We start from the raw sequence: 57,671 nt of genomic DNA on the forward strand, positions 1-57,671 counted from the left end.
GAATAATTGTTGCCCATTCCTGACTAGGAGACCAAGAGAGAATGACGGCCAGTGGACATTGCAATACAGTTGCTATGTGTTTTAGGGCTTTTTTCTCAATAGTCCCACTTTCAGCTTCTATCAAGATGCTAGGGTATTGTTTGAATATCTGGGAAATTTTTTCCTGCTCTTGAGTAATTATACGTAACTGCCAATTACGAACGATGACACCTATTTGCTGACTGAAGAACCACAACAATTCTTTTTCTTGAGTTGTCCAAGAGCGATGAGTTTCGTGAGTAATCACCAAGAGTATTTGCGGCGTATGACCTTGAATACAGTTACAAATCAAAAGCGATCGCACACCATTTTCTAGTAACTGAGAGCGCCAGGTAAATAAGGGCAAATCTGCGTCTAAGTTTTCAATCTCTAATGCTTGCGTTGCATTTTGCAACATCTGAAAATCTATTTCTGGGAGAGCGGTAAGACTCAATCTCCAAGCGCGGCGATGCTTGATTGCACTTTGGTAAAAAACTTGATAAATATTTTGGTTGGGTTGGTACTGTAAAAGCAAAAACTGCGTTGCCGCTAACCGCTCTATAATGATTTTGGCACAAGGGTATAAAATTTCTGGTAGGTCTTGATCTTTATAAATAGCTTGGGTAATTTGCTTAATCAGTTGGTTGTCTTGTTGAATTTGTCCGATGGTGCTTTCCATGCTGTCAGTGGGAGCAACTAAGGAGATTAACCCAGCCGCACCTTGGATGAAATGTTTGTCGGCTTGAGTCCAAACTTGCGGTTCAGTACTTTCCACCGCCAGAAAGCCCACTAAGTCTTTGTGCAGAATGATCGGCGCAGCTAAGAGCGATCGCACCCCCAAGCTTTGCAACAATTTACCCTGCAAATTGTTGTTGATAGAACCGCTCGATTCACTAATGCAGACTACTTCATTAACTGCCAAATTGAAATAAACATCGCCTAACTCCTGTACTGTTATCCCTGCGGTGGGGGGCTGATTGCTTAAATTACGACCCATGCTCACCAGCTGACTACTCATGCGACACCAGAAATAATGTCTTTCCCGTTCATACCAGTAAATATTTGTCCGAGTGGGGGAAACAAATTTATGGGTGGCATCGACTGCTGTTTCTAACTTTTTATTGAAGTCGTTAAGGGAGCGTAAATTTTCCAGCAGTTTTAATAATTCCTCGCTCGTACTTGGGGTTTCCTGTTGTTGCCAAGCTTTTTCCTTTTGATTAAGTATTATTCCCAGTTCCCCTACAACTATTAACAGTCTTGCTCTTGCTTCTCCACTCAGTAAGTATCCCCAGCGTTGTGAACCAATTAACACCAGACCCAAACATCTATTTTTATAGTGAATTGGTAAAATAATTGTTCCCTGGATATTGTATTTTATGGCTAATTCTTGCCATTCTGAGGCGCGGACTTGTTCTTGTAAATTAGGTATGCCCACGGGACGCAGTTCTGTTACAGCTGGCTCTAATAAATTCCCTGGATTTAATACAACGGATCTTTGTAAATAACTTGTGTCACCATCAGGCGTAATACCCCCTTTGCCATACAAGGTTTTATTTGCCTGATTATAAACAGCAATCCAAATCAATGGATAGTCAAACTGTTGTTGAAGATAAGTAATTGTAGTTGTGATCAGAACGTCAACATTTTCCTCTTCTCTAAGTTTATGGAGGATTTGGAACAACAACAGGATTTGTTGTTCGGCTGATAGAGGTTGATTTGGCTGCTCCATCTGATTATCTGTTGACATAAGTTGTAGTATTATATTTATAATCACCAGAGAAAAATTCTGATTAATCTGGTATTTGTTAATAATTGGTAGATGTTAACCTAGTTTGGATATTTATCAAGCAGTAATTAATCCTTTTTTATTCACTCTGGTCAAAACAGATCCAGAGTGGTTACACCAGCAAACTATTCGTACTTTTAGCTGGCTATCACAAGCAAGCTATAATCCTCCTTTTAGCTGGTTAAATAGCAGCCTACAAAGGTCTTTTTGCCTAGATAATACAAGTTTAGAACAAAATCTGTTTGGGCTAAATTTCCCTAACCCTGTAGGTTTGTCCGCTGGTTTTGATAAGGATGGACTAGCGGCGGGAATCTGGTCTAGTTTTGGTTTTGGCTTCGCTGAACTGGGTACTGTCACATATCATCCACAACCTGGAAATCCTCCTCCCCGTTTGTTTCGCTTACCATTAGATCAAGCCGCCCTCAACCGCATGGGCTTTAATAACTCTGGTGCGGCAGCAATGGCAGCTAGATTGGCATCGAGTCAGCAAGAATTAACTCGCTCAGTACCGATAGGCATAAATTTAGGTAAATCTAAGATAACACCCTTGGAACTAGCAGCACAGGATTACCTGGAGAGCTTTCGCTTACTTAAAGATTTGGGTGATTATTTTGTAGTGAATGTCTCTTCTCCCAATACACCAGGATTGCGATCGCTCCAAGATGCTGCCATGCTCAGTCAAATATTAGATGTATTACAAACAGAAAATCATTCACAAAAGCCCGTTTTTGTGAAGATAGCACCAGATTTAGAATGGGAAGCGATCGCTGATATTATTTCCCTCGCTAAAACATACAAATTAGCCGGAATTATTGCCACCAACACTACAATTAGCCGTGAAGGACTAAAAACTTCAGTAATTGCTCAAACTGGTAAATCCCCCCAAGAAGAAGCAGGGGGAATTAGCGGAGCGCCATTGCGGCAACGTTCTACAGAAGTAATTCGCTTTATTTACCAGCAAACCCAAGGAGAAATCCCCATCATTGGCGTAGGTGGCATATTTACCGCTGAGGATGCTTGGGAAAAAATCACAGCCGGTGCAAGCCTGATCCAAGTTTATACAGGCTGGATTTATGAAGGGCCAATGATGGTACGCCGTATCCTCACCGGCTTATTAACCAAATTAGAAGAAAACGGCTTAACCTCCATCAGTCAAGCTATCGGGATTGGTAATAGGTGATTGGTAATGGGTAATTGGTAAACTTCCTTCTATTCCCTGTCACCTGTCACCTGTCACCTAATTCTTCTACAGGGAAAAACTCTTTAGACTTACGCGAATAAGACCAAGCAATTCCATCAGGATCACGGCTGCGAGTCCATTCTGGAAAATCAGGGTCATTCCGCCGTTTATAAACCGTACTGGAATAAACACTTAGCCTTTTAGCTAATTCAGATTGAATAAGTGAACCAAAAACTAACTGTTCTTCCAGAGGTTTTTTAACTTTCTCATGGCTAGTTTCGGGTAATAATTCGGTTTCGGTTTGTATTTCTTCTTCCTGGGAAATTATTTCCGGTGGTGCTAAAAAAGAACGAGCAACATTAGTCACCGGACGAGCAGGAAGTTTTTCTACTGGCTCACTACTATCAAGTATATCGCCCAGAATACTGGCAGTTATGAAGTAGTAAGACGGACTCTCATTTTCAGAATCCAGTATACTAGCGCCAAATTCTTTAGATTTATCATCTAAATAGCGTTTTGCCACCGTCCCAGAAAAATCACCCTTGATTGCCAAATCCATCGGTGTAATTTTTCCCTGGTTTTCCCGAATTAACTGATAAAAAAGTGGGTTAACTTGCTCACACCACTTATCCCATCTATATTGCTGCCAAAGGTTGAAGGCCATCAGCAGCGCTAAGATTAGCAGTAAAATTCTCCAGGTATTGACCAGGAAAACAATCAAAAACGATATCGGCAAAATTAGAACGAGAAAACTTTTCCCGTAATTTTCTATGGCTTTTTCACTCATGCTGATTTTTGCCAAGTGAATTTTTACAAAATAATATTTCTATCTTGGCAAAAATTTGGACATTTGTTTGTATTTTTTGGCAAAAATGTGGACAATTATTCGGCAAAAGCCACTGACATAGGGAAAAAGTGACGCGTGACACCAAGAGAAGCAATTTTTTTTCTATCCCCTTGACAACCAGAAATATGTGTACCACATTAATACTACAAGTGGCATTCCCAAAGGAGTTAGCTTTCACCGTAGCGGATATCTTAAACGTCAGAGCGCCTACCTTGCCTGGTTAGGCCGACTTATCGAGGGTTGTTCCATGTCAACCCACCCACAGAAAATCACCGTCAATTATTTGAGTGGGTTGTCAAAGGTTGGGAAGATTTACCAGCAGATATTCCCTCAGATGCTTTAGCACAGATTTGGTGGTATGAATGGCTAAAACGGAATCCTATTTTAAGGATTTTGTCTGACGTAAAGTTAATAAAATTGTAGGTTGGGTTAAGCGACAGCGAAACCCAACAAAAGTATTGTTGATGTTGGGTTTCCTTCCGTCAACCAAACCTACATCTAGGATAAAATTATAGGGACTTTCAATGTAATTGGTTAAGAAATTATGATTACCTCCGTTGAGCGTAGCGATTTTAATAATTTGGAACAATCTATTTTTTTAGAGTCTGTTGGAGTTGAGTTACCAATGATGGAAATTTATAGTGGTGTTGTTTTTGAGTAAGTTAATGCAATATTCATAAACATATCAGCATTAAATCATAAACATGAAATATTTTTATTTTAATATTTACGAAAATCCCGTCCAAGGTGTGGTGGGAGAGTCAGCGTCACATAAAGATAAATTATCTGTGGAATAATCTGTATAAAAACCAATTTTACCATTTTCACAAATTGGCAATTTATCCAGTTCCTCTAAAACTTCTAATGCAGATTGATATCGTTTTTTATAATCATCTAATACCATTTTATTGATAATTGCTGCTAAGGGCTGACTAACTTTAGCTTGATCAATCCATTTTACTTTGCCATCAATATCTCTTACTAACTCATGAGGAAAAATCCCCGTCAAGGCTTTAATTCCAATCATGCCAATGGCGTAAATATCGCTATTATATTGAGGATGACCAAAACATTGTTCACTAGGTGCATAACCTTTAGTACCAATACCAATAGTCAAGGCTGTTGAATCAATATTTTCTGTGATATGGTTGCTGACTTCTTTCACCGCCCCAAAGTCTATTAATACTAGTTTCCAGTCTGAGTGACGGCGGATAATATTGTTCGGTTTAATATCTCGATGAATTACACCATTTTCATGGACAAATTTTAATATGTGCAACAAGTTTTTTAAAATGGGGATAACTAAACTTTCAGCGATACATTTACTTGATAGTAATTCCTGATTTAATGGATGCCCAAGTATGTACTCTTGCACTAAATAAAATTCTTGATCTTCTTCAAAAGATGCTAGAAGCTGAGGAATTTGATTATGTGTTCCTAGTCTGGCTAGGGTTTTTGCTTCTGAACTAAATAAACGCCTAGCAAGTGCTAAAGTCTCGGCTTTAGTTGTAGCTGGTTTTAAATGTTTGACTACACATTGGCGGTTGTCAGAACGCTGTATATCTTCTGCAATATAGGTTTCACTAAATCCACCTGCACCAAGAACTTTAATAAGTTTGTAGCGTCCGGCAAGTATTTTAGCATTCAATGTTAAATCCCTTTGCTAAATTAATTTTTGTAGGTGCAAAAGTGTTGACTGATAATCTTCTGAATAACTGGATAAACTTTGCAGTTATGAAAAATTAATAATAGTTGTTATTGGTTGAGTTTTCTGTGATTTTGGAAAACCTTTTCTGGCTGTAAATCATTGTTCCAGTTTTCTGATTCAAATACATAAATAGGTAGAATTAATTAAATATAAGACTTCACTGGTAAACTTCTCTCCTACGTAGGTGAAGCCTACCGTAAAATTTTCAGTCAGAACGTGCAGCTAAAGTAACTTTATTTGTTAAAACAGGCTTGAAAGTCTTTTTGTGTCTGGGTTTGATGATAACTTCTGCGAACGTCAGGGATACAGTTTATGTGAATACGTTATCTGGCAACGGCTATACTCCGATATTGTGGTGACACCTGCTGAAATTGGTGATTATTAGCCTCACCATAGCTACTTGGTATATCAAAAACTATATCTAAAGCTACCGAACGCACATCCGCTTTCATCAACTTGATGATAATCTAGGCATAAGCTGCACATCTATAAGGAAAAGGTTTTAATAGCAACATTTTGAAATAAAACTTCAATGAAAATATTTTATTATACATTTGTGAAGTATGCTTTAATTATTACTAAACTTCCATGAGTACAGTTACACTAAAAGACTATCTATACAAATACGGCTCAACTATTTGTCTGACTGGATTCGTCGTCTCTGTGATTGTTGCACAGATGATGAACCAGACTAACTTCACCTTTCTTTGCCATTGATGACAGCCAGATTCTATCCTAACGCTAGTACTCAACTTAACCAATTGGACAGAAGAAGGAAAAGAAACTTTGATCCTTCTATCACTAACCCGTATAATTTGGTTTGGCAGTGTGTAGGCAAAAGGTGGCTGGTAAACAAGGTTAGACTAGGCTACCCTCCCTGGGAGTCTTCTCCCACCGCTTAAATATTAATACTTACCAGGAAATAATTCCTACGGTTAATGAGAAAATATATTGATGCGTATCAGCCTAGATCCCACCCAAGTCTCTATGTCATACCTCTTTTAGGAGTAAACTTGATTGATATCCAGATCCCAATGGTGTTAAAGAGTCAATTTTATTGGTAGATTTTTGATCACAGGGGATTTTTGAAAGCGTTGGAGGTTAAACAGGTTTAGTTATAAGTCTCACAAATTTAATGTTTTAGCCAATTTTCTGCTTTGACAGAGGTAAGATAAAAGCTATACATGAAAACTACCTTTTATAGATATTAGCGACTTTGCCAATTAAGAATTGCTATAATCTATGCTTCCATCTTACATTCTTATCTATTATTTAGGTGTAAATTTCTATGGGTTCTCCAATGAATCGTCTGTCTATTTTTGTAGATGGAAACAATATGTTCTATGCTCAACAAAAAAATGGCTGGTTTTTTGACCCGCGACGAGTGTTAGAATACTTCAAAAACGAGCAGTCAGAAACGACATTGATTAATGCCTTCTGGTACACTGGCTTAAAAGATCCACAAGATCAACGTGGTTTTCGAGATGCGCTAATTAGTTTGGGATATACAGTACGCACTAAAATTCTCAAAGAATACTACGATGATGTCTCTGGTCGTTACTCGCAAAAAGCGAATTTAGATATTGAAATTGTTGTAGATATGTTTAATACAGTAGACCAGTACGACAGAGTTGTCTTATTCAGCGGCGATGGTGATTTTGAAAGAGCAATAGAACTATTACGCTCAAAAAATACGCACATAACAGTCGTATCAACAGAAGGAATGATAGCGAGAGAATTACGCAATGCTACGGATAGATATATAGACTTGAACGATATTAGAGACCAAATAGAAAAGACGGAAGGTTAGTAAAGTTAACAATTATTTACAAAACCAAGAGTTAAAAAATAAAGTTCAAGGTATTTTAAGCCCACAATCAAAACTAAACAACCCAAAAGCGATGAGAAATCAAGCAGACAGAATTATCATCTTTGATACGACACTGCGAGATGGAGAACAGTGTCCAGGAGCGACTCTAAATATAGACGAAAAGCTGATTATTGCCAAGCAATTAGCGCGTCTAGGTGTGGATATTATTGAAGCTGGTTTTGCCTTTGCTAGTCCTGGAGATTTTGAGGCAGTTAAGAAAATTGCCCAAATTGTAGGGACAGAAGATGGCCCTGTAATTTGTAGTTTGGCTAGAGCCATTAAAGCAGATATCGAAGCGGCAGCGGCAGCATTAAAACCAGCAGTTCACGGCAGAATTCACACCTTTATTTCTACTTCTGATATTCACTTAGAGTATCAACTGCGGAAGTCAAGGGCAGAAGTGTTAGCGATCGCAGAAGAAATGGTAGCCTATGCTAAGTCCTTCATGGATGATGTCGAATTTTCGCCAATGGATGCGGCTCGTTCTGATCCACAATTCCTTTATCAAGTATTAGAGAGAGCGATCGCAGCTGGTGCAACAACAGTTAACATTCCTGACACCGTAGGTTACACCACACCCAGCGAATTTGGGGACATGATTAAAGGCATTATCGAAAATGTCCCCAACATCGACCAAGCCATTATTTCCGTTCACGGCCATAACGACTTGGGTTTAGCCGTTGCGAACTTCTTAGAAGCCGTCAAAAATGGTGCAAGGCAGTTAGAATGTACCATCAACGGTATTGGTGAACGGGCAGGAAATGCGGCTTTAGAAGAATTGGTCATGGCACTGCACGTCAGACGGCAATATTTTAACCCCTTCTTAGGACGTTCAGAAGATTCTGAAGCACCCCTCACGAATATTGACACCAAACAAATTTACAAAACTTCACGTCTTGTTTCCAACTTGACAGGAATGTTGGTGCAACCAAATAAAGCCATTGTCGGGGCTAATGCCTTTGCACACGAGTCTGGTATTCATCAAGATGGGGTGTTGAAAAACAAGCTCACCTATGAGATTATGGATGCTCAATTGATTGGTTTGACAGACAATCAAATCGTCTTGGGCAAACATTCTGGCAGAAATGCTTTCGGAACCCGCTTGAAAGAATTGGGCTTTGAACTGTCAGAAACCGAATTAAATAAAGCCTTCGTCAGATTCAAAGAATTAGCGGATAAAAAGAAAGAAATCTCAGATTGGGATTTGGAAGCCATTGTTAACGATGAAATCCAACAATCACCTGCTTTGTTTCAGGTAGAGTTAGTGCAGGTTTCTTGCGGTAGCAACGCCAAACCCACCGCTACGGTTACTCTCCGCACCCCCGACGGTGAAGAATTAACCGACGCAGCTATTGGTACAGGCCCAGTAGACGCAGTTTATAAAGCCATCAATCGGGTAGTGAATGTACCTAACGACTTGATTGAATTCTCCGTACAATCGGTTACAGGAGGAATTGATGCTCTTGGAGAAGTAACCATCCGCTTAAAATATGAATCGCGTGTGTTTTCAGGTCATGCAGCCAACACCGATATCATTGTGGCATCTGCTCAGGCTTACGTGAATGCACTGAATAGATTGTATTCTGCATTGCAGAAGGAAGTCAAGGAAGAAGTGACAGCATAATAACATATATACCCTAGATCCCCGACTTCTTGAAGAAGTCGGGGATCTGTGAGTTCTGACTACTTTTGAATTAATTCCAAAGCATGAGTTAATATTTCTTGTTCATTAACCATAGGTGCTAATTCTTCTGTTTCATAACGTCCTTCAAATGCTTCTATCGCCGCTCTTTTTAGTGCTACTTGATATCCTTGTTGCAGAATTTCCATTAATTCTATTTGATTCAAGTAAACACCACCAGATTTGCGGCGTTTATTAATTTTATTAATTTCCCGCACTGCATTTTCTATAGATATTTCCCAAGAACGGGTAGAACGTTTTTCAGCTTTTTGTTTGATTAAATGGATGAGTAGAATTACGCCATAACTATCAATTTTATTGATTTTATCACTTAGGCTCATTTCTTCTAATTCATCCACTAATAATAAAGCTTCAGGAATTTTACCCTGTTCTAGAAGTTGTCTGAGTTCGAGTAGTTCTTCCATATTGGTTATTTAATGTATTATTGAATTTACCTGATGAAATGATATTTGTGAGGATAACATGAAAATCAGACAGCTTGAACTTGAGAATTTTCGATGCTTTGAGCATAAAGTTTTTGAGTTTTCCGATCAGTTTAACGTTTTTATTGGTGATAATGCTACAGGAAAAACTGCAATTCTTGATGCACTAGCAGTAGGTGTAGGAAGTTTTTTCTTAGGGATTGATAATATTGATACACGCAAGATTCTGAAAGATGAAATTCGTCATATCATCAGGAAAGAAGGACAAACACCGACACTAGAACCAATTCTACCAGTTGTTGTATATTGTCAAGGTTGTTTTGAAGATGTCCCAGAAATTTCATGGACAAGAGAGATAAAAACAGATGGTGGTACTACAACTCGTGAAGATGCAAAAGAAATATCACAATATGCTAGAGAATTACAGCAAAAAGTTCGTATTCAAGAACAAGATAGAGACAAGATTATTTTGCCCGTAATTTCATATTACAGTACAGGTCGCCTTTGGGTTCAACATAGAAATAGAGAAACAAAAAATCTCAAAACACTTTCCCCTGGTTCTCGATTTTTAGGGTATAAAAATTGTCTTACAAAGTCCTATGAACCTGATAAATTAATACAGTGGTTTAAAACATGGGAATTGGTATCTTTACAACAAGGAAAAACTATTGGCATCTTGTCCGCAGTCAAAGAAGCTATTAAAAATTGTATGGAAGACTGGCAAGATGTGAAATTTGACATCTCCAGAAAAGAATTAGTTGCAAGTTCAAAAGATAGAAGAACTTTACCATTTCAAATGTTAAGCGATGGAGTGCGTAACATGATAGGAATGGTTGCTGATATCGCCTATCGTTGTGTTACTCTAAATCCCCAATTTGAAGGTGAAGCTGCTCGACTTACACCAGGTATCGTACTTATTGATGAAATTGATTTACATCTACATCCTAAATGGCAACGTCGAGTTGTCGAAGATTTAAAAAGAACATTTCCGAAAATTCAATTTTTTGCCACTACCCATTCTGAACATATTATCCAGTCTTTAAGAGATGGGGAACTGATTGATTTAAATAACCCAGATTTAATACCAGCGGCAGAATATGAAAATAAGAATATAGAATATATCACAGAAAACGTGATGCACGTTCCTAATCCATACAGAAATGAGCGATATCAAACAATGATGGAAACAGCAGAAAGATATTATCAGATGCTAGAAAATTCTAGTAATTCATCTCCTGAAGAATTGGAAAAGTTAAAAACACAACTGGATGAATTAATAGAACCATATAGTGATGATGTTGCCTATCATGCTTTTTTGAAAATGGAACGTCTTGCAAGAGGATTATAAATAATGAGGCCAGTAGTTCGAGGTAAAAATACTAAAGTTTTCAAAGATTATAGAAATGCACGAAAAAATTTAATTGATCAACTTGGTGAATATTGTTCTTACTGTGAAATGCGTCTTGGCTCATCTTTAGCTGTTGAACATATATTACCACAAGCACTATTTTCTGATGAAAAAACTAACTGGGAAAACTTCTGTTTAGCTTGTATTAATTGCAACTCTACCAAGAAATCGCCTATGGAGAGAAGATGGAAAGATTCATGGCAAAATCTTCACATAATTTCTGCTAAAATAGCTGCAAGAAGTGAGTTCTATTGGCTTGATCAAGATAATACTTTCCGAGCTTTTGAGTATACTAAAGGTGGACATATTCAAGTACATCCTTTTTTATCTCTCGAAGAACAAAAAGTAGCTCAAGCAACTGTGGAAATGGTGGGACTAGATAAAACACCTAAGCCTGATATGCAAATGAAAGATCGCCGATGGATTAATCGGAAAGACGCTTGGGAGACAGCAGAAAGATATCGACAAAACCTTCGTAAATGTAATGATGAAGAGTTGTTAAAACAAATGCAAGATATGATTGTTAGTCATGCAGTTGATAAGGGCTTTTTCTCAGTGTGAATGACAGTATTTAAAGATGATATTGAAATGCTAAAACGTTTCATTTCTGCATTTCCGGGAACTGCTGTAGATTGCTTTGATCAGCATGGAAAGGCTATCCATCGTCCAAATGGAAGAATATAAAGCCAGAGATTTGTAAATTTAAAAATATGAATCAACCCAATAATACATCATTAACCGAAGTTCGCACCGCATTAAAACAAATCTGGGGTTATGATGATTTCCGTCCCCCACAAGGAGAAATTGTCAGGAGTTTATTATCCCAAAAAGACGCATTAATTATTATGCCCACAGGTGGGGGAAAATCAATTTGTTTTCAACTTCCCGCACTATTGAAAACCGGATTAACTTTAGTAGTTTCTCCCTTAGTAGCACTAATGGAAAACCAAGTTGAAGAACTACGTCAACGGAACCAAAAAGCAGCACTTTTACACAGTGAATTACCTGCAAATCAACGTCGTGCAGCTTTGCAAGCTTTGGAAAAACAACAATTAAGATTATTATATTTATCACCAGAAACTTTACTCAGTCCCCCGGTTTGGGAAAGATTATCTCATCCCCAATTACAAATTAATGGAATTATCCTTGATGAAGCTCATTGTTTAGTACAATGGGGGGATACATTTCGTCCTGCTTATCGGCGTTTAGGTGCAGTCCGTCCAGCGTTATTAAAATCAAAACCACCAGGAACTAAAATTAGTTTAGCAGCTTTTACAGCAACTGCTGATCCTTCAGCCCAAAAAATTATTTCTACAGTTTTACAATTACAGCAACCTGATAGTTTTAAACTTAATCCTTACCGTCCAAATTTACATCTTAGTATTCGTATTGCTTGGACACCAAAAGGAAGAAAACAACAATTATTAAAATTTATTCAAAATCGACCAAATCAAACTGGTTTAATTTATGTCCGCACTCGGAAAGATAGCGAGAATTTAGCCGAGTGGTTAACAGAAATGGGATTTAATACAGCTAGTTATCATGCAGGATTAGGTGCAACAGAAAGACGCGCAGTAGAAGCAAGTTGGTTAGGTGGAAAAATACCGTTTGTAGTTTGTACTTGTGCTTTTGGAATGGGGATTAATAAAAGTAATGTGCGCTGGGTTGTTCACTTTCACGCACCACATTTATTATCTGAATATGTGCAAGAAATGGGACGTGCTGGAAGAGATGGAAAACCAGCAGAAGCGTTAACTTTAATCAGTGAACCAACGGGTTTTTTAGATGCTGAAGATAAACAAAGACAGCAGTTTTTTCAAGAACAAATGTTTAAGCAACAACAAAAAGCGCAACAGTTAGTGAAAAAGTTACCACAACAAGGAGAAGTAACGGCTATAACGCGACAATTTCCTGATGCTGCAACGGCGCTTTCTCTACTTCATAGTACTGGACAATTGCAATGGCTTGATCCTTTTCATTATGCGATTTCTACAAAGTCGGGAAGTCAGCCACAAATGCAGTTACAAGCTGCTAAAAAAATGAGTGAATATTTAAATACTAAAAAGTGTCGTTGGCAATTTTTGTTAAATGCTTTTGGTTTTAGTCAAGAAGCTGAAAATTGGCGTTGTGGACATTGTGATAATTGCAAAAATTAGTCAGTTGGTATCGCCAAAACTCACCTTTGTATCTTAAAACAATGGTAGACTGGCGCAATAAAATTTTATTTGTGTGTACATTGTACGCCTAAAATGCTATAATCTGAATTGAATTTAGGATGTTCGCTAAATCGCCAAGATGTTAGAAACCTCTTCACCCAAAGACAGTAGAGTTGATTTGAGGGTTACACAAGAGCAAAAAGAACTCTTAGAACAAGCAGCAGCCCTTAAAGGAGTTTCCTTGACTGCTTATACCCTTTCTTATCTGCTTCCCATTGCTAGACAAGAAATAGATGCCCATGAAAGGCTGGTTTTATCAAGTCGGGATAGAGATTTATTTATGTCTATCATGGAAAATCCTCCACAACTCAAGGGAAAACTCAAAACTACCCTGAAAAAGTTTAGGGATAAATATGACAAATAGTGAAGGGAGATGGAATTTTTTACCTATTGAGAAGAAATATAAAAAGGATTCTTTTGACTGTGGTTATAAAGTTCTCAATGATTATCTGAAAAAATATGCTCGACAAAACCATCAAAAAGGTATTGCTAAAACCTTTGTGGCGGTGAAAGAATTAGGAAGTATGAAAGTTGATGGTTACTATACACTGAGCGCGAGTATTATTGAGTATGAACTCTTGCCTGAATCTTATCAAAAAAGAATACCTGCTTATCCGATTCCTGCTACTTTAATTGGTAAGTTGGCAGTTGATAATACTGTAAAGGGACAAGGTTTAGGGGGAGAACTTTTAGCAGATGCATTATATCGTATTGTTCGCGCTGCTCAAGAAATTGGTATTTTTGCGGTGAGAGTTGATGCTATAGATTTACAAGCTAAGGAATTTTATCTGAAACATGAGTTTATTCCTTTTTTAGATCGGGAATTATCTTTGTTTTTACCTATAGAAACAATTGCTAAAGAGTTTGATTTTTAAATTTAAAATATAATTATTCCCTAATTTCATGCTTTTTTCCCTGAAATTTCTCAAATATGGCGCAATGGGATGAATAACCAAATTCATCATCGCGTTCTGTGTATTGTTGAATCCAACTGTTTAAAAACTCAAAAGTTTCTGCTTGTTCCTGCGGTGATTTAAATTTGTGTGGTTCCCAAGGACGATGGCGGTTATTTTCAAGACATTTATCAATACCAGGGTTGAGAAAATAGATTTCAGTCGCCAATTCAAGAGCAATTTTAATCAGAGTACTGTAACAACCTTCTATTACCCAAGAGTTATTATTTGCTAGAAAATCTCGCAGATCATTGGAAACATTTTCGTGATTACGTCTGATGGCGATTTGATTTTGTTCCCAGACAATAGTATCTAGATCAAGAATAGGAATATGCAAATCTTGTCCTAGTTTCTTAGCAAGAGTACTTTTTCCAGAACCGGAATTACCAAATATTAAAAATCTATACATTGTTTGTTTTTATCTGCGGTCTATTGAAAATTATCAAGAGCGGGGAAACCCCGCCCCTACATTAAAACTGCTGTAAAAAGCGCAAATCGCTATTATACAAACGGCGAATATCATCAATTTGATGTAAAACCATCGCAAAACGTTCTACACCAAAACCGGCAGCAAAACCACTATAAACTTCAGGATCATAACCCACTGATTTAAGTACATTGGGGTCAACCATACCGCAACCCATGACTTCCAACCAGCGTCCATTCCACTGCAAATCAACTTCCGCAGAAGGTTCAGTAAAAGGGAAATAACTAGCGCGGAAACGAATTGGTAAATCACCAAAAATCGCTTGCAAAAATACCTTAACTGTGCCTTTGAGGTCTGTAAAAGTCAATCCTTCATCAATGGCTAAAAGTTCAATTTGATGGAAAACTGCGGAGTGGGTAGCATCTACATCATCTCTTCGGTAAACTCGTCCTGGGGCAACAATTCTAATCGGTGGTTCTTCCTTTTCCATGTAGCGAATTTGCACCGATGAAGTATGAGTCCGCAGTAAATTCCCATCTGGTAAATAGAAGGTATCCTGCATATCACGGGCTGGATGGTCAGGTGGGGTATTCAGGGCTTCAAAATTGTAGTAATCTGTTTCCATCTCCGACCCTTGAGCCACCGTGTAGCCCATACCAACAAAGATATCCAAAGCTTGGTCAATGATACCATTGAGGGGATGAATGCGACCTTGGGGACGGTAAATACCCGGCATAGTCACATCTAAAGTTTCAGACTCTAGCTGTGCTTCAATTTGAGCAGATTCTAAAGCGGTGCGTTGCTGGTCAAGAGAGTTTTGGATAGCTTCTTTAACTGTATTAGCGATCGCGCCAATTTTGGGACGCTCCTCCGCACTCATTTGTCCCATGCTGCGTAACAGCGCACCCAATTGACCTTTTTTGCCCAAATAGTTAACTCGCAGTTCTTCCAGGCGTTCCAGGGTATCAGCCGATGCGATCGCTGCTTCTCCTTCTTGGCGCAATGCTAAAAGTTGATCCTCTAAATTGCTAGTCATTAGTCATTATCTTTAGTTATTACTCATCAAAAAAGGGAACAGCGAATAGAGAACAGGGAACAAAATTAAAATTTCCTATTTCCTGTACCTTCACGAAGAGACGCGGGGAGAGGGAGACGCGGGGACACGGAGACAGAAACTTGACTCTGATTGTAACTCCGCACAATTTCCAGCGTCTGAATAGAAGATTCAGACGAGGTTTCAGCCCTCTGGAACTTTCGTTACGGACACGGAGAGGCGTAGCGTTTGATGAATCACCGCGTCTGTGCGTCCCCGTGTCATCTTCAATAAAACTCCCAGTTCCCTGTTACCTCTTTAATAGTCTATAGTCCAAAGTTATGGACTGGAGAAGAAATAAGCTTGGGAATGTGCCATTAATAAACTAGACTATTTCTATTTTTAGCAGTTTAGAGGTATTTTTTATTATTTACTTGTGACCGCAGACACTGACAACCGACCCTTAACTGATGAATATCGAAGTATGAAATTACTAATTAGCAACGATGACGGCATTTCTGCCCTAGGTATCCGTACCTTAGCTAACTGCTTGGCAGAAGCGGGTCATGATATTACAGTAGTTTGCCCAGATCGAGAGCGTTCAGCAACAGGACACGGACTAACCTTGCATCAACCAATTCGCGCCGAAATGGTGGAAGCACTTTTTCATCCTGCCATCAAAGCATGGGCTTGTGATGGCACACCATCCGATTGCGTAAAATTGGCATTGTGGGCATTACTAGATTCGCCCCCAGACCTAGTGCTATCAGGCATTAATCAAGGTGCCAATTTAGGAACAGAAATTCTTTACTCTGGAACTGTTTCAGCCGCAATGGAAGGAGTGATAGAAGGCATTACCAGCATTGCCCTCAGTCTTACCAGTCATACACACAAAGACTTTCACCCAGCTGCAAACTTTGCCAAACTCCTAGTAGATCAGCTAGTAGCAGAACCTCTCCCAGGCTTGATGTTGCTTAACGTCAATATTCCTCCCGTCCCGTCGGCAGAAATTGCTGGTGTCACTTTTACTCGCCAAGGAGTGCGCCGTTACGTTGATGTTTTTAACAAAAGAGTAGATCCACGAGGAAAAACTTACTACTGGTTAACAGGAGAGGTTGTAGAGGACATAGAACCACCCACAGATTTGAATTTACCGTTAAACATTCCTACCGATGTCCAGGTTATCCGTGAAAACTACATCAGTATTACCCCATTGCAATACAATCTTACTTATGCCAATGCACTGCAACAATTATCGAAACGAGAATTTAAACTTCCGTAAATTTTTGGTTTTTTGGACACCAGCCTAAATTAAAATCATGTCCGCACAATTTAAGCTATAGGAATCCGGTTTGGTTTCTGTTCGCGGTAGCGTGCCGTAGGCATATTTACTCGTAGAGGTAGGGAACTCTTAACAGGGAACTCTTAACAGAGAAGAAGGAATCAAGGTATACGGAGTTCTGTAAGCGCAAAGCGCAGGCTGCGCCAACAAAATTCAAATAGGAGTCCTATATAAAGTTAGGAGATATATTGAAATCCCTAAATAAGTATAAACTCTAGTATCTTGAAAAGTGGTATACTTCAGTACATCACTCATGATTTCCCAAAAAGTTCTTAAACAGAGTATGCTATTTTACCGATAAAGACTTAGTACCGCCGTGAATTTAACAGAGTGCCAACCGCAGTCCACTATAAACTAAAAAAATAAAACTCATTGTTTTTAATCGCTCGCCCGCTCAGTCCAGCAAACAACACCCATGTCTAGGATAGAGAACCAATTTACCGTACAATTTTGGGGCGTCAGGGGCAGCATCCCCTGTCCAGGTCTAAAAACCGTCCGTTACGGGGGTAATACCCCTTGCATATCAATGCAAGTGGGCGGTAAGCGCTTAATTTTTGATTGTGGTACAGGAGTTCATGTTTTGGGGCAATCTTTGTTACCCCAAATGCCCGTAGAAGGTCACATATTCTTCACTCATTGCCACTGGGATCATATGCAGGGGTTTCCTTTCTTTACCCCAGCATTTATCAAAGGTAATAAATTTAATATCTACGGAGCGATCGCACCAGATGGCTCGACAATTGAGCAAAGGCTCAATGATCAGATGCTTCATCCCAACTTCCCCGTACCCTTGCAGATTATGCAAGCACACTTGAATTTCTACAACATTAAAGCGGGGCAACCAATCGAAATCGATGACATTTTCATAGAAACCGCACCATTAAACCATCCAGGTGAAGCCGTAGGATATAGAGTTAACTGGCGCGGTGGTTCTGCTGTTTACATTACAGATACTGAACATTTTCAAAATAAATTGGATGAAAACGTCCTGTGGCTGTCCCGTGATGCCGACATCGTCATTTACGATTCCACCTACACAGATGATGAATACTATTCTCCAAAATCACCGAAAATAGGTTGGGGACATTCTACCTGGCAAGAAGCTGTAAAAATAGCACAAGCAGCCAACGTCAAAACCCTGGTGATTTATCACCATGACCCTGCCCACAACGATGATTTTTTAGATAATGTCGGCAAAGAAGCAGTTGAGAAATTTCCTGGTGCAATCATGGCACGGGAAGGATTAGTACTTCAGGTTCCAGTCTTAGATCCTTTCACAGAATCTTTTCCCGTCACCAAGTCAGTGTAATTCCTAATTGATAATGCGTAATAGTGCCGACCGTTTCGTTAGGGACAGGTAATTATCATCCCATGTCTAAAGCCAGGGGCTTGTAACCTTGAATTACGTTGGCGTAGCCTGCTGTAAGCACTATTACGAAATTACGAATTACGAATTACGTTGGCGTAGCCTGCCGGAGGCACTATTACGAATTACGAATTACGAATTATTTGGTCAGTGTAAAGATTCTCAATTTGAGGGATTTATCGATTTTAGATTAGATTGGTGATCAGGAGCTTTCAGCGCCAGAGCCTACCTATTGCTGAGATGGCAACAACTGGTAAATTAACTTTGTAGTTTCACCAGCAGTCCAAAAAATCCGCTAGATGCCTCTCTAAGGGCTGAGGGTAGGTAAACAAACTCCCCCTAGCAAAAAAGTGGCTATGGTTCCCCTCACAGGGTTGCCGAGCGCTGATAGCTACGATAAACCTAAAATCCCAGAATCCACGTGCTAAATTTGTCTCAAAATGGGTGTTCTGTGTGGGTTGCTTCCTCGACCAAATTGGCTCTAACACCAACTGCTGTTGCCCTTGGAAAATTTGATGGTGTTCATCTTGGTCATCAAAGGGTAATTCAACCAGTTTTGCAGTCAGTTGGGAATGAAGAGGGGTGGGAAGATGGGGAGAAATTACCAGAAAACTCACCCCAAAAACCTATCTACTCAACAGTTGTCACCTTTCATCCCCATCCACATGAGTTTTTTACAGGCCAACCCCGTGCTTTGTTAACACCGCTGGATGAAAAAGTTCAACAGTTGCGATCGCTTGGGGTAGAACAACTGGTATTATTACCCTTCGATAAAGAACTATCAGCCCTATCACCGGAAGAATTCGTAGAAAAAATCCTTGTCCAACAACTGCAATGTCAACGAATCAGCGTTGGTCAGGATTTCTGTTTTGGTCAAAAGCGCACCGGTACTGCCCAGGATTTGCAAATACTCGCCGCCAAGTACAAAATACCCGTAACCATCGTTCCCATCCAAACTGATAACAACGATTTACCCACAAATGGCAAAAGCGTTAATCATACTTCGAGTGAAGACCATCGGATTAGCACTTCATTGATTCGCCAAACTTTGCAAGAAGGCGATATTCAACGGGCAACTCGCTTATTAGGCAGACCATACACCCTGACTGGATTAGTTATCCCAGGTCAACATTTGGGTAAAACCATCGGCTTTCCTACCGCTAACCTCCAACTACCAAAAGACAAATTTTTACCACGTCAAGGAGTTTACGCAGTTCGGGTTATCATCCTCAGCGAAACGTCAGATACGCCTCCTACTCAGAACTTAGGCGTAATGAATATCGGCAATCGCCCCACTGTCAACGGTACTGATCCCTCTGTAGAAGTACATTTGTTAGATTGGTCTGCTGATTTATACGGTAAAAACCTAGTTGTGCAACTAGTAAAATTTTTGCGTCCTGAACAAAAATTCCCTTCTCTAGAAGCCCTAAAAACCCAAATTCAACTTGACTGCACCGTAGCCAGAGAACTTTTGAGTACAGAATGCTGAATTGGGAATGTTAATAGGGAACAATGTATATAGAAGAAGCTGACAGGTGACAGGTGACAGGTGACAGTGAAGAGGAAATAGGTAAGAAGTAATATGTTATTCTCCCAACCTCCCAACCTCCCAACCTCCCAACCTCCCAACCTCTCCAGTCTCCAGTCCCTAGTCCCCAGTCCCTAATACCTAGTAAGCATGAGAGAAAAAATTGACGCTTTAACACAAAATCTGGCTCGTACCATTGTTGGCAAAAATGAAGCAATACGCTTAGTGCTAGTTGCTTTGCTGGGTGGTGGTCATGCCCTGCTCGAAGATGTCCCTGGAGTTGGTAAAACCTTGCTTGCCAAATCTCTAGCGCGATCGCTTGATGGTAAATTTCAAAGGATACAATGTACTCCCGATTTACTACCAACGGACATCACCGGCACTAACATTTGGAACCCAAAAAGCGGCGAATTTACTTTTCTCCCTGGGCCAGTATTTGCCAATGTCTTGCTATCTGATGAAATCAACCGTGCCACCCCGCGTACTCAGTCAGCTTTACTGGAAGTAATGGAAGAGTATCAAGTCACAGTTGATGGTGTCTCTCGTCCCGTTCCTCAGCCTTTCTTTGTCATTGCTACCCAGAACCCCATCGAGTACCAAGGCACATTTCCCCTGCCAGAAGCACAAATGGATCGGTTTATGCTGTCTTTGAGTTTAGGCTATCCCTCAGAGTCAGAAGAACTGCAAATGCTGCAAACTATCCAGCAGCGTCTTCCAGTTGATGATGTGCAGCCTTGTATTACCTTGGCAGAAGTTGCTCAGTTACGCCAACTTTGTTCTCAGGTACAAGTGGAAACCTCCTTGCAACAATACATCCTGGAATTAGTGCGGACAACGAGACAGGATGAAGAAATCACTCTTGGCGTTAGTCCTCGTGGTAGTGTGGCATTACAAAAAGCTACCCAAGCACTAGCTTTTATCTCCGGCAGAGATTACGCTCTTCCTGATGATGTCAAGTTTTTAGCACCTTATGTTCTGTGTCATCGCCTCATTCCTAGAGGTGGACGCAATGCTAAAACTGTAGTTGAGCGATTATTGCGATCTGTGGCAATTCCTTAATTAAAAAACGCTTAAAAAATGTATCCAAAACTGCTGGCTTGTCTTGCTGAGGTGATTTTCCTTGATAAACAAGTCAGCGATGGGTAGCATCAAACAAATTAGTTTTGCTACATTGATTGTAGAATATAAAAAAAGAAATTTGAATTATGCAGAAAATTATTATCAAAAACTTCGGTGCAATTCAAAATGCAGAAATTGAAGTCAAAAAAATATTAGTTTTGATTGGTGAACAAGCTAGTGGTAAAAGTACTATTGCTAGACTCATTTACTTTTTTAAAACACTAAAGGATGATTTATTTAGCCAAATTTACCAGGATAAGCAGAAATATCTGGATATTGATTCTGATATTTTATCTCCTATTCGACAAAAATTTTATAAGTTTTTTGGTCCTACCAATCATTTGCGTAATTTTGAAATAGTGTTTTATTATAGTTTAGAGAAAGATAAATATATAAAATTAACCTTAGAACGAAATAAAGAAATGAAAATTATATATACTGCTCTTATAAATGAGGATTTTAAAAATTCTGCAAGTGGTATTAAACTGAGACTTAGGCAGGAATATTTAAATTCCAATTATAATATTAAATCATTAATTAATGAAGAAGAGAAAATAAAATATGCTCAACAGCTTTATACAATTTTAAATGAATTATTTGAAAGTGAGCAAACAGATTCATTATTTATAATTTCGGGAAGAAGTGCAACTGTAAGTTATTCTGATTTATTTGAAAAGTATTTATTTGCAAGTATTCAAAGCAGTTTGTCAGAAAATATTTTAGCTTCTAATTATGAACGTAACTCACAAAAAATTGATGAAATTTTAATGCTGCAATTCATGAAAAAAGTTATAAAAACCAGAGACATTTTTAATAAGTTTGGAAATATTGAAGAACTAACTTTTGGTAGAAACATAACATTAGAAAGAAGAAGAAAATTATCTATTATAATAAACAAAATTGATGGAATATTAAAAGGTAAATATTATATTGATACTTATGGGAACGAAAGAATCAGATTAGATAATGAAGCAAATGATTATGTTTATCTCTCTAATGCTTCATCAGGACAGCAAGAATCTATAAGAATATTACAAGATATATTCCTTAATATCCTTGACGATGTAAAAGTGTTAAGAATCTTAGAAGAACCTGAAGCACATTTATTCCCTGTCGCACAAAAACAACTGATTGAGTTATTAGCTTTAATGGTGAATCAAAATGATGATAATCAACTCATTATTACAACCCATAGTCCCTATGTACTCACAGTTTTTAATAATCTACTGTTTGCAAACAGAGTAGTAGAAAAAAATCCCTCAGCAGAATCTGAAGTAACAGAAATAATCCATAAAGATTGTTGGTTAAATGCTCGTGATTTTTCAGCTTATTCATTAGGGAATCAATCGGTTTCTGAAACAACGAATTCTTGTGAGTCCATTTTTAATACTAAAAAAGGTACTATTAAACAAAATTATTTAGATACTGTTTCCGAAATTTTGGGTGGTGATTTTCAGGCTTTGTACAGTATTCACGCTAGAACTTTTGCAAGAAGATGAGCAAGTTTGAAGATATAAAAGAACATCTATCAAATAGTTTTGCTACATTTTCAGATTTTCTAGAAATTGAATTAAAAGCAGAGTTTTCAGTGATAGATTATCAAGGACAATCTTTTATTATCAATATTCAGCTTGATGATAATACATTTACAGTAAATATAAATGGTATTGAGACTGTTATAAACGGCTTTGATAACACTAAATCATTTAATATAATCAATGCTAAAATAGTTGGTTTTATTCCTATTGATGGAAAAAAAGGACTTTTAGGATTTGGTAATTCTCATTGCGATGTTGTCTTTTTTGATGACAACGATTTTTGTTTTGTAGAGTTTAAATTGAATGCAACAAGCATAAAGAAGGTAAACAAGAATAGGGTAGACGCTATTAGTCAATTAAAAAACACTATTAATTTGTTCGATAAAGAGTTAAATAAAAATTACGCAGGGTTAAATTTAGAAGCTTATGTTTGTACCCCTAAATTTTACCCAAGATTCAATTCAAGTTGGCAAGAATTGGCAGAAGAGTTTTTAGAGGAAAATGGTATTCCACTTTTTGAAAGAAATGATAAAACCTGCAAGTAAATAACACATCATGCAACAAATTCTTATAAAAACAGTCTAAACATCAGGTGGTCACAGATTGCTCAATGATGAGGTTTTTAGTTTAATAGATACAAGAAAATACAATATTTACGCTAAAGTAACTAAATTGATGTTAAATACGATTAAGCATAAACCATCCCATCAAAGACTGAAACGCCAACTGCTGATTGTGATGCTAGTCATTTTTGGTTGGAGTATAGCCATAGGATTTATACTAGGTTTAGCCACCAGCACCCACGCAGCTAACCCTCCATCATCCATTGGCACTGTTGATGTAGTGCCGGCACAATACCAACTAGCGCAAGAACTATATCTAGAAAACTGTGCTACCTGTCACATCGGCATACCACCAGCGGTTTTTCCCACCCAAACATGGAAAAATCTCCTCCAAGACTCCCAGCACTATGGTGTACAAATTAAGCCTTTAGTCGATCCACCGCGCATTTTAGTGTGGAAGTACCTTTCCACTTTCTCCCGTCTTCACCTCCAAGATGACTCAACACCCTATCGCCTCAATGAGTCCCGTTATTTCAAAGCTTTACATCCTGGTGTTAAATTACCACAACCTGTAAACCTGAACGGTTGCGTCAGTTGTCATATTGGTGCTGATAAGTATGACTTCCGCAGCCTCACTCCAGAATGGGAGTAGGGATTGGGAAGGTGAGGAGACGCGGAGATAGGGTGATGGGGTGATGGGGAGATGGGGTGACGCGGTGATGGGGTGACGCGGGGACGTGGGGACGCGGAGACGCGGAGAAATAATTATCTACTGCACCCTGCCCCCGTTCGGCTACGCTCACGGCAAGCCTGCCTCCTGCCTCCTGTTCTGGTGGCAAAATGATACTATTAAGGAAGTTTAACTATAAGATATGAGTTAAAACCAATCACAAACTGAGGTGATTGGTAAATTTTCATTTCGTTTTTGAGTTAATTCTGGTTTTTCACCCATCCACAAGCAAAATGGCTGGGTTAGGTTAAATGTTTATAATCAAATAACCAAAGCTTTAATCTCCATTCCCCTTGATTTAGTTCTATAAACTGCCATGCTAAAACTTTTGTTGGGCGATCCCAACGCTCGTAAGCTTAAAAAATACCAACCTGACATTACAGAAATTAACCTTTTAGAGGAAGAAATTAAGGCACTCTCTGATGAAGAGTTAAAAGGTAAAACCATCGAGTTTAAACAGCGTCTGGCTAAAGGCGAAACACTAGATGATATCTTACCTGAAGCTTTTGCCCTTGTCCGGGAGTCGGGACGACGAGTGCTGGGGTTACGGCACTTTGACGTGCAACTATTAGGCGGGATAATTCTCCACACTGGGCAAATTGCCGAAATGAAAACCGGTGAAGGTAAAACTTTGGTTGCTACCTTACCGAGTTATTTAAATGCCCTAACTGGTCAAGGTGTACACGTTATTACCGTTAATGATTACCTGGCACGTCGGGACGCGGAATGGATGGGTCAAGTACATCGGTTCTTGGGGTTAAGTGTAGGGCTAATTCAGTCCACCATGACCCCCAGTGAACGCCAAAAAAACTATGCTTGTGATATTACTTATGTCACAAACAGCGAGATAGGCTTTGACTATCTGCGGGATAATATGGCGACATCGATGGCCGATGTGGTACAACGCCCGTTTAATTATTGCGTCATTGATGAAGTAGACTCGATTTTAGTTGATGAGGCGCGGACACCGCTGATTATTTCTGGGCAGGTGGAAAGACCGACAGAAAAGTATTTGCAAGCGGCAGAAATCGCTTTTACACTCAAAAAAGATGAGCATTACGAAGTCAATGAAAAAGATCGTAACGTTCTGTTGAGTGATGAAGGCTTTGCGGAAGCAGAAAATCTTTTGGGTGTGACAGATTTATTTGATCCAGAAGACCCTTGGGCGCATTTTATCTTTAATGCGATTAAAGCTAAGGAATTGTTTCTCAAGGATGTAAACTATATTGTCCGTAATGACGAAGTTGTTATTGTCGATGAATTTACAGGTCGGGTGCTGACGGGACGACGTTGGAGTGATGGTTTACACCAAGCAGTTGAAGCTAAAGAACACGTAGAAATTCAGCCAGAAACCCAAACTTTAGCCACAATTACCTATCAAAATCTGTTTTTGCTGTATCCCAAGTTGGGGGGAATGACAGGAACTGCAAAAACCGAAGAAGTCGAGTTTGAAAAGATTTACAAACGGGAAGTAACTATTATTCCCACCAATCGGGTGAGAAGACGGGAAGACCTGTCTGATATGGTATTTAAGACCGAAGCAGGCAAATGGGGTGCGATCGCTAAAGAATGTGCCGAAATGCACGAAAATGGTAGACCTGTGTTAGTGGGAACCACCAGCGTTGAAAAATCTGAACTTCTCAGCCGACTCTTGAAGGAAATCAACATTCCCCACGAGTTACTCAACGCTAGACCAGAAAATGTGGAACGGGAAGCGGAAATTGTCGCCCAAGCCGGACGCAGGGGTGCAGTAACTATTGCCACGAACATGGCGGGAAGAGGTACGGATATTATTCTCGGTGGTAACTCTGAGTATATGGCGCGGTTGAAGTTGCGAGAATACTTTATGCCCCGCATTGTCAGCCCAGAAGATGAAGATATTTTTAGTATGCAAAGGGCTTCTGGACTACCTATGGGTGGTAGTGGTGGTGGTCAAGGTTTTGTTCCTGGTAAAAAGGTGAAAACTTGGCGGGCTTCCCCGGAAATTTTCCCTACCCAGTTGACAAAGCAAACAGAACAGCTGTTGAAAGAAGCGGTGGAAGTGGCTGTCAAAGCTTACGGTGAGCGCAGTTTACCGGAGTTGGAAGCCGAAGAAAAGGTAGCTGTAGCGGCGGAAAAAGCACCTACTGATGACGTAGTAATTCAGAAATTGCGGTCAGCTTACCAAAACATTAAGAAGGAGTATGAAGTATTCACCAGCACTGAACATGATGATGTGGTCAGTAGAGGTGGTTTGCACGTGATTGGTACAGAACGCCATGAATCAAGGCGGATTGATAACCAGTTACGCGGACGAGCGGGAAGACAAGGCGACCCGGGAACGACAAGATTCTTCCTCAGTTTAGAGGATAACTTATTACGGATCTTTGGGGGCGATCGCGTTGCCGGCTTGATGAATGCTTTCCAAGTAGAGGAAGATATGCCTATTGAGTCGGGGATGTTAACCCGCAGTTTGGAAGGCGCACAGAAAAAGGTTGAGACTTATTACTACGACATCCGTAAGCAGGTGTTTGAGTATGACGAGGTGATGAATAACCAACGTCGTGCTATCTATGCGGAACGTCGCCGGGTGTTGGAAGGTCAAGATTTGAAGGAACAGGTAATTAAATACGCTGAAAAAACGATGGATGACATCGTTGATTATTACATCAACCCTGATTTACCTTCGGAAGAATGGGAGTTGGATAAGTTGGTGGATAAGGTGAAGGAGTTTGTTTACCTGTTGGAGGATTTGCAGTCTAGTCAGTTGGAGGATATGGGGGTTGCGGAAATTAAGGCTTTCCTCCATGAACAAGCGCGGATTGCTTATGATATGAAGGAAGCGCAAATTGACCAAATTCAACCGGGTTTGATGCGTCAAGCTGAACGGTTCTTTATTTTGCAACGCATAGATACTTTGTGGCGAGAACATCTGCAACAAATGGATGCTTTGCGTGAGTCGGTTGGTTTGCGTGGTTATGGGCAAAAAGACCCTCTGATTGAGTATAAGAGTGAGGGTTATGAGTTGTTTTTGGATATGATGGTGAATATCCGCCGTGATGTGGTTTATTCGCTGTTTATGTTCCAGCCTCAGCCCCAGCCTACGGTGCAGACTTCTGAGATGGTTTAGGATTTTTTTCACGCAGAGACAAGAGAGGCGCAGAGAGAGTCGTTTTCTGCGTCTTTTTTGTTTCGCGCAAAGGCGCTAAGGAAGAGGAGGAAGAGGAGGAAGAAGAGGGAAGGTTATTTATTCAGCGAACATTTCAGCTAGAATATCCAGAACTGTTTTTTGTTCTTCTGTCGTAATTTGACCAAGAAGTTTGACTAATCGAGTTTTATCTATTGTGCGAATTTGGTCAAGTACAATTTGTCCTTCTTTTCCTTGAAATTGACAGGTTACTCTTGTGGGGTATGCTTGCCCTTTTGTTGTCATTGGTGCAACAATTACGGTGGAAAGATGATGGTTGATTTCGTGGGGTGAGATTATTAAACAGGGGCGTGTTTTTTTAATTTTACTGCCAATTGTAGGGTCAAGATTAACTAGGAGAATATCAAAAAGCATAGATGAACACAAATAAATAATTTTTGAGGATAAGTAATCGAAAATATTAATATAAAAACCAGTTGCTTCTAATCAGAAAATAGGTTAAGATGACTATAAGTACCATCAAGTAATTAAAATTAATTTTTGTGGTAAATTACATAACAGCAAATCTTCCACTGTTTGCCGGTCTTGATCGAAAGTTAATAGTGAAATTAGAAGAAATTGAAGAAGTAAATTTTGATCAGACAAACTTTATCATCAATGCAGAAGCTTTGGATGCTTTGAAGAAGCTACCAGATGAATTAGTGCAAACAGTTATTACAAGTCCTCCTTATTATGATCAGCGTGACTACTGTGCAAATCAACAAATTGGAAATGAAGAAAGCCCAGAAAAATATATAAATCGTCTCGTGGAAGTATTTGATGAAGTCAAAAGAGTTTTAAAAGAAGATGGCACACTTTGGTTAAATTTAGGCGATAAATATATAAATGGAAATTTAGCAGGACTTCCGTGGAAATTAGCATTATCTCTGAAAGAAAGAGGTTGGATTCTCAGGTCTGATATTATTTGGTACAAACCAAATGCAATGCCCTCTTCTGTGAAAAATCGCCCAACTACTGATCATGAATATATATTTTTATTTGCCAAAAGTTCAAAATATTATTATGATGCAGATGCTATTCGTGAACCTCATGTAACTTTTTCAGATAACAGTAAAATGAAAGGAGGCCGCAATCATCTTGGTAAAGCAGGAGGAACTCCAGAAGAAGGAAAAAATGCAGGGAATTCTAACTTACATAAAGGAAGATGGGATCAAGCTTTTCATCCCAAAGGTAGAAATAAAAGAACAGTTTGGCAAGTACCTTTATCTAAATTCAGAGATGCCCATTTTGCTGTTTTCCCAGAAAAACTAGTAGAACCATGTATTTTAGCAGGATCACCTGAATCTGGGATAGTTCTTGACCCATTTTTTGGTTCCGGTACAGTAGGATTAGTTGCTAATAAAAAAGGCCGTAACTTTATTGGTATTGAAATTAATGATAATTATTGTGAGATTGCTTCTAAACGGATTTTTAACACATAGCTATTCGATGGTTTTGAAAATAGGTAAAAGCTTTTGGAGCTTTTGAGATAGTAACGGTTCTACTACAGTAATTAGATTAGGATTTTTATTTATATATATATAATTTTCACAGCCTAGTGAAATTAGATCACCTGTCCAAGATTCAGCAATAATAACTGGAATACAGGTAAATCCTGAATTATTTGCTGCTTCAATTGCTTTGTATATATCTCTTGTAAACAAATGAGCATGACCACCTCCCATTGTTTCACGAGTTTTAACGGGAATTAAGATAGTTCCTTTGCTTCCACTAACTTTAACATCATAGGTTTCATCACCTAGTTTAATTTGAGTTTCTTCAACAGAAAGGTCTAAGTTATTACTTTTGAATATTTGTTTTAGATTTATACGAACAATTGCTTCAAATAGATTGCCTTTTATGGCTCGACGGCTTCCTTCTAAACGATCAATTATAACTTCAAAAATAGCTACCCATTCCCACTGTTCTGGTTTAGATAAAATAGTAGAAACATATTGACGAACCTGATTAATTAGTTCTGACTTGCGCTGAATAGGTGTTCCATTGAACATATTTAAAAATGCTTTGAGACGTTGTTCAGGAGCATCTCTAAAAATCCAGCCTAAAATCAGCCATTTAGCTTTATCTTCAGAATATGGACGAGCAATTCCGTCATATAATTTAACGTTGTTAGGAATCTTCCGCTCTAAATATTTTTGTAATACAATTTTGGCTTTTGCAGAATCCTGCTCTACTACAAATTTATACAGATTAATATAATTCTCTGAATTTAGAAAGCTAATGAAATCATCAAAAAAAGGTTTATTTGAATTAGCAATTATTACTAGTTCCTTAAGGCGTATATTTTCTGGTATTTTAGTCATTAAAAAACTCTCTGGGTGAAATATTTAAAGCATCTGCTATTTTGTGGATATTTAAAAGACTTATATTTCTTTCTCCACGCTCGACTCCTCCTACATAACTGCGATCTAAGTGACACAAATGTGCTAATTCTTCTTGAGATAGTCCACGGCCTTGCCTAATTTGACGTAGGCAATCACCGAATTTTTTCTTAATATTTTTGTCATTAGGTGTTGTCATAAACACTATTAAAAACCATTGATGCTTATAAGTCCACAGACTTTAAGTACCATTAATTACTCAATAAGATTGAATTATTAAGAATTGATCAACCAAAAGTTTCTGCTTTAATGAGAGGAAGACTTACAGGTTTTTCTCTAGACAGAATGTTTAGATTTCTCAATAAATTGGGAATTGATGTAGAAATTACAGTCAAACCTAAATCTAATCATGATGCACGAATAAGTGTAGTTTAAGATGAAAAAACTATTATTCCTCTGTAGCCAAAATAGACTACGCAGCCCTACCGCTGAAGCTGTATTCTGTGAATATCCAGGACTAGAGGTAGATTCCGCAGGTTTAGACAGAACCGCCGAAATCCCAGTCTCTACAGAAGCTATAGAATGGGCTGATATCATCTTTGTGATGGAAAAATCCCATAAAAGCAAACTATCTAAGAACTTCCAATCCTTTCTCAAAGGTAAAAGAGTAATCTGTTTAGATATCCCTGATGAATATGAATATATGCAAGCAGATTTAATTGAGTTATTAAAGCGTAAGGTTTTGCCACTATTGGGAACATAATAGCTGTTTCCCTCCCTACCCTTTAACTTGAATATATATATTAAGTATTGTTTCCACAACTTCTGCACAATCTTGGTCTAAATTAAAACTATAAGAGTAGTGCGACTATTGCTGGAGTTAAATGATTTTTGTTAAATCAACCATCGCTAAAAGTAGTCATTATTACCCTGATTATACCAAATTAACTTTTTAATTCAGAGCAGACATGAATAATCTAAAACTTATAGAATCCACTAGCCTTTTTCAAGAATTCCAAATTTGTACACAACTGCAATATAACGGACAGTTAAATATTAGAAGTTCCGAAGGAAAAACATGGATTTTCTATTATCGTCTAGGACAGCTAGTTTGGGCAACAGGAGGAACTCATCCATCTCGACGATTGCGGAGAAATTTAGCTAAATATTGTCCCTATCTTGATATTAGTAAATTAAACTTAAATCCCGAAAATACATCAATAGATCATTGGGATTATTACTTTCTAGAAAACCTGCGTCAAGGGAATAAAATCAAAGCCGAACAAATTAACGCTATTGTAGAAAGTACAATATCAGAACTTTTATTTGATTTAGCCCAGCAGGCAAATTCTACCTCTTTAACTTGCGAAAAAAATCAAAATATTATCTTAGAAGCACCAATTAATTCCACAACTGCAAAGATGTTTCTCAGGGAAATGCAAGACTTCTGGAATAGTTGGTCAAAAGCTGGGTTAGCAAGTTTCTCTCCTGACTTAGCACCAGTTCTGGTCAAACCGGAAGAACTAAGAAGACAAGTAAGTCCATCAGTCTACAAAAATTTTGAGACTTTTCTTAACGGTCAAAATACGCTGTGGGATTTATCTGTAAAAATGAAACAGAGCGTCATCAAAATTGCCCATTCCTTGCTTCCTTATATTAATCAAGGAATAACAGCACTAGTAGAAGTCCCCGACTTGCCGTTACTAGTAATGAAAGTTAAAAACAACTACAACAGTAACAAAAAATTAAACAACCCCAATGCTCCATTAATAGCTTGTATTGATGATAGCCCCCAGGTTTGTAAAATGTTAGAGCGAATTGTTACCTCAAATGAAATGAGGTTTATCAAAATTGAAGACCCTTTGCAAGCTCTACCAATTTTAATTGAGAATAAGCCAGACTTCATTTTTTTAGATTTGATTATGCCAGGGATGAACGGATATGAACTCTGTGCAACTTTACGAAGAACTCCTTTGTTTGCTAAGACACCTATAGTCATCTTGACCGGCAGTGATGGTGTTTTTGATAAAGTTCGAGCTAAAGTTTTTGGTGCTACAGATTTTATGAACAAACCCGTAGCTACAGAGCAATTGTTGGGGATAGTAGCTAAATATTTAGGTACTGCACCAACAATGGATAATCTGTCGAATTTGGCATTTTGTTCGTAAGTATTCAGGATAGAGAATACAGAAGAAGCTACGCAGACCTGCGGTTCAGGAGAATAAAGGCTTTTTTAGTAAACTTTGATGATTTTGATAAAATCTCACCTATCTCTATTCTTCATTTCATAAGCATTCTGACTCCTGAATCCTGACTCCTGACTCCTGAGTCCTGAATTCTTAATTTTGTTCTTAAATTAAGTATCGGAAATTGCTATCCCTGGATAACGAGGTAGGGATACAGTAATCTTTGTACCTATTTGTTCTTTACTTTCCAGTGCAATCTTTCCTTGATGAACTTCCACACATTTTTTCACTATTGCAAGTCCTAAACCAGTGCCTTTAATATCACCGACATTACTAGAGCGGTAGAATGCTTCAAACAAGTATGGTTGATTTTCTAAGGGAATTCCCATTCCTTGATCTCGGACTTGGAATATAGTCATTTGGTTTTGACATTCTAAATCAAGATAAACCGGCTCTCCAGGATGAGAATATTTAATAGCATTAGAGAGTAAGTTATTAAGTATTCGTTGGAGTATTGTTAAATCCATTTCTGCCTGAGTTGAGTCTCCACAGCAAGTGAAACATATTTGATTGTGATTACCTAGACTATATTTTAGGGTGTCAATGAGTTCGAGACAAAATTCCTGCAAGTTAACTGATACAGGTACATACTGCATTTTCCCCACTTCAATACTGCCGATGAGCAGGATCTCATCTAATAAAGAAAGCAGGTTATCAACAGCAGTATTAATCTTGTTAATGTAACGGTTGATTGTCTCAGGAGCAGGAGTTTCTCCACCACATTCAAGCAATCCGGCAAAACCTTGAATACTGGTAAGTGGATTGCGAAAATCATGGGAAATCATGGACACAAACTCTGACTTGAGACGATTGAGTTCTTGCTCCTGTTCTAAAGCTTTCACTGCTTTTGCTTTCGCTTGTTGGAGTTCTATTTGCATTCGTCGCAAACTTAATTGATTCTCAATTCGAGCTAGTACTTCTTCGACTTGAAAAGGTTTGGTAATATAGTCTACTGCTCCGACGCGAAAAGCTCTAACTTTATCTATAGTTTCGCTGAGGGCGCTGAGGAAAATTACGGGAATTTCTTGAGTATGGGGATCTCGTTTTAACTGCTCACAAACCTGATAGCCATTGATATTGGGCATATTAATGTCTAAGAGGATAATATCTGGATGCTCTATCGCTACAGCCTTGAGTGCGATCGCACCGTTATTAGCGCAACGTACCTCATACCCCTGTTCTTCCAGCATACTGGAAAGTAAATGTAAATTGTTTGGTGTATCGTCAACAATAAGAATGTTACCTTTACCTGGATCAGTGTGAAAGTTGTTCATAATTAACGACTACAAGTCAATCTGTCTAAATCTGATTTCTGATGGTGCGGATGCGCTGGAGACGATTGACAATTCTGATTAAGAGTTCCTGAGCAACAAATGGCTTTGTCAAGTAGTCATCAGCACCTTTGATAAAAGCTTGTTGCAAAGTCTCTACATCAGTACAACCAGTCAGAAACAGTATAGGCAGCCAATTCCAGTCATGATTTTGACGTATAGACTCACACAAATGCAACCCTTCAGTTCCACTAGGCATATTCACATCAAGAATCAAAAAATCTGGGCGAGTCAAATTCAATGTTTTCCAGAAATTATCGGGATTATCTAAACAAGTCAGTTGCACACCCAAAGGTTCCAGCAATGTTCTCAGCCTGATCAAAATTTGTAAATCATCATCAACTACCATAATTTTGGCATTGATTAGCTCAAATAGTTGAGAATTATCGGCTGTAGTCCGGATATCAATTACTTCTTTGATTTTTCCTTCTAGTTGCTGACGTAAGGTAATCACCAAAGGCTCTAATTTCTGAGCCAATTTCTGTAGGGAAATAGTAGTAAAGTGCGATCGCATCTGAAATTCACATTCAAATAGAACTTCGATTTGCCGAGCTAGAGTACTCCCTTTGTCAAAGCCAAACATACCCAGAGATCCTGCCAGCTTATGAGCATTTTGAATAACTTGTAGATAGACATTTTCATCAAATCTGCCTAATTCCAAAGATGGAATCGCTGCTTCGATCAAACTTAAGCGCTCAAAAGTTAAGTTTTTTGTACTATGCCATATTTCTGCAACAGAGTTATCTAAACTTTCTTGTTTAACTGAACTGACAACCGTTTGATGATGACTAGACGAAATAAAAGTAGGATTAATCCTATATCCTTGTCCATAAACTGTTTCCAGCAAATCAACCGCACCAACGGCTTTTAACTGACGACGAATATTTTTAATGTGAGATCTAACCGTAGATTCATTAGGTGGTTCAGCATCAAACGGCCATAAATGATCAACAATATCTCTGCAACTGTAAACCCGTTTTTGATTGCGGAGAAACAACTCCACCAAGAGGTACTCTTTGCGACTGAATTGCAGCACCTGTCCCCGATAAATTACCTCATGCATATTCGAGTCCAGATGTAGCTCACCACAAATGAGAATCGGATTTGTAGAAATACTGCCACGACGGATTAAAGCACGGATTCTGGCTGCAAGTTCTTGGACATTAAAAGGCTTAACAACATAATCATCTGCTCCACTATCCAGCCCTACCAGCTTATCAGTCGTGGTATCACGAGCCGTCAACAGCATCACCAACACTGGATTTTTCTGATCTCTCAGACGACGGCAAAAACTGATCCCATCGAGTTTAGGGAGCATCACATCCAACAAAACCAGATCATACTGAAAGCTTTCTACCAACTCCCAACCAGACTCACCATCTTTGGCTACATCAAGAACATAGTTCTGCTCCTGTAGCAGCCTTGTCAAAACTCCGACTATGCTTTCATCATCGTCTACCAGCAGAATCCTCATAAGCTTTGATACTAGTACCGCAAGACGGAATTAAAAATTTAAAATTAAAAAAAATTAAAAAAAATTAAAAATGAATACAGCATGAACTTTTCAGCAATTGGGAATGGGTGGTTTATTTCCGTCCTGCGGTAGTAGTGCAATTTATCAGCAAGAACGTAAATTTTACTAATGGGATAAAATCTATCCACAACTACTAACTTACTGCCATATAGTTGAATTTTGTACTTTAGTTGACGACAAAACTCATAAAAGCCCATGAAAACAAAAAAAGTTTTGGTGATAGATGATGAAGATGATATTCGGGAAGTGGCTAAAATTAGCCTAGAAATCATGGCAGGATTAGAGGTAATTTTAGCTCGAACCAGCAGCGAAGGACTGCAAAAAGCCGAGACTGAGCAGCCAGATGCAATTTTGCTAGATGTAATGCTGCCAGACATGGATGGATTAATGACATTTCAAAAACTTCAGTCCAACCCAGCAACAAAGCATATTCCCGTCATTCTGCTAACTGCCAAGGTACAAGCATCAGATCAACGCCGCTTTGCTGATTTGGCTGTCAAAGCCATGATTGCCAAACCCTTTAAACCTGCTCAATTAGCTGAACAGTTGTTAGTGGCGCTAGGTTGGAAAAAATGAAGTTGGCGTTGCTACTCCACATATTTTCCATAATTGCTCCCTATTCTTCTTAACTATCAGCCTACTACTTTGTCTTGACAAAGTATCCAATATGACTACTAATCAGCTATTAAAGTTCCAAGCTATTGAAATTAATACGCCAGACTTGAACGATGAAATGTTCTTGGATATCAGTCATGAGTTGCGTACCCCTTTGACTGTAATCCAGGTGGCACTGGAGCTTTTAAGCTGTGGTAAATTGGGTACTCTCTCCCAACAGGAACAGCGACTGGTGGAGATTGCTGCTAACAATGCCGAACGGCTCATGAAATTGACGAATGCAATTGAGCGACAACCAGAAACTCAAACCACATTCCTATCTGCGGAAGAACTAGCTCAACTGCGATTAGAGCGAGATATGAAATTAGCTATAGTTCACAACGAGTTTAAGCTTTGTTATCAGCCAATTGTATCCATGAAAAATGGCGAAATTTTAGGTTTTGAAGCCTTAATCCGCTGGCAACACCCAACTTTGGGACTGATGTTTCCTGACCAATTTATACCTTTAGCAGAAAGCAGCGGCTTGATTATCGAAATTGACGCATGGGTTTTGCAAGAAGCTTGCCGTCAACTCCGTAATTGGCAACAGCAGTTTCCTCTTTATTTTAATTCTCTGACTGTCAGCGTCAATATTTCTAGTCAACAGTTAGCAGTTCCTAATCTAGTTGCACAAATCAAGCAGATTTTACAAGAAACAGGTTTGCAGTCTCAAAATTTAGTATTAGAGATTACTGAGACTGCTATGGTAGAGAATGCAGTCACTGCCAAGCAAACACTAGAAAATTTGCGAAAGCTAGGAGTGCGGATCTATATCGATGATTTTGGCACTGGCTATTCTTCCCTGAGCCGACTTTACGAACTGCCACTAGATGTCTTAAAAATTGATCGTTCTTTTGTCCAAAAACTGGATTTAGCAAGCGGAAAGCACGTAGTTCGGGCGATTATCAACCTAGCCCATGACTTAGGAATTGAAGTGATTGCCGAGGGAGTGGAAAAAGTCGAACAAATTTTAAAACTTCAGTTGCTTGGTTGTACTAAGGGACAAGGATATTTCTTTGCCCAACCTCTAGAAAATCATGCAGCCACAGATTTGCTCTTTAGATTAGCAGTTAACATCTAATTCGTAATTCGTAATTCGTAATTCGTAATCCTGCCCTCTGCCCCCTGTCACCTGTCACCTGTCACCTGCCACCTGTCACCTGCTATAACTCCTGAATTCTTAAATTAAACCTAGTCAAGCAAAATGAAGAAACATAAAATCTTCTTTATCCAGAATAAAAATGAGTATGAGCCAGAAAAACTCGCAATTTTTAGCAAATATCTTAGTAGTTGATGATAATCCCATTCTCCTGCCCTCTGCCCCCTGTCACCTGTCACCTGTCACCTGTCACCTGTCACCTGCTATAACTCCTGAATTCTTAAATTAAACCTAGTCAAGCAAAATGAAGAAACATAAAATCTTCTTTATCCAGAATAAAAATGAGTATGAGCCAGAAAAACTCGCAATTTTTAGCAAATATCTTAGTAGTTGATGATAATCCCATAAATTTAATTTTATTATCTAAAGTACTTTCTAATAATGGTTATAAAGTGCGATCTGCACCCGATGCGGAGATGGCACTCAGGTCAGTTCAGGCCAAATTACCAGATCTGATTTTGTTGGATATTATGATGTCCAATATGAATGGCTATGAACTTTGCCAAAAGTTGAAAGAAAATGAATATAGCCGTGATATACCTATTATTTTTATCAGTGCTTTAGATGAACCTTTAGATAAAGTAAAATCCTTCACAGTGGGTGGTGCTGATTACATTAGCAAACCCTTTCAAACCGAGGAAGTCATAGCTAGAGTTGAAAATCAACTGCGAATTAGATATTTACAAAATCAATTAGTTGCTCAAAATGAAGAGTTGCTGAAAAAAACTCAGGCACTAGCTGATTTTAGTTCTAGTTTAAAGCAGTTACATCGGATCAATATGACCGATTTTCATAATGTTGAAGAACTTTTTATAGACTATTTAGCTACAGGTTGTCAAATCCTCCGATTTTCAGCAGGGGCAGTTGGTCAGATTTATAATCAAACTTATTCATTTCTGGCTGTCAAATCTAACATTGATTCCTTAGTTCCCGGATTAAAAATTGAACTTGCAGATGCTTATTGTAGTCAGGTAGTTGAGCGCAATGAAACTGTTACTTTCCACAATGTTGGGCAAATAGAGGAGATGCGTTGCCATCCACTTTACCAAAGTTTGAAACTAGAGTCTTACATTGGCACTCCCATTTGGGTTGATGGCAAGATTTATGGTACGCTTTGCTTTTTTTCCACTGATGTCAGACTTGAGCAATTTGCCAGCCATGAAAGAGAAATCATTGAATTAATGTCTCAAAGTATTGGCAAGTTTATTAGTGCTAATCAAACAGAGATAAAACGCCTACAGGCAGAAGAGGAATTAAAAAAAAGTGAGGAACGTTGGCAATTAGCAATTCAAGCTAGTAAGGATGGAATTTATGATTTTAATTTACAGACATCGGAAATCTTTTACTCTGCTCGCTGGAAGGAAATACTCGGCTATGAAGAGCAGGAAATTGCCAATAATATTAAGGAATGGCTCAAACGCATTCATCCAGATGACTTAGAATTTGTAATTCATGCAAATTATACTCACATGAATAGGGAAGTTCCTTTCCTCATTCAAGAGTATCGGATGCTTTGCAAAGATGGCAGCTACAAATGGATTTTAGAGCGTGGTCAGGCACTGTGGGATAATAATAACAAGCCAATTAGATTTATCTGTTGCCATACAGATATTAGTGAAAAGGCGCGACTGGAAGCCGAACGCAAACGACAAGAAGAAGAAATCAGACAAACTCAAGCATTCCTAGATTCAATCATTGAAAATATTCCCGATATGATCTTTGTGAAAGATGCCAAAGATCTCAAGTTTGTCCGCTTGAACAAAGCCGGCTCGGAGTTACTTGGATATACAAGAGAAGAGTTAATTGGCAAAAAAGATGCTGACTTTTTTACTCCCCAAGAGGCAGATTTTTTTACTACTAGAGATCGAGAAGTTTTAGCCAACCGAACCTTATTAGAAATAATAGAAGAAACTATTCAAACCAAAGATAAGGGAGTGAGAATCCTACATACTAAAAAAATCCCGATTTTAGATGCAAATGGCACTCCACAGTATTTATTAGGTATTTCCGAAGATATCACCGAACGCAAACGTCAGGAAACTGCCTTACAGTTAATTTTTGCAGGTACAGCCTCAAAAACGGGTAGTGAATTCTTTCATTCATTGGTTCGTTACCTAGCAGAAGTTTTACAAGTGCGCTATGCTTTTGTGACCCGATTTGTAGATTCAGCAAAAACTAGGGCTTGTACATTAGCATTCTGGCAAGGAGAAGACTTTGGAGAAGACTTTGAGTATGATTTGGCCGGAACTCCCTGTCAACAAATATTATCAAAATCAATAGTCTACTATCCCCATAGTATTCAGTCTTTGTTTCCTGACCATGAACATCTTGGTAAGTTAGAAGTAGAAAGCTATTGGGCGATCCCACTGCATGATTCAACGGGAAATATTCTGGGACATTTAAAGGTTTTGGATACCAAGCCAATGGTGAAAACCCACACCGAAGAACTTATTTTAGAAATTTTTGCAGCCAGGGCAGGAGCAGAGCTAGAAAGGCAATTGTTTGAGGATGCTTTAAAGAAAAATATAGAACAGCAACGGGCAACATTGCGAGTAGTTGAACGGATGCGGCGGACTTTAGATATTGAACAAATATTCCGCGCCACAACACAAGAATTAAGACAATTATTAAAGTGCGATCGCGTTGCCATTTACCGTTTCCATCCAGACTGGAGTGGAGAATTTGTGGCTGAATCGGTAGGTTGTGGATGGATTGCTCTGTGGCAAGAACAAAATAATTATCCCAACTTGGCGGAAAATGTGACTTTAAATGAGCGATGTACTGTCAGAAATTTCGATAGAAGAAAATTCCCTAGAACAGCCCAAAATCATCATACCTATAACAATAATTTATTAGAAGATACTTATCTCCAAGAAACCAAAGGTGGTCGTTATAATCAAGGCACAAATTATCGAGTTGTAGAAGACATATATAAAGCTGGATTTGAAGATTGTTATCTGCAACTTTTGCAGAAATTCCAAGCCAGAGCCTATATCGCTGTACCAATTTTTCAGTCAGGCAAATTATGGGGATTGTTGGCAGTTTATCAAAATGCTAGTCCCCGTCAATGGAAACAACACGAAATTAATCTTGTTGTTAATATTAGTAACCAGTTAGGAATCGCCCTCTATCAAGCCGAATTATTTACTCAGATTCAACAACAGTCAGTAGAACTAGAAAAAGCCAGAGATGCAGCAGAATCAGCTAATCGGGCGAAAAGTGAATTTCTTTCTAACATGAGTCATGAACTGCGGACTCCACTAAATGCTATCTTGGGCTTTTCTCAAGTTATGAGCCGTGATGTCTCCCTTGAGCAAAAAAATCAGGGGTATCTGGAAATTATCAACCGCAGTGGACAACACCTGCTAGAACTGATTAATGATGTGCTGGAAATGTCTAAGATTGAAGCAGGTAGAATTACACTCAATCCCACCAGTTTTGATTTATATTACTTGCTGAATAGTCTGGAAGATTTATTACGGCTGAAATCTACAGCCAATAAATTGACGCTCATTTTTGATCGTGCTGCCGATGTTCCCCAATACATCACCACCGATGAAGTTAAACTCCGCCAAATTTTACTAAACTTGTTGGGGAATGCCATTAAATTTACCCAACAAGGGTTAGTGACACTACGAATTAGAGCCGGGGGTAGGGTAGATCAGGTTTCTGCTATCTTGCTTTTTGAGGTCGAAGATACCGGAGCAGGCATTGCACCAGAGGATATCAAGCGGCTATTTACTCCGTTTGTGCAAACCAGAATTGCTCAATCCCATGAAGGAACAGGATTAGGATTAGCTATTAGCCAAAAGTTTGTCAAGCTGATGAACGGTGAGATTACGGTTGAGAGTGTAGTCAGTCAGGGGAGTATATTTCGCTTTACTGTTAAGGTTGATTGTGCTGAAAAAGTAACTGTTCGCACCCAACTGCCAAACCGTCGTGTGATGCACTTAGCTCCTAATCAACCGGTTTACCGTTTACTTGTGGTGGAAAACCAATGGGAGAGTCAAAAACTTTTAGTAGAGTTGCTTACTCCCCTGGGGTTTGAGGTGTATGAAGCGGCTAATGGTTTGGAGGGAGTCGAATTGTGGGAGCGTTACCAACCTCATCTGATATTTATGGATATGCAGATGCCTGTGATGGATGGTTATGAAGCAACTCGGCGGATTCGGGCTGCACAGAGGCAAAATTCAGAGTCTGTGCAGAATCATTGCAAAATCATTGCTTTGACTGCCAGCGCTTTTGAAGAACAGCGAACTGCCATTTTATCTATAGGTTGCGATGATTTTATTCACAAGCCTTTTCAAGAAGAATTCCTATTCAATAAGCTGGCTGAACATTTGGGAGTTCGTTATATTTACGCCGAAAAAACGGAAAATCTAGGCGAAAAAAATCCAGATTCTTCATTATTTACCCTTTCTCCTTCGTCTTTACAGATCATGTCTGATGAATGGATTGTGCAGCTACAGAGGGCTGCGAGTAAATGTAGCAAACGTCAGACTGTTGAATTGATAGCTCAAATTCCCGATGTTCACGCAAATCTAGCTAAGGCTTTAGCAGATTTAGTCCAGGACTTTCACTTTGAGAAAATTGTGCAGCTATGTGTTGAGTATTTGTCAGGACAGCTAAAATAGTACCAAGGATGATCGGTGGTACTGTCAATGGAGGCAAAGTATGGGTGGGGCTGGAATCAGAATTGTGTTAGTAGAGCCAGCAGGCCCCTTAAATTTAGGCTCCATTGCCAGAGTTATGAAAAATTTTGGCTTATGTAATTTAGTATTGGTGAATCCACAATGCGATCGCTATGATGATGATGCCTTAAAGATGGCAGTTCATGCTCAGGAGATTTTAGAATCTGCGGTTATAGTAGAGACATTACCACAAGCATTGCAGGGATGCGTCCGCGCGATCGCTACTATGGGTCGTGATTACAGTGGAGAAATCCCCCTAGAAAGCCCCCGCACTGCCTTACCTTGGTTATTAACAGAACCAGAACAGCCTGTAGCTTTAATTTTTGGCAGAGAAGACCGAGGATTAAGCAATGAGGAATTAAATTATGCCCAAAAGTTAATTTTCATCCCCACCAGTCCCAATTATCCATCCCTAAATTTGGCTACCGCTGTGGCTATTTGTTGTTACGAATTGTCTCAATTAGCAGAAGTCGTTGTCACTCAAAAGCTACCTCCTACAGAAATCGCCCCCTTGGATGTCGTCGAACCTTACTACCAAGAATTAGAATCCCTACTATTATCCATAGGTTATCTTTATCCCCATACGGCCGCTAGTCGAATGGAAAAATTTCGTTATTTATATAATCGCGCTCACATAAAAACTGCTGAAGTCGCTATGCTGCGCGGGATTTTGCGACAAGTAGAATGGGCAATCCACAATCGCATTCAACAAGAAAACTTGTATAGCAGGAGTCAGGAGTCAGGAGGAGGCAGTGCGGTGGACGGGTTCCCCGGCATAAAGCAACTGCCGTTCAGGAGTCAGGAGTAAAACCCTCTTGTAGTGGGAGTTTCATTATCAATTGATGTCCTAACCACCCTGTCCACGGCTATAATTAATAGCTTAATATCTACGCAATCATTACCCAAAAGGATTAATATGACTTACACTAAACAAAAAAAAGCTACTTAGTTCCAACCAGTGATCTGAGTATCAAGGTGCATGAATAGTCAATTTTGGGTCGAACGTTTACAAAAAACCAAGTCGAGTGGGTCACAAGGAGTAGCTGTGTCAGAATCAAGTGACAAACTAATAGCTGTCTCACGACGGCAACCTAGAGAGCGTCGTCGCCGTCCACGCCCAGTTCAAAAGGCAGTACCAAAACCAGTCAAGAACCAGCAACAGGCTACCAATAAAGGCGAATCTGTGGCGATAATACGCCTAAATAATAATATCAGTCCTCCTACAGTTCCGACTGAGGGGCGAAGACCACCCTCTAAGGTAGTCATGCCGGCAGCTGTGAAACCCATTCCCAAGGGCAAGATGGCACAACCGGGTACTGTGAAGTTTAAAACAGTGCGTGTCCAAAAACAAGGTAAGCCGAAAATAGACCGGCGCACCTCGCGGAAGACGCGGTTAAAGCCTATGGCCAGAACGATATTGTATTCGTTGCGGTTGTTGATTGTCGGAGTTGGACTCGGTGCGATTGTCGGCACGCTGTTGTCAGTTTTAGATCCTGCTAATCGCATCGCTTCAGCCCCTACTTCCCCATCTCAGGCTAATGGCCAATCTCAGACACAATCTAATTCTCCAGTCACAACTCCTAGCTTATATCTATCCCAGGAAATAATTCCTTTGAAAACCACTGTGCAGAATCTGGCCACAGCCCAGGCAAATCTAACTCCTGGGGTGTTTATGGTAGATTTGGATACAGGAGCTTATGTAGATATTAATAGCAATGCGAGTTTTTCTGCGGCCAGCACGATTAAAGTCCCCATTTTAATTGCTCTTTTCCAGGATGTGGATGCGGGAAAAATTCGCCTGGATGAAATGCTGACTCTGCAACAAGAGATGATTGCAGGTGGTTCTGGAACTTTAAAGTCTAACCGCGTCGGTACTCAATACAGTGCGCTGGAAATCGCTACCAAAATGATTACTATCAGCGATAATACAGCGACAAATATGCTCATTTCCCGACTGGGAGGTAAGGATATACTGAATGAACGTTTTCGGACTTGGGGATTAGCGACGACAATGATTCGCAATTCACTCCCGGATTTGCAAGGAACAAATACCACCAGTCCTAGAGAATTGGGGAATTTGATTTCTATGATCAATCAGGGAAATATTGTGAGTATGCGATCGCGTGATCTGATGTTAAATATTATGAGCCGCACAGAGCGAGATCATCTCTTACCCTCTGGTTTGGGACAAGGCTCAAAAGCTTACCACAAAACAGGCGATATTGCCACAATGTTGGCAGATGCAGGTTTAATTGATATTCCCTCTGGTAAGCGCTACATCGCTGCTGTCATGGTACAACGCCCGACGAATGATCCTCGCGCAGAAAAACTCATTAGTTCCATCTCTGCTGCTGCTTACCAACAGTTTAGTCAAAGTGTTGTCTCTCCCCGCACTCCCACAACTAATCTACCTACCACTAATTTTCAGCCAGTTCAACCAGTTCAACCTTTTATTCAACCCCCAATGATGAATCCTGTTGTCCCTAACGGGATGGTTAATAATGTGCCTATGGGTACTTATCAAGCCCCTGTGATGACTCCACAATATTATCCACCACAATGAATTCATTCGTAATTCGTAATTCGTAATTCGTAATTACCAGTTCCCTTAGAGTTTCTGATATCGCATTCCTGGTAATTGCGATACTAAACCCATGAGTTCTAATTGTAATAAAGAACTGGAAACTAAAGCAGCATTCATACCTGTTTTTTGAATAATAAAATCAAAAGATAAAGCATCAATAGCTAAAGTATCTATTACCTGTTGCAATTCTGGTGATAAATTCGGTAAAGGAGTCGATTTAACTGCTGGTATATCTACATCAATTTGGGGAATTGCTCCCAGCATGATTAATAATTCACCCAATTCTTGATTAATTAAACCCGCACCTTGACTAATTAATTTTAAACAACCTTGTGATGGTTGATCATCAACTCTTCCCGGTAAAGCGTAAACATCTCGACAAAATTCATTCGCATAAGTTGCTGTAATTAATGCACCTGATTTTATCGGTGCTTCCATAACTAACACCGCACGACATAAACCGGCAATAATCCGATTTCGACGGGGAAAATGGATGCGGTTGGGTGTAGTTTTTGCAGGATATTCACTAATTACTATTCCAGATGTCAAAATCTGTTTATATAAATCTCGATTTTTCTGGGGATAAATAACATCTACACCTGTTCCCACAACTGCTATTGTTCTTCCTCCCGCTTTCATTGCTGCTGAATGACTTTCGGTGTCTATTCCTTCGGCCATTCCCGAAACAACAGTAAAACCATTTTTTGCTAAAGCGGTACTAATTTGACGAGTCCATTTAATTCCATATTCTGTAGGTTGACGTGTTCCCACAATTCCCACTAAGGGTTTTTGTCCTGAATTTTCCTGTAAATCAACTTCACCCCGATAATATAAAAGTGGAGGAGGACTAGGAATTTCTCGCAGCAATTGGGGATATTCTGCATCTGCTGGTGTCCAAAAAAGAGGGTTTGCTTGTTGGTGTTGGATAAGTAGTTGTTCTGGATTTAAACGTGATTTTTGTTGGACGACTTTTTCTAATGTTTGAAATCCAAAACCTTCGACTTTTCGCAATTCCCCAGGACTAGCTTTCCAAGCTGTTTCTAAATTACCAAAATGCTGTTGTAATCTTTGCAGTAATATAGGACCAATTCCAGAAATTTGCGACCAAGCTAACCAATATGTCCTTTCTTCTATAATTGACATTTATGAACATCAAACCTTTGCGCCTAACGCACTTCGTGCTTTGCTTCGCTCATGCGCCTTTGCGTGAGCTTTTATCAAGTTTTAGCACCTGATTTTTTAACCATTCGCTGCTCGTTGATTTTCCAAATAATCAAATACAGATTTATCACCAATATCATCAGGAATATTTTGGATTGTTTTCCGCAACGCAAAGACTAAAAATAAAATCGCCCAAATTCCTAATAAAACCTGTTCGGCTTGAGTTGATAAAATTCCTGTTAAATGTCCTAACAAAAGTAAAGGAACAAGGGGAGTTAAGATTTTAGTTTCTAAACGATGAAAGCAAAAACCTTCTTTGAAGAAAATACCTGTTAATGCTGCAAAGGTAAAACCAATTCCCAATATAGTTAAGGGTTGATTGTAAATAGTTATTGCAAAAGGCTGACTATCAAAATGTCCGAAAATAAAAGCGGAAATGCTACCAATTATCCAGAAAAGCTGTAAGATTTGGTGCAGCAATTTCATATATATGTGAATAGTTAATAAACTGACACCAAGTGCAAGACTAAAACAGGTGTAGAGAGGGGTAATAGCTTGAATTGCAGCAGGTTGGGGATAAAAGAGGACTAAACCGCTACCAATGGCAAAACATAGGGCTGCTATCATTAATCCTGTGCGATAAATTATCACACCTGTGCGATCGCTCTTCGTAATTGTAAAATCCCCAAACTGTCCTTGATAGACTTCCGGTGCAGATAATGTTTGTGTAGTCATATTCAATCATCCTCTTTTTTATTTTTAACATTGATGTACTGTCGCTTAACCCAACCTCCATTTTTAATGGGATCTAAATTGTATCTGGGTCAATATTTAATTCCCGCAATTTTGCTGCTAAAGTTTCTGCGGTTTCTTCAGGTGTAGGTACTAACTTTCCTGCTGGTGTGAAATAGCGTAATAATCCGTCATGAATTCCCAAATATAAACCTAATTGTTCACTCCATAAATGCCCTTTCTCATTTGCTTCTAGTGGTTGATATTTGCCATCTAATAAATGAAAACCTGCAAATTCTAATGTATAAGGGTCAAACCAAAAATAATCCGGTGTCCGAAAAGTATCTTGATAAAGTTGTTTTTTATATTCTCTATCAGTCTTCGCTGTTGTAGGTGAGAGAATTTCTAAAATTACATGAGGATATTTACCATCTTCGTTCCACACTACCCAACTTTTACGGGTGTTGCGTTCTGTTCCTAAGACTACAAAAAAATCAGGACCACGGAAAAATTCTGATTTTTTCTGGTTTGGACTATAGTAAATAGTCAGATTTCCCGCTGCATAGAAATCATATCTATCTTTCCATAACCATTCTAAACATTTTAACAGTAAGATTATTTGTCGTAGATGTAGTTCTGTTTCCACGGAAGGTTCATCACTATATAAATCACTGGGAGGAAAAATTATATCTTCAGAGATGTTTTGTTCAGGTGCTAATTCTTGAGTAATCATCATGATATGATACCAAGTCGTTATTTGTGTATTTTAACATTTTAATTGTCATTAATTGTCTGAATCAGGATGTCTAGGATTTTAGGATTTTCAGGATGGGATTTTGTCTGAATATTCATAAGAAACCCCTTGACAATTTTTTCTAGTTTAGTTTATCATTAAATTATAATGGGAATCTGTGTCGGCATATAGGGTCAGATTGAAAACTCACAAAGTCATAAAAAACAATCAATATCAAAAATTCCCCAAAACTCATCAACATCACCACAATTAAACATCCTGTAAATCCTGAAATCTTGGATATCCTGATTCAGACAAAAAAGATCAAAAAATTTGGCGCAGGCTCACAAAGAAATGGTATTACATTGTTTAACTTGTTTTGAGTGGTGGCTAACGCCATCAAAGGTGCGAAAATAAAGGTTGCGGATAATTTGTATTTCATTCTAGTTTTATTGTTTACAGTAATTTTTATGTATTTATATCAAAATACAGGTTAATGTCTTTCTTTGCGTCTTTGCTCCTCTGCGACTCTGCGCGAAACTTCCCTTTAAGTATAAATTAGCAAGACTGCAAAAACAAGACTTGTAGGGTATCTTGCCAGTTAATCTGCAATTGCGTATGTGCATTACCACTATTGATCGCAATTTCTACCCAACCGTGACTACCAACTAAAGCTAAGGCTTCCCCAACTTGTACATCACTGTAGGTTTCACATCCCGGTATTGTTAAATCTGCTACATTTACACTCCAGGTTTTCCCTTGTACATAACTTCCGGGAATATTGCTGACTAAGTTGCCAAAATAATCTATATATTGAATACAACCTGCTACACCTGTTGTTGTCTCGTAGCATTCGCCAATATCTAATTTTACCAAAGTTTCAGGATTGATTTCCTTTCCTAATTCTTGCAAAGATACACCACTTGCTAGATGCGCTGCTGCTGGTGCAAAGATATCTCTACCATGAAATGTGCTGCTAGGTTGAGATGTGCGCCAAAAGTTAAGATTTGTAAGCTCTACTGCTGTAATAACTTGATTTTTGCTGGTTATACCACTAAAAATGCCGTTATCGGGACCGACTAGAAAACCTTGAGCTAATTTTACAGCGATGGCTGCGCCGACCGAAGGTATCGCTCTCCTTTGACTACCCACCCCCGGATCTACCACTGCTAAATGTACTGTACCAATGGTGAAATAGGGATAAGCATTCATCAAGCAAAACCTTGCTGCGGCGACGTTTTGGGGAGGAATTTGGTGCGTCAAGTCTACTAACTGCAAATCTGGATTAATTTGAGCAATAACACCCTTCATTACCCCAACATACACATCGTTATTGCCAAAATCGCTCAATAAAGTCAGGATTTTTGATTGGCTCATTTGCTGATGAAACAAGGCTTGACTATTAGTATATGTTTCCATATAATTTTCTGTAACAACAGCTACAAAATATATGTTATGTTATAATTGCATGACATAAAAATAAACATAAAGGAGTTATGGCTATGAGTAGCAATAGACTAGAAGCAGTTCAAAAAGCCGAAGAAGCTCACAGACAGAACATTCAAAAAAGTCTAGAACATCGATTGGAAGTAGCTAGAGCCAAGTCCGACGAAAAACTAGTTCGTCAGTTGGAAGCAGAGATGGCTTCTTATCGCTAATATTAAGTTTTCAAAGTTCATAGTTGTGTTGTGTGTAAACCTGCGCGAGCGGGTTTTTTGTTGAGCTTTTTTTTGAGTAGATTCGGTGCAAAAAAAACAACGTAAGTAAGTAAAGAGCTTCTATCAGGGGTCTAAATCTTTGTTATAAAACTTAATTAGGGTTTGCTGAAAAAGTTGTCTGTTCCCTTGCCCCAACGACAATTTTTAACGCCCACCTACTTATTACGAATTACGAGTTACGAATTATTTTATCTAGAGATAGATATTTTTGCTGAACCTTTTGTTTAAAATCCTTAATTTAGAATTGAATTATTTGATTTGGGGAGCGGGCTTTGATAAACAATATTCGGAATCGTTTTAGTGAGTTCAAGCGCAAAAAGGTTGAACCATCACAACTAAAACAGTTGGTCTATGAGTTGTTGGAAGAGTCTACACCCGACGCAACATATTTGGTGTTGATTATTGGTTCATGTGCGATCGCTACATTTGGGTTACTCACCAACAGCACTGCTGTAATTATTGGAGCGATGATTATTGCACCCCTGATGTTACCAATTCGAGGTTTAGCCTTCGGTGCATTGATCGGAAATATCAACCTATTTCGTCAAGGCGTAATAGCAGTATTATTAGGCACATTATTAGCACTTTTAATTTCTTACAGTATAGCAGCCCTAGTTAATCTACCTAGTTTTGGTAGTGAAGTGTTATCTCGCTCCAAACCTAACCTGCTCGATTTGGGTATTGCTGTTGCCGCAGGTGGTATCAGTGGCTACGCTAAGGTAAATACAAAAATCTCTGCTAGTCTGGCAGGAACAGCAATAGCTGTGGCGCTGATGCCGCCAATCTGCGTCATTGGCTTAGGTCTAGCAAAATCTGACTGGTCGCTTAGTTTAGGAGCAACGTTGCTCTACCTAACGAACCTTTTGGGTATTAGCCTTGCTTGTATGCTGACATTCTTATTCACTGGCTATTCTCCTTTGCATCGCGCCCAAAAAGCACTCCTATGGGCATTGGCATTGACGGGTATTTTACTGATACCTTTAACGGTGGGCTTTACCCAACTAATTAGACAAGCACAACTTGAAAACAATCTGCAAAAAGCTCTACTCAACCGAACCATAACTTTTCAACGTTTAGAACTACTGAAAACGGATACTAATTGGCTGAATAATCCGCCCCAAGTTCGCCTGAGTGTTCGCGCCCAGTCACCTGTAACATCAAAGCAAGTAAGTCTTTTAGAAGCGTTTCTCGAAAAAGAAATGGGTCAAGCATTCACACTAATTTTTGAAGTAAGTGAGGTGAAAGAAATCAGGCGAGAAATATCAGATTCTCCTAAAAAAAACTATAATGGACAAGGAAAAAATTAAAAATTAAAAATTAAAAATTGAAGACAGTTGGAGACTGTTACCCCAACTCAACTGGTTAGCGGTTTGATAATTTCTCTATTTTCATTGATAAGTAGCCATCATGAACTGCGTACACCAGGACACATGGAAAACTTCTTATTCCCCTCCCCGCAAGCGATGAGGGGTTAGGGGTGGGGTCTTATTTTCAAGTCAGGTGAACGGAAAAAAACCGAACTATGTAACGAAAAGTAAAGTTGCCCAAAACCTTTTCTCTGTTCCCCGTTCCCCGTTCCCTGTTCCCTTGTCATAACGACAATTTTTAACGCTAACCTACTTAGTAAATCTTCTATTTAAGTGAAATACTCTTATGACATTGGAGTCTGCAACGGGTGAAGTCCTAATTACAGAACAACTCAAGCAATTTCTACTAGTACTCTCTGTGTCTTTAGGTGTAGCAACACTACCACAAATTTTTAGTTGGTTTCGCCGCATTCCTTACACACTCTTACTGGTGATTGTGGGATTAGGGTTAGCATTCGTAAATGTGCGATTGGTGAATCTCTCTCCTGAATTGATTCTGGTGATTTTCTTACCACCACTGCTGTTTGAAGCGGCTTGGAATTTGAAGTGGTCAGACTTAAAGCGAGATTTGCTACCTATTTGTCTGTATGCAGTGCTTGGGGTGGTAATTTCTATTGCCGGAGTAGCACTCGGTCTTCATCAATTCGCGGGACTTGAACTGAGTGTTGCTCTATTAATTGGAGCTAGTCTATCAGCAACTGATCCAGTTTCGGTAACGGCTCTGTTTCGGGAACTAGGCGCAAGCAAACGTCTAAGAACGCTGATGGAAGGAGAAAGTTTATTTAATGATGGTATGGCCGTGGTGGCTTTTGGCTTATTAGTTGCTCTGCCGTTAGGTACTGCCACATTGGACTTCCAGTCTGCGTTATGGGAATTTTTTCAGGTAGTAGGTATTGGTATCGGCGTTGGCGGAATAATTGGGTTTGGCATTTCTTACCTAACACAACGTTTCGACTTACCATTAGTAGAACAATCTCTCACCCTCGTTTCTGCCTACAGCACTTACTTAATTACAGAACATTTAGGTGGTTCTGGAGTAATTGGAGTAGTCACCACAGCTTTAATTTTAGGCAACTTTGGCTCGCGCATTGGCATGAATCCGCGCACACGGATCATTGTCACTGAATTTTGGGAATTTCTAGCTTTTTTTGTCAATTCGATTGTTTTTCTCTTAATTGGCGATCAAATTCACTTTGCTGTTTTAGGAGATAATTTAAAAATTATTGCCGTCACAATTGCCGTCATTATTGTGGCCAGGGCAGTATCTATTTATAGCTTAAGCAGTCTCAGCAACTGGCTGGCTAAATCCGAAATTTCTTTATCTGAACAAACTGTGTTGTCGTGGGGTGGTCTACGCGGGTCTGTCTCCATTGCCCTGGCTTTGAGTGTACCAGCCACACTCCCCCAAAGAGAAGAAATTATTGCCACAGTATTTGGAGTAGTTTTATTTACACTGTTAGTACAAGGCTTAACCACCCAAGCATTGTTAGAAAAACTACAACTTTTAGGTTCGCAACCGTTACGTCAAGAATACATGGAAGCAATTGCTCGTCAAGTTGCTCTCCAACGGGCGCTGGAATATTTAGAAACAACACAAAAGCGTCCCGGAATTCAGCCAGAGTTTTATCACTACCAGAAGACGCTGCTTTCTGGAGAAATTACTCTTTGGCAAGAAAAAATTAACAAGTTACTTGATGAATACCCAAACTTACAAGAATTTACAACCGCAGAACTGCGAGGGGAACTACTGGCAATTGAAGCAGATACCTATGCTGAGTTTGTCCGGGCAGGTAGGTTAAATAAAGAACTTTCACCTTTTTTGCAAACAATGCATGATAGCGCGAATGAAGAGGATTGATTTTGTGGATGTGTGACACCACTAGGTGAGGAGTGGGGGATCAAAAGGAAAAAGAGAAGGAGATTTTTAGTTATTTCTTTCCCCTTCCCCTTCTTTGGTAAGCGGTTTACTCAGCATTGAGAATTTTGGGGACTTTGAAAAAATCGCCTTCTTGTTGAGGTGCGCTGCTGAGGATAGCTTCTCGATCAGGATAAGGCTGTAATTTATCTTCTCTTGTCACATTGCTGACATCAATAGCTCTGGTTGTTGGCAGTACATCTGTGACATCAAGTTCACTGAGTTGTTCGACATACTCCAAAATACTGCCCAGTTGGGTGGTGAATTTCTCTTCCTCGTCAGGTGTCAATTCTAACCGAGCGAGATTAGCGACTTTGCGAACTTGTTCACGATCAATCATAGTTTAGTAATTAGTGATTAGTCATTAGTAATTAGTGATTAGTCATTAGTCATTAGTCATTAGTCATTAGTCATTAGTCATTAGTCATTAGTCATTAGTCATTAGTCATTAGTCATTAGTCATTAGTCATTAGTCATTAGTCATTAGTCATTAGTCATTAGTCATTAGTCATTAGTCATTAGTCATTAGTCATTAGTCATTAGTCATTAGTCATTAGTCATTAGTCATTAGTCATTAGTCATTAGTCATTAGTCATTAGTCATTAGTCATTAGTCATTAGTCATTAGTCATTAGTCATTAGTCATTAGTCATTAGTCATTAGTCATTAAGTAGGTGGACGTGAGATAACCAAAATGTGTGAAGAAAAGTAAAATCGCCCAAAACTCTCTTCCTGTTCCCTGTTCCCTGTTCCCTATTCCCTTGCCCCAACGACAATTTTTAACGCCCACCTACTTAGTAAATTACTGAAGACCAATGACTAATTTGGTTAAAAGAATACGTCAATTTGCGATCGCCCAGTGGTTTTTAACCAGTTTTGAGCTTCAATGTAATTATTGGGAGCCATGCGAATTGCTCTAATCCAATAATCTGAGGCTTGGTCAAAAAGTGCTTCTCCAGCGTCGTTATCTCCAGCTTCTTTAGCCTTTTCGCCTTGAAAATGATAAATCACGGCGATGTTATTCAACGCTTGGGGTAGACGAGGATTTAACTCAATAGCCTGATGATAGTATTCTAAAGCTTTGTTGTGGTCGCCATTACTAGCGTAAATCAGCCCCATATTGTAGAGAATATAACTCTGATCATTGGAGTCTTCCTCTAGTGTGAGAGCTTCTTCATAGTAATCCAGTGCTTCAGCATATTCGCCTTCTGCCTGGGCTGACATCCCATCTCGGTAATAGACAAATGCTTCTTTAGCTTTTCTGTTAGCTGGTAGCAGTTTGAGGATCAAATCTGCCATGACGGTAAAGGATTTGTCAACAAAGTTATCGTTTTTCTGTGTTCTTGGCATATGTGCCTCTGTGTTGGCTCAAATGAAGCAGACTTTGTTTAGTAACTAAATTCTTTGCGACTGGTATTTGACAATCAGCAACTGCTCCATAGTTAATTTAACTGATTTATGGGCAGTTCTCATCTTTTGGAAGTTTTATCGAACAGAATACATCCGTCAGGAGTCAGAATTTAGTTGGGTATTCTGTGCGAGTGGCGGATGAATAACCGGGTTTAAGACCCCCACTAAATCTACGATTTGGTGGTCTTTAATCAGTCGCAGGTCCCAATCCTCGACTGATTCATTCTGACCGGAGGCGGAGCGTCTCCGGCTCCGCTCCTGGCTACTGACTCCTGACTCCTTCTTCAAGATTGTTCCTTGATTCTTTGCTGTAAAGCGTCTCGTGCTTGTTCTCGGTCGTCAAAATGGATTTTTTCAGTACCGAGAATTTGATAATCTTCGTGACCTTTACCAGCCAACAACACCCCATCACCGGGTTTTGCTTGTAAAATGGCGGTATGAATTGCAGTGGCGCGATCGCATATTACCATCGGTTGCACAGAATCAGGAATACCTGCCAATACATCCTGCAAAATCTTTTCTGGGTCTTCAGTGCGGGGATTATCTGAAGTCACCACAGCCACATCAGCTAACTGGGCGGCTATTTTTCCCATTTTAGGACGTTTAGTGCGATCGCGGTCGCCCCCACAACCAAACACACATATCATTTTACCAGGAATAAACGGACGAGCCGCTTTCAGCAAATTCTCCAAACTATCAGGAGTGTGAGCATAATCCACAATCACGCTCACATCTTGGTCATCACTAATTTGTACCCGTTCCATACGTCCAGGAACACCAGGAAAATCAGGAATCCCATTGGCTACCAATTGCAAATCTAACCCCAAATGTAAAACCGCACCAACAGCAGCCAAAAGATTTTCTAAATTATACTGACCAACTAAAGGCGAAGCAAAAGCCACATCACCCTTTGGTGTATGTAAAATTCCATTGACACCATTTGGCTGATAACTTAAATCACTCATCCAAAAATCGGCGTTATTATCATTAACACTGTAACTCCAAACCCGTTCTCGTTTCAATCCTGCAATTAAACGCTTACCATATTCATCATCAGCGTTAATAATTGCCCTTCCTTGGAGATAATCAGGACTAAATAACAACGCCTTCGCTGCAAAATAATCCTCCATATCTGTGTGATAGTCAAGATGGTCTTGGGTGAGATTGCTAAACACCCCCACCTCAAACGAACAACCCAAAACCCTACCCTGTGCTAAAGCGTGGGAACTGACTTCCATTACCCCAAACTCACAACCAGCATTTACCGCTGCGGCTAACTGTTGTTGTAATTCCACCGCAAAAGGAGTAGTGTGAACAGCAGTTTCCTCAAAACCCGGCCAACGAGTGTAGAGAGTTCCCAGCAAAGCCGTAGCTAAACTAGCTTTCGTAATAAAATATTCAATTAAGTGAGTAGTAGTAGTCTTGCCATTTGTACCAGTTACACCCACCAATTTCAGCTTTTGTCCAGGATAACCGTAAAAAGCTGCTGCAATTTGAGCGCAAGCTTTCGTCATATTACCAGCAGAAATCACCATAGATTCCGGTGTTGGCGGATTTTTCTGGATAGCTTCGGGAGAAACAATAGCCGCAACCGCACCAGCAGCCAAAGCACTCGACCAAAACTCCCCACCATCTACTCTAGTTCCTGGCATCCCAATAAACAAATCTCCCACACCGCAAGCATGAGAGTTAGTTTTAATGCCCTTCACTTCCACATCGGCTAAACTAGGATTTTCCAGACCTTCTACAGTCGCTAGTAATTCCCTTAAGTTCATTTGCTGCACCTCGCCACAAGCTTTACTTGCGCCTATTCTGCATTATTTTTTTCTAAATTGGACATATATTTACAAAGCATTTGTTGTAATTGCGTGACACTAGCACGAGGAGAAGGACGGGTTACAGGATGTTCTACCTCTGAGTCATCCTGTATTAGATACAGTACAGGTATTTCATACTGATATTTACCAAACCAATCTTCACGAGTTGTAATATCTCTAATTTCTAACTCAAAACTAGGATCTGTGATTTGTTCAAGCTTTTCTTGTAAGCCTTCACACAAATGACAACCGGGTTTACTGTATAAAATTAATCGCATAGGCTGAGGGATGAGGATATGAGGGGACGGGGTTTTACGCAAGAACCTAAATTTTTTCACATAAAATTACTGGATTATGGAGTAAATCTATTTTATCGCCAAAATACTCATACATGATAAGCAGTAATTACCTTTTTTCGATCAGAAGTATAAATAGATTCTACTCTTGGGTATTGTTCATGAACCCACCAAACTTTAATTCTGTTACCTTGTGCTGGAGCAGTTCCTGATATAGAATAACCGGCATCAATCATTAATTTTTCAAATTGATTTGCATCTAAAATTGTACATTTAAACTTTGGTAGTCCCTCTATTTGATGCTTATTGAGGGTCATAACTACCATTATAAGTTGTGAATATCTTATAATCTGGTAATACTAAAGCCATCCCTATATTACTATGTATTGTACCTGGATATCTGTAAGGTTGATCATCAGGAACAGCCCCACCAAACCGAATATGTATTCCTGGTAGCCATAAGTAAAATCCAGGAATTAATAAGTCCATACTGTAAGCTATTTCTCTCATTACTTCATTAGTGAAGTTATTGCTTATCAGTCTAAAATTGGTGTTTGTAATGTTCAACATCAGTTTTCAATCTCCAATTAGAATTGTGACAATAAAAATTAGTGTCAATCAATATTCTATTTTATCGCCAAAATACTTAATAATATACCTATGTTATTAATAGTCTATAAATGTCTTTGGGAGTTTCACCCATGAATAATCTGATTTGTCTGAATCAGGATATCCAGGATTTGAGGATGTATAGGATTGAATTTTTTAAAAGCTGTTATATATGGACGACACAGATTCCCATTCTATTAGGATATGTCAATCTTGAGATTTTGTCAAGTGTTTTTGAGGAAAAAAGTTTGTTGGAATGAGGATTTTTTCAGAAGTTTGATTTGGGGGATATGATAATTTTTGGATGTTATATAAATGATGATGTAGCTGATTTTTAAAAGATGTGATAGTTCATCAAATAAAAATCCTATAAATCCTCAAATCCTGGATATCCTGATTCAGACAAAAGGATGTAATTTTTAGATGATTCTGAAACTATCTAATAGTTCATCAAATAAAAATCCTGTAAATCCTTTCATCCTGGATATCCTGATTCAGACAAAAGGATGTAATTTTTAGATGATTTTTAAATATAGTCAGTGCCAAGGCGGTTAGGACATCAATTAACGGTCAAGTTCTTGCTACTAAAGGGTTTTTCTCCTGACTCCTGACTCCTGACTCCTGACTCCTGACTCCTGACTCCTGCTATATTATGATAAATTATCAAATAAAAATCCTGTAAATCCTCAAATCCTGTAAATCCTGATTCTGACAAAAGGATCTAATTTTTAGATGAATCTGAAAATAAATGATAGTTCATCAAATAAAAATCCTGTAAATCCTTAAATCCTGGATATCCTGATTTGTGATAATTAAATATTGAGGCGGGCAGGACTTGTACTGAGCTTGTCGAAGTATGCCCACCCCACAAGATGATAGAATTATCTAAACGCCGATTTTTTCCAACATCAATTTAGAACGTTTCACCTGTTCAGGAATAGCAACCGGATAATCACCAGTAAAACAAGCTGAACAGAAATTATTAGTATCTTCTTTTGTTTCTTCCAACATTCCGTCCCAACTCAGATAAGCAAGGCTATCAACTTCTAATTGTTTAGCAATTTCTGCCACTGATTTAGTCGCAGCAATTAATTGATCCTGAGTATCGGTATCAATACCGTAGAAGCAAGGATGAGTGACAGGAGGTGAAGAAATTCTCATGTGTACTTCCACCGCACCGGCTTCACGCAGGGTTTTGACGAGTTTACGGCTGGTAGTACCCCGCACAATGGAATCATCGACAATGATCACTCTTTTACCAGCTAACACATCTTTGAGGGGGTTGAGTTTCATCCGCAAACCTAACTCACGCATGGCTTGTGTCGGCTGAATAAAGGTGCGTCCAACGTAGCGATTTTTAATCAGTCCTTCACCGTAGGGAATACCAGAAGCTTGGGAAAAGCCAATTGCAGCAGGTATACCAGAATCAGGAACTCCAAAAACTATATCGGCATTTACGGGAGATTCTTTGGCTATTCTTCGTCCTAACCGCATCCGATAACTATATAAAGTTTCGTTGTGCATGAGGCTATCAGGACGGGCAAAATAGATCATTTCAAAAATACACAGTTTGCGTTCGGGCTGTTGACTCCAATGGAAGGAAGCTAAACCGGCTTCGGTTATCCAAACTAACTCCCCTGGTTCGACATCTCGCAGGTATTCAGCACCAATAATATCTAAACCGCAAGTTTCGGAAGCCAGAACGTAACGCACAGGATCACTATCTAAAGTGCCTATGACTAAGGGACGAATGCCATGAGGATCACGCACACCCATCACACCTGTAGGTGTACCAATGGTTAGGCTAAATGCACCTTCACACCGTTTAAAGGCGAGGATAGAACCTTCTAACCAATCTGCACCGGCGTTGACTTCTTGTGCGATCGCATAAGCAATCATTTCTGAGTCGGTTGTGGTGACTAAGTTAAAATCGCTCTTAACTAATTCTTCTCGCAGTTTTACAGTATTGACTAAATTACCATTATGTGCTAATGCTAATAAACCTAAGCGAGTTTCCACCACAGCGGGTTGGGCGTTAACTTTGCGGCTGGAACCGGTGGTTGAATAACGCGTGTGACCAACAGCTAAATTACCGGGTAACTCATCTAAAATGGTTTCATTAAAGACTTGAGATACCAAACCCATATCTTTGTGTTGGTGTACTACCTGACCCTCAAAGGTAGCAATACCAGCAGATTCTTGACCCCGATGTTGGAGAGCATACAATCCAAAGTAGGTCAATTTAGCAACGTCTTGTTCTGGGGCGTAGATGCCAAAAACACCACAAGCTTCTTCGGGCTTGTCAGGATGGTGTTCATCCGAGGTAACGGAATTAATGGGAATCATGCTGGTATTGCTCCTGGTGGGGTGTCGAGTCGGTGGGAACTGGGCAGGGGGCAGGGTGCAGGGTGCAGGGGGCAGGGTGCAGGGGGCAGGGGAGAAAAATACTTA

At 39.2% G+C, this 57,671-nt stretch carries 55 protein-coding genes and 3 pseudogenes (2 of these 58 running past the window's edge); 33 read left to right on the forward strand and 25 right to left on the reverse strand.

Annotated features, from left to right (window positions below; genetic code table 11):
- On the reverse strand, positions 1-1,765 hold the 5' portion of the coding sequence (locus tag A9Y75_RS17685) for a GAF domain-containing protein (RefSeq protein ID WP_236721448.1). 1,145 nt of this gene lie to the left of the window's left edge; 1,765 of the gene's 2,910 nt are visible here — the first part of the coding sequence; it begins with the start codon at positions 1,763-1,765; its stop codon lies beyond the left edge, outside the window.
- An 85-nt stretch (positions 1,766-1,850) separates the two neighbouring features.
- Here A9Y75_RS17685 and A9Y75_RS17690 point away from each other — a divergent pair, with 85 nt between their 5' ends.
- Positions 1,851-2,984 carry a quinone-dependent dihydroorotate dehydrogenase gene (locus tag A9Y75_RS17690; RefSeq protein ID WP_071190844.1) on the forward strand — a complete coding sequence of 378 codons (1,134 nt, stop codon included), beginning with the start codon at positions 1,851-1,853 and terminating at the stop codon, positions 2,982-2,984.
- A 46-nt stretch (positions 2,985-3,030) separates the two neighbouring features.
- On the opposite strand, the gene A9Y75_RS17695 is transcribed toward A9Y75_RS17690, so the two are convergent.
- Entirely contained in the window at positions 3,031-3,771 is a 741-nt protein-coding gene (locus A9Y75_RS17695) for a hypothetical protein (RefSeq protein WP_071190845.1), read from the reverse strand.
- 300 nt (positions 3,772-4,071) lie between these two features.
- On the opposite strand from A9Y75_RS17695, the gene A9Y75_RS17700 reads away from it, so the two are divergent.
- Both A9Y75_RS17700 and A9Y75_RS27750 read left to right on the forward strand, forming a co-directional pair.
- Positions 4,072-4,254, forward strand: coding sequence for a hypothetical protein (locus A9Y75_RS17700; protein ID WP_071190846.1), 183 nt, complete (start codon positions 4,072-4,074; stop codon positions 4,252-4,254).
- Positions 4,255-4,396: 142 nt separating this feature from the next.
- Positions 4,397-4,492: pseudogene (locus tag A9Y75_RS27750) on the forward strand (Uma2 family endonuclease); the annotation flags it as partial.
- A gap of 66 nt (positions 4,493-4,558) precedes the next feature.
- On the opposite strand, the pseudogene A9Y75_RS17705 reads toward A9Y75_RS27750, so the two are convergent.
- Positions 4,559-5,598 (reverse strand): annotated as a pseudogene (locus A9Y75_RS17705) (serine/threonine-protein kinase); the annotation flags it as partial.
- A 264-nt stretch (positions 5,599-5,862) separates the two neighbouring features.
- Positions 5,863-5,991, reverse strand: coding sequence for a hypothetical protein (locus tag A9Y75_RS30215; RefSeq protein WP_269086310.1), 129 nt, complete (start codon positions 5,989-5,991; stop codon positions 5,863-5,865).
- Positions 5,992-6,827: 836 nt separating this feature from the next.
- Here A9Y75_RS30215 and A9Y75_RS17710 point away from each other — a divergent pair.
- Both A9Y75_RS17710 and A9Y75_RS17715 read left to right on the forward strand, forming a co-directional pair.
- Positions 6,828-7,349, forward strand: a complete 522-nt coding sequence (locus A9Y75_RS17710; RefSeq protein ID WP_016951503.1) for an NYN domain-containing protein — start codon at positions 6,828-6,830, stop codon at positions 7,347-7,349.
- 91 nt (positions 7,350-7,440) lie between these two features.
- Complete coding sequence (locus A9Y75_RS17715) at positions 7,441-9,033, forward strand: 2-isopropylmalate synthase (protein WP_071190848.1); 1,593 nt, start codon at positions 7,441-7,443, stop codon at positions 9,031-9,033.
- A gap of 59 nt (positions 9,034-9,092) precedes the next feature.
- Here A9Y75_RS17715 and A9Y75_RS17720 read toward each other — a convergent pair whose 3' ends face one another.
- On the reverse strand, positions 9,093-9,515 hold the full coding sequence (locus A9Y75_RS17720; protein ID WP_071190849.1) for a DUF29 family protein: 423 nt from the start codon (positions 9,513-9,515) through the stop codon (positions 9,093-9,095).
- Between the two features lie 58 nt (positions 9,516-9,573).
- On the opposite strand from A9Y75_RS17720, the gene A9Y75_RS17725 reads away from it, so the two are divergent.
- The 5 genes from A9Y75_RS17725 to A9Y75_RS17745 all read left to right on the forward strand — a co-directional run bounded on the left by A9Y75_RS17725 (position 9,574) and on the right by A9Y75_RS17745 (position 14,032).
- Positions 9,574-10,881 carry an AAA family ATPase gene (locus A9Y75_RS17725; RefSeq protein ID WP_071190850.1) on the forward strand — a complete coding sequence of 436 codons (1,308 nt, stop codon included), beginning with the start codon at positions 9,574-9,576 and terminating at the stop codon, positions 10,879-10,881.
- Between the two features lie 3 nt (positions 10,882-10,884).
- Entirely contained in the window at positions 10,885-11,502 is a 618-nt protein-coding gene (locus A9Y75_RS17730) for an HNH endonuclease (protein WP_071190851.1), read from the forward strand.
- Positions 11,503-11,651: 149 nt separating this feature from the next.
- Complete coding sequence (locus A9Y75_RS17735; protein WP_071190852.1) at positions 11,652-13,097, forward strand: ATP-dependent DNA helicase RecQ; 1,446 nt, start codon at positions 11,652-11,654, stop codon at positions 13,095-13,097.
- A gap of 139 nt (positions 13,098-13,236) precedes the next feature.
- Complete coding sequence (locus tag A9Y75_RS17740) at positions 13,237-13,521, forward strand: DUF1778 domain-containing protein (RefSeq protein ID WP_071190853.1); 285 nt, start codon at positions 13,237-13,239, stop codon at positions 13,519-13,521.
- A complete protein-coding gene (locus A9Y75_RS17745) occupies positions 13,511-14,032 on the forward strand; it encodes a GNAT family N-acetyltransferase (RefSeq protein ID WP_071190854.1) in 522 nt (173 codons plus the stop codon). Before A9Y75_RS17740 ends, A9Y75_RS17745 begins: the two co-directional genes overlap by 11 nt.
- 13 nt (positions 14,033-14,045) lie before the next feature.
- Here A9Y75_RS17745 and A9Y75_RS17750 read toward each other — a convergent pair whose 3' ends face one another.
- Together A9Y75_RS17750 and pheS are read right to left on the reverse strand one after the other, a co-directional pair.
- Positions 14,046-14,519 (reverse strand): NACHT domain-containing protein, encoded by a 474-nt coding sequence (locus A9Y75_RS17750; RefSeq protein WP_071190855.1) that lies wholly within the window; start codon positions 14,517-14,519, stop codon positions 14,046-14,048.
- A gap of 61 nt (positions 14,520-14,580) precedes the next feature.
- Complete coding sequence (pheS, locus tag A9Y75_RS17755) at positions 14,581-15,573, reverse strand: phenylalanine--tRNA ligase subunit alpha (RefSeq protein ID WP_071190856.1); 993 nt, start codon at positions 15,571-15,573, stop codon at positions 14,581-14,583.
- Between the two features lie 481 nt (positions 15,574-16,054).
- Between pheS and surE the strand changes: the two genes are divergently transcribed.
- The 8 genes from surE (at position 16,055) to A9Y75_RS17790 (ending at position 23,678) form a co-directional block, all read left to right on the forward strand.
- Positions 16,055-16,852, forward strand: coding sequence for a 5'/3'-nucleotidase SurE (gene surE / locus A9Y75_RS17760; RefSeq protein ID WP_071190957.1), 798 nt, complete (start codon positions 16,055-16,057; stop codon positions 16,850-16,852).
- A 475-nt stretch (positions 16,853-17,327) separates the two neighbouring features.
- Positions 17,328-18,221, forward strand: a complete 894-nt coding sequence (locus A9Y75_RS17765; RefSeq protein WP_071190857.1) for an MBL fold metallo-hydrolase — start codon at positions 17,328-17,330, stop codon at positions 18,219-18,221.
- A gap of 88 nt (positions 18,222-18,309) precedes the next feature.
- Entirely contained in the window at positions 18,310-18,480 is a 171-nt protein-coding gene (locus A9Y75_RS28630; protein ID WP_177176223.1) for a hypothetical protein, read from the forward strand.
- A 219-nt stretch (positions 18,481-18,699) separates the two neighbouring features.
- A complete protein-coding gene (locus A9Y75_RS17770) occupies positions 18,700-19,767 on the forward strand; it encodes a bifunctional riboflavin kinase/FAD synthetase (RefSeq protein ID WP_071190858.1) in 1,068 nt (355 codons plus the stop codon).
- A gap of 189 nt (positions 19,768-19,956) precedes the next feature.
- Complete coding sequence (locus A9Y75_RS17775) at positions 19,957-20,865, forward strand: MoxR family ATPase (RefSeq protein WP_071190859.1); 909 nt, start codon at positions 19,957-19,959, stop codon at positions 20,863-20,865.
- Positions 20,866-21,011: 146 nt separating this feature from the next.
- Entirely contained in the window at positions 21,012-22,424 is a 1,413-nt protein-coding gene (locus A9Y75_RS17780; RefSeq protein ID WP_071190860.1) for an AAA family ATPase, read from the forward strand.
- Positions 22,421-23,008, forward strand: a complete 588-nt coding sequence (locus A9Y75_RS17785) for a hypothetical protein (protein WP_071190861.1) — start codon at positions 22,421-22,423, stop codon at positions 23,006-23,008. Before A9Y75_RS17780 ends, A9Y75_RS17785 begins: the two co-directional genes overlap by 4 nt.
- 130 nt (positions 23,009-23,138) lie before the next feature.
- Positions 23,139-23,678 carry a cytochrome C gene (locus A9Y75_RS17790; RefSeq protein ID WP_071190958.1) on the forward strand — a complete coding sequence of 180 codons (540 nt, stop codon included), beginning with the start codon at positions 23,139-23,141 and terminating at the stop codon, positions 23,676-23,678.
- Here A9Y75_RS17790 and A9Y75_RS27755 read toward each other — a convergent pair.
- A complete protein-coding gene (locus A9Y75_RS27755; RefSeq protein ID WP_236721449.1) occupies positions 23,659-23,829 on the reverse strand; it encodes a hypothetical protein in 171 nt (56 codons plus the stop codon). The genes A9Y75_RS17790 and A9Y75_RS27755 overlap by 20 nt on opposite strands.
- A gap of 243 nt (positions 23,830-24,072) precedes the next feature.
- Here A9Y75_RS27755 and secA point away from each other — a divergent pair, with 243 nt between their 5' ends.
- On the forward strand, positions 24,073-26,865 hold the full coding sequence (gene secA / locus A9Y75_RS17795) for a preprotein translocase subunit SecA (RefSeq protein WP_071190862.1): 2,793 nt from the start codon (positions 24,073-24,075) through the stop codon (positions 26,863-26,865).
- Positions 26,866-26,982: 117 nt separating this feature from the next.
- On the opposite strand, the gene A9Y75_RS17800 is transcribed toward secA, so the two are convergent.
- Positions 26,983-27,297, reverse strand: a complete 315-nt coding sequence (locus A9Y75_RS17800) for a type II toxin-antitoxin system PemK/MazF family toxin (RefSeq protein ID WP_071190863.1) — start codon at positions 27,295-27,297, stop codon at positions 26,983-26,985.
- A gap of 203 nt (positions 27,298-27,500) precedes the next feature.
- Between A9Y75_RS17800 and A9Y75_RS17805 the strand changes: the two genes are divergently transcribed.
- Complete coding sequence (locus A9Y75_RS17805) at positions 27,501-28,364, forward strand: site-specific DNA-methyltransferase (protein ID WP_071190959.1); 864 nt, start codon at positions 27,501-27,503, stop codon at positions 28,362-28,364.
- On the opposite strand, the gene A9Y75_RS17810 is transcribed toward A9Y75_RS17805, so the two are convergent.
- Positions 28,365-29,246, reverse strand: coding sequence for a hypothetical protein (locus A9Y75_RS17810; RefSeq protein ID WP_071190864.1), 882 nt, complete (start codon positions 29,244-29,246; stop codon positions 28,365-28,367).
- Complete coding sequence (locus A9Y75_RS17815; protein ID WP_071190865.1) at positions 29,239-29,463, reverse strand: helix-turn-helix transcriptional regulator; 225 nt, start codon at positions 29,461-29,463, stop codon at positions 29,239-29,241. The genes A9Y75_RS17810 and A9Y75_RS17815 overlap by 8 nt, the downstream gene beginning before the upstream one ends.
- A gap of 71 nt (positions 29,464-29,534) precedes the next feature.
- Between A9Y75_RS17815 and A9Y75_RS17820 the strand changes: the two are divergent.
- The 3 genes and pseudogenes from A9Y75_RS17820 to A9Y75_RS17830 form a co-directional block, all read left to right on the forward strand.
- Positions 29,535-29,699 (forward strand): annotated as a pseudogene (locus A9Y75_RS17820) (XRE family transcriptional regulator); the annotation flags it as partial.
- 1 nt (position 29,700) lies between these two features.
- The gene (locus A9Y75_RS17825; protein WP_071190866.1) at positions 29,701-30,027 is read left to right on the forward strand and encodes a low molecular weight protein tyrosine phosphatase family protein; all 327 of its coding nucleotides are present in this window, start codon (positions 29,701-29,703) and stop codon (positions 30,025-30,027) included.
- Positions 30,028-30,232: 205 nt separating this feature from the next.
- Positions 30,233-31,432 (forward strand): response regulator, encoded by a 1,200-nt coding sequence (locus tag A9Y75_RS17830; RefSeq protein WP_071190867.1) that lies wholly within the window; start codon positions 30,233-30,235, stop codon positions 31,430-31,432.
- 188 nt (positions 31,433-31,620) lie between these two features.
- On the opposite strand, the gene A9Y75_RS17835 is transcribed toward A9Y75_RS17830, so the two are convergent.
- Both A9Y75_RS17835 and A9Y75_RS17840 read right to left on the reverse strand, forming a co-directional pair.
- Positions 31,621-32,784, reverse strand: coding sequence for a hybrid sensor histidine kinase/response regulator (locus tag A9Y75_RS17835; RefSeq protein WP_071190868.1), 1,164 nt, complete (start codon positions 32,782-32,784; stop codon positions 31,621-31,623).
- Between the two features lie 25 nt (positions 32,785-32,809).
- Positions 32,810-34,315: a response regulator gene (locus A9Y75_RS17840; protein WP_071190869.1), complete on the reverse strand. Its 1,506-nt coding sequence runs from the start codon at positions 34,313-34,315 to the stop codon at positions 32,810-32,812.
- A 255-nt stretch (positions 34,316-34,570) separates the two neighbouring features.
- On the opposite strand from A9Y75_RS17840, the gene A9Y75_RS17850 reads away from it, so the two are divergent.
- From A9Y75_RS17850 to A9Y75_RS17870, 6 genes are all read left to right on the forward strand, one after another.
- Positions 34,571-34,951, forward strand: a complete 381-nt coding sequence (locus A9Y75_RS17850) for a response regulator (protein ID WP_071190871.1) — start codon at positions 34,571-34,573, stop codon at positions 34,949-34,951.
- 91 nt (positions 34,952-35,042) lie between these two features.
- Positions 35,043-36,110: an EAL domain-containing protein gene (locus A9Y75_RS17855; RefSeq protein ID WP_071190872.1), complete on the forward strand. Its 1,068-nt coding sequence runs from the start codon at positions 35,043-35,045 to the stop codon at positions 36,108-36,110.
- A gap of 160 nt (positions 36,111-36,270) precedes the next feature.
- A complete protein-coding gene (locus tag A9Y75_RS28635) occupies positions 36,271-36,417 on the forward strand; it encodes a hypothetical protein (protein ID WP_177176224.1) in 147 nt (48 codons plus the stop codon).
- 52 nt (positions 36,418-36,469) lie between these two features.
- The gene (locus A9Y75_RS17860; RefSeq protein ID WP_071190873.1) at positions 36,470-40,822 is read left to right on the forward strand and encodes a response regulator; all 4,353 of its coding nucleotides are present in this window, start codon (positions 36,470-36,472) and stop codon (positions 40,820-40,822) included.
- A 40-nt stretch (positions 40,823-40,862) separates the two neighbouring features.
- Positions 40,863-41,687 (forward strand): RNA methyltransferase, encoded by an 825-nt coding sequence (locus tag A9Y75_RS17865; protein WP_236721450.1) that lies wholly within the window; start codon positions 40,863-40,865, stop codon positions 41,685-41,687.
- A 171-nt stretch (positions 41,688-41,858) separates the two neighbouring features.
- Complete coding sequence (locus A9Y75_RS17870; RefSeq protein WP_236721451.1) at positions 41,859-43,442, forward strand: serine hydrolase; 1,584 nt, start codon at positions 41,859-41,861, stop codon at positions 43,440-43,442.
- A 45-nt stretch (positions 43,443-43,487) separates the two neighbouring features.
- Here the strand turns inward: A9Y75_RS17870 and dprA are convergent, their stop codons facing one another.
- The 4 genes from dprA to A9Y75_RS17890 form a co-directional block, all read right to left on the reverse strand.
- Positions 43,488-44,600, reverse strand: a complete 1,113-nt coding sequence (dprA, locus tag A9Y75_RS17875; protein WP_071190961.1) for a DNA-processing protein DprA — start codon at positions 44,598-44,600, stop codon at positions 43,488-43,490.
- A 102-nt stretch (positions 44,601-44,702) separates the two neighbouring features.
- Positions 44,703-45,359: a DUF2301 domain-containing membrane protein gene (locus A9Y75_RS17880; RefSeq protein WP_071190874.1), complete on the reverse strand. Its 657-nt coding sequence runs from the start codon at positions 45,357-45,359 to the stop codon at positions 44,703-44,705.
- 73 nt (positions 45,360-45,432) lie between these two features.
- Positions 45,433-46,092 (reverse strand): Uma2 family endonuclease, encoded by a 660-nt coding sequence (locus A9Y75_RS17885; RefSeq protein WP_071190875.1) that lies wholly within the window; start codon positions 46,090-46,092, stop codon positions 45,433-45,435.
- A 555-nt stretch (positions 46,093-46,647) separates the two neighbouring features.
- Positions 46,648-47,466, reverse strand: a complete 819-nt coding sequence (locus A9Y75_RS17890) for an SAM-dependent chlorinase/fluorinase (protein ID WP_083389658.1) — start codon at positions 47,464-47,466, stop codon at positions 46,648-46,650.
- 125 nt (positions 47,467-47,591) lie between these two features.
- On the opposite strand from A9Y75_RS17890, the gene A9Y75_RS28640 reads away from it, so the two are divergent.
- The 3 genes from A9Y75_RS28640 (at position 47,592) to A9Y75_RS17900 (ending at position 51,032) form a co-directional block, all read left to right on the forward strand.
- The gene (locus tag A9Y75_RS28640; protein ID WP_177176225.1) at positions 47,592-47,747 is read left to right on the forward strand and encodes a hypothetical protein; all 156 of its coding nucleotides are present in this window, start codon (positions 47,592-47,594) and stop codon (positions 47,745-47,747) included.
- A gap of 332 nt (positions 47,748-48,079) precedes the next feature.
- Positions 48,080-49,114 carry a DUF389 domain-containing protein gene (locus tag A9Y75_RS17895; protein ID WP_071190877.1) on the forward strand — a complete coding sequence of 345 codons (1,035 nt, stop codon included), beginning with the start codon at positions 48,080-48,082 and terminating at the stop codon, positions 49,112-49,114.
- Positions 49,115-49,460: 346 nt separating this feature from the next.
- Positions 49,461-51,032, forward strand: a complete 1,572-nt coding sequence (locus tag A9Y75_RS17900) for a Na+/H+ antiporter (RefSeq protein ID WP_071190878.1) — start codon at positions 49,461-49,463, stop codon at positions 51,030-51,032.
- A 106-nt stretch (positions 51,033-51,138) separates the two neighbouring features.
- Here A9Y75_RS17900 and gatC read toward each other — a convergent pair whose 3' ends face one another.
- The 8 genes from gatC to purF all read right to left on the reverse strand — a co-directional run bounded on the left by gatC (position 51,139) and on the right by purF (position 57,566).
- Positions 51,139-51,429, reverse strand: coding sequence for an Asp-tRNA(Asn)/Glu-tRNA(Gln) amidotransferase subunit GatC (gatC, locus tag A9Y75_RS17905; protein WP_071190879.1), 291 nt, complete (start codon positions 51,427-51,429; stop codon positions 51,139-51,141).
- Positions 51,430-51,916: 487 nt separating this feature from the next.
- The gene (locus A9Y75_RS17910) at positions 51,917-52,438 is read right to left on the reverse strand and encodes a photosystem I assembly protein Ycf3 (protein ID WP_071190880.1); all 522 of its coding nucleotides are present in this window, start codon (positions 52,436-52,438) and stop codon (positions 51,917-51,919) included.
- Between the two features lie 344 nt (positions 52,439-52,782).
- Positions 52,783-54,273, reverse strand: coding sequence for a UDP-N-acetylmuramoyl-L-alanyl-D-glutamate--2,6-diaminopimelate ligase (locus A9Y75_RS17915; RefSeq protein WP_071190962.1), 1,491 nt, complete (start codon positions 54,271-54,273; stop codon positions 52,783-52,785).
- Positions 54,274-54,305: 32 nt separating this feature from the next.
- Positions 54,306-54,593, reverse strand: coding sequence for a glutaredoxin family protein (locus A9Y75_RS17920; RefSeq protein WP_071190881.1), 288 nt, complete (start codon positions 54,591-54,593; stop codon positions 54,306-54,308).
- 107 nt (positions 54,594-54,700) lie between these two features.
- The gene (locus A9Y75_RS17925; RefSeq protein ID WP_071190882.1) at positions 54,701-54,928 is read right to left on the reverse strand and encodes a hypothetical protein; all 228 of its coding nucleotides are present in this window, start codon (positions 54,926-54,928) and stop codon (positions 54,701-54,703) included.
- Complete coding sequence (locus A9Y75_RS17930) at positions 54,915-55,181, reverse strand: hypothetical protein (protein WP_071190883.1); 267 nt, start codon at positions 55,179-55,181, stop codon at positions 54,915-54,917. The genes A9Y75_RS17925 and A9Y75_RS17930 overlap by 14 nt, the downstream gene beginning before the upstream one ends.
- Before the next feature lie 598 nt (positions 55,182-55,779).
- A complete protein-coding gene (locus A9Y75_RS28645; protein ID WP_177176226.1) occupies positions 55,780-55,935 on the reverse strand; it encodes a hypothetical protein in 156 nt (51 codons plus the stop codon).
- A 170-nt stretch (positions 55,936-56,105) separates the two neighbouring features.
- Complete coding sequence (gene purF, locus A9Y75_RS17935) at positions 56,106-57,566, reverse strand: amidophosphoribosyltransferase (protein ID WP_071190884.1); 1,461 nt, start codon at positions 57,564-57,566, stop codon at positions 56,106-56,108.
- On the opposite strand from purF, the gene A9Y75_RS28650 reads away from it, so the two are divergent.
- A protein-coding gene (locus A9Y75_RS28650) for a hypothetical protein (protein ID WP_177176217.1) crosses the window boundary here: on the forward strand, positions 57,565-57,671 show its start. The gene runs 676 nt beyond the window's last position; 107 of the gene's 783 nt are visible here — the first part of the coding sequence; it begins with the start codon at positions 57,565-57,567; its stop codon lies off the right edge, out of view. The two genes, purF and A9Y75_RS28650, sit on opposite strands and share 2 nt — an antisense overlap.

Source organism: Trichormus sp. NMC-1, from assembly GCF_001858025.1.
Taxonomy (GTDB): domain Bacteria; phylum Cyanobacteriota; class Cyanobacteriia; order Cyanobacteriales; family Nostocaceae; genus Anabaena.

Bases quoted from the DNA above. Each gene is read 5' to 3' on its own strand.
- pheS (WP_071190856.1), bottom strand. From the start codon at position 15,573: ATGACTAGCAATTTAGAGGATCAACTTTTAGCATTGCGCCAAGAAGGA.
- A9Y75_RS30215 (WP_269086310.1), bottom strand. From the start codon at position 5,991: ATGAAAGCGGATGTGCGTTCGGTAGCTTTAGATATAGTTTTTGATATA.
- A9Y75_RS17800 (WP_071190863.1), bottom strand. From the start codon at position 27,297: ATGCTTTTTGATATTCTCCTAGTTAATCTTGACCCTACAATTGGCAGT.
- A9Y75_RS17780 (WP_071190860.1), top strand. From the start codon at position 21,012: ATGCAGAAAATTATTATCAAAAACTTCGGTGCAATTCAAAATGCAGAA.
- A9Y75_RS17900 (WP_071190878.1), top strand. From the start codon at position 49,461: ATGACATTGGAGTCTGCAACGGGTGAAGTCCTAATTACAGAACAACTC.
- surE (WP_071190957.1), top strand. From the start codon at position 16,055: ATGAAATTACTAATTAGCAACGATGACGGCATTTCTGCCCTAGGTATC.
- A9Y75_RS17840 (WP_071190869.1), bottom strand. From the start codon at position 34,315: ATGAGGATTCTGCTGGTAGACGATGATGAAAGCATAGTCGGAGTTTTG.
- A9Y75_RS17790 (WP_071190958.1), top strand. From the start codon at position 23,139: ATGTTAAATACGATTAAGCATAAACCATCCCATCAAAGACTGAAACGC.
- A9Y75_RS17715 (WP_071190848.1), top strand. From the start codon at position 7,441: ATGAGAAATCAAGCAGACAGAATTATCATCTTTGATACGACACTGCGA.
- A9Y75_RS17815 (WP_071190865.1), bottom strand. From the start codon at position 29,463: ATGACAACACCTAATGACAAAAATATTAAGAAAAAATTCGGTGATTGC.
- A9Y75_RS17880 (WP_071190874.1), bottom strand. From the start codon at position 45,359: ATGACTACACAAACATTATCTGCACCGGAAGTCTATCAAGGACAGTTT.
- A9Y75_RS17835 (WP_071190868.1), bottom strand. From the start codon at position 32,784: ATGAACAACTTTCACACTGATCCAGGTAAAGGTAACATTCTTATTGTT.
- A9Y75_RS17710 (WP_016951503.1), top strand. From the start codon at position 6,828: ATGGGTTCTCCAATGAATCGTCTGTCTATTTTTGTAGATGGAAACAAT.
- secA (WP_071190862.1), top strand. From the start codon at position 24,073: ATGCTAAAACTTTTGTTGGGCGATCCCAACGCTCGTAAGCTTAAAAAA.
- A9Y75_RS17885 (WP_071190875.1), bottom strand. From the start codon at position 46,092: ATGATGATTACTCAAGAATTAGCACCTGAACAAAACATCTCTGAAGAT.
- A9Y75_RS17765 (WP_071190857.1), top strand. From the start codon at position 17,328: ATGTCTAGGATAGAGAACCAATTTACCGTACAATTTTGGGGCGTCAGG.
- A9Y75_RS17740 (WP_071190853.1), top strand. From the start codon at position 13,237: ATGTTAGAAACCTCTTCACCCAAAGACAGTAGAGTTGATTTGAGGGTT.
- A9Y75_RS17830 (WP_071190867.1), top strand. From the start codon at position 30,233: ATGAATAATCTAAAACTTATAGAATCCACTAGCCTTTTTCAAGAATTC.
- A9Y75_RS28640 (WP_177176225.1), top strand. From the start codon at position 47,592: ATGAGTAGCAATAGACTAGAAGCAGTTCAAAAAGCCGAAGAAGCTCAC.
- A9Y75_RS17750 (WP_071190855.1), bottom strand. From the start codon at position 14,519: ATGTATAGATTTTTAATATTTGGTAATTCCGGTTCTGGAAAAAGTACT.
- A9Y75_RS17825 (WP_071190866.1), top strand. From the start codon at position 29,701: ATGAAAAAACTATTATTCCTCTGTAGCCAAAATAGACTACGCAGCCCT.
- A9Y75_RS17730 (WP_071190851.1), top strand. From the start codon at position 10,885: ATGAGGCCAGTAGTTCGAGGTAAAAATACTAAAGTTTTCAAAGATTAT.
- A9Y75_RS17860 (WP_071190873.1), top strand. From the start codon at position 36,470: ATGAGTATGAGCCAGAAAAACTCGCAATTTTTAGCAAATATCTTAGTA.
- A9Y75_RS17775 (WP_071190859.1), top strand. From the start codon at position 19,957: ATGAGAGAAAAAATTGACGCTTTAACACAAAATCTGGCTCGTACCATT.
- A9Y75_RS28635 (WP_177176224.1), top strand. From the start codon at position 36,271: ATGAGTATGAGCCAGAAAAACTCGCAATTTTTAGCAAATATCTTAGTA.
- A9Y75_RS17920 (WP_071190881.1), bottom strand. From the start codon at position 54,593: ATGCGATTAATTTTATACAGTAAACCCGGTTGTCATTTGTGTGAAGGC.
- A9Y75_RS17910 (WP_071190880.1), bottom strand. From the start codon at position 52,438: ATGCCAAGAACACAGAAAAACGATAACTTTGTTGACAAATCCTTTACC.
- purF (WP_071190884.1), bottom strand. From the start codon at position 57,566: ATGATTCCCATTAATTCCGTTACCTCGGATGAACACCATCCTGACAAG.
- A9Y75_RS17865 (WP_236721450.1), top strand. From the start codon at position 40,863: ATGGGTGGGGCTGGAATCAGAATTGTGTTAGTAGAGCCAGCAGGCCCC.
- A9Y75_RS17890 (WP_083389658.1), bottom strand. From the start codon at position 47,466: ATGAGCCAATCAAAAATCCTGACTTTATTGAGCGATTTTGGCAATAAC.
- gatC (WP_071190879.1), bottom strand. From the start codon at position 51,429: ATGATTGATCGTGAACAAGTTCGCAAAGTCGCTAATCTCGCTCGGTTA.
- A9Y75_RS17720 (WP_071190849.1), bottom strand. From the start codon at position 9,515: ATGGAAGAACTACTCGAACTCAGACAACTTCTAGAACAGGGTAAAATT.
- A9Y75_RS17930 (WP_071190883.1), bottom strand. From the start codon at position 55,181: ATGTTGAACATTACAAACACCAATTTTAGACTGATAAGCAATAACTTC.
- A9Y75_RS17915 (WP_071190962.1), bottom strand. From the start codon at position 54,273: ATGAACTTAAGGGAATTACTAGCGACTGTAGAAGGTCTGGAAAATCCT.
- A9Y75_RS17785 (WP_071190861.1), top strand. From the start codon at position 22,421: ATGAGCAAGTTTGAAGATATAAAAGAACATCTATCAAATAGTTTTGCT.
- A9Y75_RS17810 (WP_071190864.1), bottom strand. From the start codon at position 29,246: ATGACTAAAATACCAGAAAATATACGCCTTAAGGAACTAGTAATAATT.
- A9Y75_RS17850 (WP_071190871.1), top strand. From the start codon at position 34,571: ATGAAAACAAAAAAAGTTTTGGTGATAGATGATGAAGATGATATTCGG.
- A9Y75_RS17725 (WP_071190850.1), top strand. From the start codon at position 9,574: ATGAAAATCAGACAGCTTGAACTTGAGAATTTTCGATGCTTTGAGCAT.
- A9Y75_RS17695 (WP_071190845.1), bottom strand. From the start codon at position 3,771: ATGAGTGAAAAAGCCATAGAAAATTACGGGAAAAGTTTTCTCGTTCTA.
- A9Y75_RS17870 (WP_236721451.1), top strand. From the start codon at position 41,859: ATGAATAGTCAATTTTGGGTCGAACGTTTACAAAAAACCAAGTCGAGT.
- A9Y75_RS17925 (WP_071190882.1), bottom strand. From the start codon at position 54,928: ATGACCCTCAATAAGCATCAAATAGAGGGACTACCAAAGTTTAAATGT.
- A9Y75_RS17735 (WP_071190852.1), top strand. From the start codon at position 11,652: ATGAATCAACCCAATAATACATCATTAACCGAAGTTCGCACCGCATTA.
- A9Y75_RS17745 (WP_071190854.1), top strand. From the start codon at position 13,511: ATGACAAATAGTGAAGGGAGATGGAATTTTTTACCTATTGAGAAGAAA.
- A9Y75_RS17855 (WP_071190872.1), top strand. From the start codon at position 35,043: ATGACTACTAATCAGCTATTAAAGTTCCAAGCTATTGAAATTAATACG.